Raw genomic sequence first — 42,964 nt, 5'->3', positions numbered from 1 at the left:
CGCTTCCGGGGAGGGCAGGCGGGCGGCGCAGGCCGTCAGCAGAAAAGCCGCGGCCAGGGCGAGGACGCGGACGAGATGACGCTTCATGTGAAAACCTCCTTTGCGGGGATATCCTTTTTTCCATCCTATCATGGATTGCGTCCGGGCTCAACCGCCCGGGCATGGAAAAATTGAAAAAACAGGCAGGAAAATCTCCCCTTCCCGCAGCGGATATGCTATACTGTGGAAAAAGACGGGAGGGCTGAATATGTACGACGTAGTGGCGGTCGGCGAACTGCTGATCGATTTTACCCCGGCTGGAACGAGCGATCGCGGAGCGGCGCTCTTTGCGCGCAACCCGGGCGGGGCGCCCGCGAACGTGCTCGCGGCGGTCACCCGCCTCGGCGGAAAGACCGCTTTTATCGGCAAGGTGGGGGAGGACGGCTTCGGGCGGTTCCTCCGGGATACCCTCGACGGCCTGGGGATCGACGTCTCGGGGCTCGTCATGACGGGGGAGGTTCCGACCACCCTCGCCTTCGTCCAGCTCGACGAGCACGGCGACCGCTCCTTCAGCTTCTACCGCAAGCCGGGCGCGGACATCATGCTCTCGCCCGGAGAGGTGATGCGGGAGCTCACCGGACAGGCGCGGATCATGCATTTCGGCTCGGTGTCGCTCACCGACGAGCCAAGCCGTTCGGCGACCCTCGCGGCGGTGCGCGCCGCGAAGGAGGCCGGCGCGGTCGTCAGCTACGACCCCAATTACCGCCCGCTCCTGTGGGAAAGCCCCGGCGAGGCGAAGCGGTGGATGCGCGAGGGGCTCTCCCTCGCGGACATCGTGAAGGTGTCCGACGAGGAGCTTACGCTGCTCACCGGCGAAACCGACCTCGAACGCGGCTCCCAAAAGCTCCTGGAGGCGGGCGCGTCCCTCGCGCTCGTCTCGCTGGGCGCGAAGGGGGCGTTCTTCCGGCTCGGGGAGCTGTGCGGGCGCCAGCCGACCTTCGACGTCAGGACGGTCGACACCAACGGCGCGGGGGATTCCTTCTTCGGGGCGGTGCTCTACCGCCTCTGCGGAAAGTCCCTCGCGGAGATCCGGAGCCTCACCCGTGAGGAGCTGGAGGACGTCCTCTCCTTCGGCAACGCGGCGGGTTCGATGACGACCACCCGCCCGGGCGCGATCCCCGCGCTGCCCACGATGGAGGAGGTGCTCGCCTGCCGCGCGCACACGCCGCTCCTGCTGAAATAGGGTATGGAAAGCCCCCCCGCCGTCCGCCGGACGGCGGGGGGCTTTTTGCGGCGTTACCGCGCGGAGGCAAGCTCGCTGGCGGTGGCGACCGTGTGCCGGACGGTGCGGTTTTTGACGCCGAGGATGACGCCGGACACGATCGGGACGAAGACGCAGTAGGAGGCGACGGTCACGAGCTGGGAGAGGGTGAGGGGGACGGCGCGGAACATTGGGGCCAGCAAGGGGTTGTAGATCGCGAAATACATGATCACGGCGGAGCTGAGCACCGCGCCCACAAGCTTGAGGTTGTTGAAGGGGTTGATCGCGAAGATGCTCTTCGTCTCGCTCTTGCACTCGAAGACGTGGATGAGCTGCATCATGACGAGCGCGAGCAGCGCGCCGGTACGGGCGGTGTGCAGGTCGCCGCAGGAGCGGATGAGGGAGGTGAACACCCCGAGGGTGCAGATGCCGATCAGCAGCCCGCGGATGACGATCGTAAAGCCGAGCCCGTTCGAGAAGACCGATTCGTCGGCGCGGCGGGGTTTTTCGCGCATGACGTCCTTGTCGGGGGGCTCGAGGCCGAGGGCGATGGCGGGCAGCCCGTCGGTGGCGAGGTTCACGAGCAGGATCTGGATGGGCAGCAGCGGGACCGGCATGCCCATGAGCATGGCGAAGAACATCGTGACGACCTCGCCGATGTTGCAGGAGAAGAGGTAGCGGATGAACTTGCGGATGTTGCGGTAGATGACGCGGCCCTCCTCGACGGCGGACACCAGCGTGGCGAAGTTGTCGTCCATCAGGATGACCGACGACGCCTCCTTGGTGACGTCGGTGCCGGTGACGCCCATCGAAACGCCGATGTCCGCCTCCTTGACGGCGGGCGCGTCGTTGACTCCGTCGCCCGTCATCGCCACGACGTTGCCCTGCTTTTTAAGGGCGCGCACGATCCGCAGCTTGTGCGCGGGGGTGACCCGCGCGAAGACGGAGATGCGCTTGATTTCCCGGGCAAGCGCCTCGTCGCTCATCCCGTCGAGCTCGCTTCCGGTGACGACCCGGTCGCCCGGCTGGTAGATCGAAAGCTCGGCGGCGACCGCCTTGGCGGTCACGGCGTGGTCGCCGGTGATCATGACCGGCCGGATGCCCGCCTCGCGGCATTTGGCGACCGCGCCGTAGGCCTCTTTGCGGGGCGGGTCGAGCATGCCGGCGAGCCCCGCGAAGATCAGCCCCTGCTCGCCGCGGTCGTCGGGGGAGGAGGCCTCCCGGTAGGCGAAGCCGAGCACGCGCAGCGCGCGTCCCGCCATCGCCTCGTTTTGGGCGGCGATCTGCCTGCGCAGCTCGGGGGTGAGCGGGACGATCCCGGATTTGGTGGCGCACCGGGTGCACCGCTTCTGGAGGATGTCGGGCGCGCCCTTGGTGAAGAGGAACCGCCTGCCGTCCTCCCGGCGGACGATGACGGACATCATCTTGCGGGTGGAGTCGAAGGGGATCTCCCCCTCGACCTCGTAGGGACGGGATTCCCGGTAGAGCCCCGCCTTGGCGGCCATGACGAGCAGGGCGGCCTCGGTCGGTTCTCCGAACACCTCGAGCTCGCCGCCCCTGGAGAGCCCCACCAGCCCGCGCAGCCCCTCCCGCTTTGGGGTGACGGAGGCGTTGTTGCAGAGCAGCGCCACGTCGAGCAGCATGGCGGCGGAGGGGAAGTCGCAGGGCTCGACGACGCGCCCGTTGAGGGTAAACTGCCCGGTGCTCTCGTTGCCCGCGCCGCTCACCTCCAGGCGGCAGTCGAGGGTCTGGACCGCCTTGACGGTCATGCGGTTCTCGGTGAGGGTCCCGGTCTTATCCGAGCAGATGACGTTGGCGCAGCCGAGCGTCTCGACGGCGTGCAGCCGCCGGATGAGGGCGCCCCGCTTGACCATTCGCCCGACCGAGAGGGCAAGCGCGATCGTGACGACGGCGGGCAGGCCCTCGGGGATGGCGGCGACGGCCAGCGAGATGCCGGTGAGCAGCATATTGAAGGGGTCCTCGCCGCGCAGGATGCCGGTGACGGCGACGACGCCGCAGATGACGAGGCAGGCCACGCCGATGACCTTGCCCATCTGGGCGAGGCGCTTCTGGAGGGGGGTGGGCTGCGCCTCGATGCCGCCGAGCATGTCCGCGATCTTACCCATTTCGGTGTCCGCGCCGGTGGCGGAGGCGCGGCAGATCGCCTTGCCCTGGGTGACGAGGGTGCCCATGTAGACGAGGTTCTTTTTGGCGGCGGCGGCGGGGTCGGCGGCGGGGGACTTTTCCACGCCGGCGGATTCGCCGCTGAGCATCGATTCGTCGCAGAGGATGCCGCCGCCCCCGAGGATGCAGCCGTCGGCGGGGACGCGGTCGCCCGCCTTGAGGCAGAAGATGTCCTGCGGGACCACCTCGCTGGCGGGGATGCTCCGGGCCTGCCCGTCGCGCACGACGACCGCCCAGGGTGCGGAGAGCTCGCCGAGCTTTTCGAGGGTGCGCTCGGTGCGGTACTCCTGGAAGAAGCCGAGCAGGGCGTTGATAAAGACGATCGCGACGATGGTGAGCGCCTCGGTGTATTCCCCCATCAGCGCCGAGACGACCGTCGCCGCGAGCAGGATCATGATCATGGCGTCGCGGAACTGCCCCGCGAAGATTTTGAGCATACCGGCTTTCTTGCCCGCGCGGATGCGGTTTTCCCCGTGCTCGGCGAGCAGTTTTTCGGCCTGTCGGCCGGTCAGTCCCTGATAGTCCTCCATAGGATGTTTCAGTCCTTTCCCGTCAATACTCTTGTCCCTAATATCTATTCCGGACACGTATGGGATATGCCTTCGCGGGGAAGGGCGGAGGGACGCGAAACGCCCGCCCCGCGCAGGCGGGGCGGGCGTTTTTATACGCAGAAATGCGGGTCAGAACTGCGAAAGCTCCTCTGGGGAGAGATCGCTCGCGGGCGGCTTCAGCGCCGCCTCGGGGTCGGTGTCGTTGTTCTTGCGGGGTTTGCCCCGGAAGAGCAGGTAGAAGGTCGGCAGAAGCAGCAGCGTCAGCACGGTGGAGGCGGTCAGGCCGCCGATGATGACGATTGCCATGCCCTGCATCGCCTCGGCGCTCTCGCCGATCGCAAGGGCCATCGGGAGCATCGAGAGGACGGTGGTCAGCGTGGTCATCAGGATGGGGCGCAGGCGGCTGCGGCCCGCGTAGATGAGCGCGGTCTCGGCGTCCATGCTGCCCCGGTAGCTGTTGGCGGTATCGATGAAGAGGATACCGTTGTTGACGACGGTGCCGACGAGCATCAGGAAGCCCATCAGCGAGGGCATGCTCATCGTCACGCCCGACAGCAGCATCAGCCCGAAGGAGCCGATGAGGGAGAAGGGGACGCAGATCATGACGATGATCGAGAAGCGCGCGGATTCAAACTGCATCGCCATGACCATGAAGACGAGCAGGATCGCGGTGAGGATGGCCCCGCCGAGGGCGGAGAACTCCTCGTTCATGCTCTCCATCATGTCGCTCGTGGCGATCGAAACGCCGGTGGGCAGGATGCCCTCGACCGACTTGGTGACCTCCTGCGTGATCTTCGCGGCGTTCCTCTCGGCGGCGGTGGTGAGCTGGCCGGAGACGGTCACGATGTACTGGTTGTTCTGACGGTCGATCTGGAGGGGCGCGTTGGAGTACTCGATCGTCGCGATGTCCAGGAGCGGGACCTGCCGCCCGCCGGGGGCGGTGAGCATCAGCCCGGACAGGTCCGCGACCGTCTGGTAGCGGTCCTTGGGGTACTCGATGCGGATGTCGTACTCCTGCCCGTTGACGCGCAGCGTGTCGGGGGAGTTGCCCTCCATGATGTTGTAGACGGTGCCGATGACCTGCTTCGGGGTGAGCCCGACGGCGGTCGCCTTGATCGGGTCGACCTTGATCTCCGCCTGCGGGTCGCCGGAGGAGACGGTCGAGGTGACGCGCACGACTTCGCCGCGCCCGCGCAGCTGCTCTTCGATCTGCCTGGAGACGCCGCGCAGGGTGTCGAGGTCGTTGCCCTGGATATTCACGTCGACGCTCGAGCCGCCGCCCATCATCGACATCATGCTCGAGGCGCTCACGTCGACGTCGTAGCCGACCGTGTTGGCGGTCTGGGCGCGCCAGATGTCGACCCATTCCTTGGTGCTCTTCTCACGGTCTCCCCGGAGATAGACGGAGATCGAACCGCCCCCGCCCGACGAGAGCATCGAGCTGCCGCCGCTCGACAGGGAATACCGTTCCACGTCGGGGCATTCGGCGACCATTGTTTCGAGGCCGGTGAGGATCCTGTCGACCTCCGCGAGCTTGAGCCCCGGCTTGGTGTCGACCGAGATCGAGATGGAGCCCTGGTCGATGTCGGGCATCAGCTGCATCGGGATGAAGAAGACCATCCCGACCGAAACGACGAGCAGCACGACGGAGACGATGACGACCAGCGCCTTGTGGCGGAAGGTCTTTTTGAGGAAGCCGCCGTAGGAGACCTCCACCTTTTTGAGCCAGAGGCCGAACCTGCCCTCCCGCTCGACCGGCTTGAGGCGGCAGAACATGAGCGGGACGATGGTCAGCGCGGAGATGAGCGACGCGGTCAGCGAGAAGATGATCGTGAAGCCCAGCTGGCGGAACATCTGCCCGGACAGGCCCTTCAGGATGCTGATGGGCAGGAAGACGACGATGGTGGTGATCGTCGAGGCGATGATCGAGCTGGTGACGAACTTCGCGCCCTCGAGCGCGGCCTCCCGGTGGGTGAGCTGGCGCTCCTGCCGCTGGAAGCAGCTTTCGAGCACGACGATCGAGTTGTCGACCATCATGCCGACGCCGATGATGAGCCCTCCGAGGGAGACGACGTTGAAGGAGAAGCCCATCATGTTCATAAGGATGAGGGTGGTGAGCACCGAGACGGGGATCGAGCTTCCGACGATGAGGGAGGCGCGCCAGTCCCGGAAGAAGAGGAAGAGCACGATCATGCAGAGGATGACCGCGCCGATCAGCGTCTGGATGACCGTCTTGATCGAAGCGAGGATCTGCTCGCTCGAGTCGTTGATGACCGACATCTCGACGCCGATGTTGCTGTCGTTGATCTTGTTCATCGTGTCGATGACCGCGCGGGAGACGTCGACGGTGCCGGCGCTCTGCCGCTTGGTGATCGAGATCATGACCGTCTCATGGCCGTTATAGCGGCTGATGGAGCCGGCCTCCTCGGTGCCCTGGTAGACGTTCGCCACGTCGGACAGGTGGATGACCTGGCCGGTGGGGAGGGTGATGGGGATGTTTTTGAGCGATTCGACGGTGTTGTAGCTGACGCCGCCGCGCAGGGAGAGCTCCTGGTCGCCGCGGTCGACGCTGCCGGCCGGGATGGAGAAGTCGGCGGCGCCCACGAACCCGATGATCGTGTTCATGTCGAGCTTATACTGCTTGAGGCGCTCCTCGTTGAGGGTGACGCTGATGTAGTCCTTCTGTCCGCCCATCACGTCGGCGGTGGCCACGCCCGAGAGCTTTTCAAACTCGGGCTTGACGTCGTCGTCGATGAGACGGAGCAGGTCGACGTCGCCCGTGGCGTTGGCGGAGAGGACGATGCTCGGCATCATGTCCATGCTGACCTCGATGATGGTCGGGGTCTGGGCGTCGTCCGGCAGGGTGCTCTTATACATGTCGAGCTTCTCCTGCAGATCCATGTGCGCCACGTCCATGTTGGCGCCGTAGTCCATCTCGAGCATGACGAGCGACATGTTCTCCTTGGACTGCGAGGTGACGTTCTTGACGCCGCTGAGGCTCGCGGCCGAGTCCTCGATGACCGAGGTGACGAGGTCGTTGACCTCCTCAGGCCCCGCGCCCGGATAGATGGTGAGGATGATCATGGCGGGCATCTCCATGTCGGGCATGAGCTCGAGCGGAGCCCCGAGCATGGCCGAAAAGCCGAAGACCACCAGCGCCAGCACGACGATGAACATCGACACAGGGCGCCTGATCGCAAGTTTTGTTAAATTCATAGGGCGTCAGTCCTCCTGTGCGCCGCCGGAAGCGGCGTCGGAAGCGTCGTCGTCCGGCTCGGCCTGCTGGCCTTCGGAAGCGGCTTTTGCGGAGGACGCCTCCTCCGCGGCGTCCTCTCCGGAGGAGGCCTCTTCGGAGGCGCTGCCGGAAGAGGCGGCCTCGGCCTCGGCCGCCGGGACGACGGCGGCGCCATCGGTGAGGTTGGGGTGCCAGGTGGAGATGATCCGGGAGGCGGCGGTCAGGCCGGACGTGACCTCAACCGACTCCTCGTTGGAGATGCCCGTCTCGATAAAGGTTTTGACCGCGCGGCCGTTCTCGAGCAGGTAGACATACGCCGCGCCGTCCTCATAGTAGACGACGCTCTGCGGGATGAGCAGGCTGCCGCGCGCCTTGGCGGTGTCGGCGGTGACCTTGACCGAAAGCCCGGTCAGAAGGGCGCCGTCGTCCTCGTCGGCGGAGGCTTTCACCTTGAAGAGCCCGGTGGCGGGGTCGACCATCGTGCCGACCTCGGCGATGGTGCCCTCATAGGTCCTGCGGCCGTTTTCGATCGTGACCTTGTCGCCGGCCGCCATCTGGTCGACCGCGTCGGCGGGGACGTAGAAGGTGACCATGAGGGTTGATTTGTTGGAGACGGTGTAGGCGGGGCTCGACTGGGAGACCAGCCCCTGCTCGGAGACGTTTTTCTGCTCGATCACGCCGTCGATCGGGGAGGTGACGCGGGTGTATTCGAGCTGCTTGGCCTGCGCCTCAAAGGCGGCGGTCGCCTGCCCGAGGGAGGCCTTGGCGACCTTGATCGCGTCGTTATGTACCGCGTCCTTGGTCAGCTCGTAGATCTGCTCGGCCGACTCGTAGGCGGTCTGCGCGTTGCGCACGGCGGTGCGGAGCTGCTTGTGCTGCGCGTCGTCGCCGTCGTCGAGGTCGTTGTAGTTGGCGCGCATCATCAGGTACTGGGCTTCCGCCTGGTCGTAGGAGGCCTCGAGCCCCTGCTTCTGCGCCAGCAGACGTGCGACTTCATCCGGGTCCCCGGCCTCCTGCGCCTGCTTGATCGCCGCGTCTTTTTCGGCGATCTGCTGCTTCAGGCTCTGCATCGACTGCTGGAAGGCGGCCATGCCGTTCGAGATGTCGTCCATCGAGTCCTCGGTGCCGTCGTTGTAGTCCCGCAGGCTCTGGCGGGCGTTCGAATAGGCGTTCTGCGCCTGCTTGAGCTGGCTTTCGAGCTGGATCATCTGCATGTCGAAGGAGCTGCCGAGCGCCTGGTCCATCTGGGCCTGCGCGCTCATGAGCTGCGCCTGCGCGATGTTCACCGACAGCTGGATGTCGGAGGGGTCGACTTCAAAGAGGAGCTCGCCCTTTTTGACCTCGTCCCCGACGTTTTTATGGACGGCCAGCACGGTGCCGGCGACCTTCGGGAAGACGCTGACGAGCTCATCCGGTTCCACGGTGCCGATGAACTCGGTGCTGAGGGAGAGGTCCCCCGTTTCGGCGGTCACGGTTTCCACATAGATGCTTTTTTCCTGGGCGGCCGTCTCCGCGGCCTTGGGGGCACAGCCGGCGGTTCCGGCCATCAGACAGACCGCCGTCAGGCAGGCTGCGAAGCGCGTGCGGTTTTGGTTCATGCGGATATCCCTCCAAATAATATAACAAAAATACAACAGGCTTAATCATAGTCCTTCTGTATGAACTTTTTTTGAACTCCCGAACCCGTAGAGCGGACTTTGGCGGAAATTTAACCTTTTGTTCATAAAAATCCGATATACTCAACATGGACTTGTGAAACTTTCTTAGGGGCGTGATGCGGATGTTCCATATCCTGGTGGCGGAGGACGATTACAGTCTGCGGGAATTGATGAGCGACTACCTGGCGGAAAACGGATACCAGGTCTATCAGGCGAAAAACGGCGCGGAGGCGCTCGCGGTCATGGAGGACGCGCACATCGACCTGCTGATCTGCGACATCATGATGGCGGAGCTGGACGGCTACCGGCTGACGCAGGAGCTGCGGCAGGCGGGGTACACGCTGCCGGTCATCATGGTGACCGCCCGGGAGACGCTGGAGGACAAGCACCAAGGCTTTCTGGCGGGCACCGACGACTATATGGTCAAGCCGGTCGATTTCGAGGAGCTGCTCTGGCGGGTGTCGGCGCTGCTGCGGCGGGCGCAGATGGCCAGCGGCCACAAGCTGCGCATCGGCGACATCGAGCTCGACTACGACGCGCTCTCGGTGACCGACGAGCACGGCACCGCGGTGCTGCCCAAAAAGGAGTTTCAGCTCCTGTTCAAGCTCCTGAACGCCCCCGGCAAGACCTTTACCCGCCAGCAGCTGATGGACGACATCTGGGGGCTTGACTCCGACGCGGACGAGCGCACGGTGGACGTGCACATCAAGCGCCTGCGGGAAAAATTCGGCGGCCTGCGGCAGTTCAAGCTCGTGACGGTGCGCGGGCTGGGCTACCGCGCGGAGAAGCTGGTATGAACGCGGGTAAAAGGGACGGCCGCGAGACGGCCGACATCCTGCGGATCCACTCGGTGCGCTTCAAATACCTGGTGACCCTCTTCGTGGTCATCTTCCTGGCGTGCGGAATCACCTATCTGGTCACCTTCATCAATATCTGGGGCAGGATGCAGCAGTCGGCCGAACTGCAGATCCAGTCGGTCGTGGACATCTTCGCGGGGTTCATGGACCGCTCCGGCCTGACGACGCGGGACATCGTCGACGAGCTGAGAAAGCGCCTCGACGTCGTGGAGGTCTACGAGCGCGCGGATGAGCTGCCCGGACCCTTTTCCGGCGCCGCGCTCGAGCCGGGAAAGCTCGAGATGCGCACGGTGGAGGGCCGTTTTGAAGGGGCGGTGCGGATGCCGGACGGCTACCTGTACCTTTCGGTCACGCCCCCGCCGGGCCAGTTCACGGGGATTCGGAAGCTGGTGCTACAGACCCTCTTCCTCTGCGCGGCGATCGCGAGCCTCGGCGCGGTGGTCGCCATCCACCGCGCCATCCGCCCGCTGCAAAAGCTCAACCAGGCCATCCGGCAGGTGGCGCGCGGCAACTTCGACGTGCACGTCGACTTTGAGAGCCGCGACGAAATGGGGGTCGTGGTGCGCAACTTCAACTGGATGGTCGGGGAGCTGCGCAACATCGAATATCTCCGCAAGGACTTTGTGAGCAGCGTCTCCCACGAGTTCAAGACCCCGATCGCCGCGATCCAGGGGAGCGTCAAGCTGCTGACCTCGGCCCCCTATGGGAAGCTCAGCGAGGAGAAATTCCAGAAATACACCCGCCTGATCTCCGACGAGACCGACCGCATGGCGAGCCTCTCCTCCAATCTGCTGCGCCTGTCCAGGCTGGAAAACCAGTCGACCGCGGAAAACCCCACCGTCTTTTCCCTCGACGAACAGATCAGGCGCTGCATCCTGCTGCTGGAAAACCAGTGGCACGCCAGGCACATCGACCTCGACATCCAGCTTGACCGGGCGGACTACCGGGGGGACGAGGAGCTCGTGCAGCAGCTCTGGCTGAACCTGCTCTCCAACGCGATCAAGTTTACCGGCGAGGGGGGCAATATCTCGGTCAAGCTGCGCCGGGTCGTCGGCGGGCTGCGGGTGGAGATCGCCGACGACGGGATCGGCATGTCTCCCGAGACGCAGCAGCGCATCTTTGAGAAGTTTTACCAGGGGGACGGCTCCCACTCCCGCGAGGGCAACGGCCTCGGGCTTTCGATCGTCAAACGGATCCTCGACCTGCACGGCGGCGCGATCAAATACGAGAGCGCGCCGGGCGCGGGGACGACCTGCACGGTGACGCTGCCCGACCGGTAAAATTTTCTTCCTGGGGATGCAATGCACGCCGGGACATGCTATGATATCCATGAGAATACCGGCCCCCGGGCCGCTGCAAGGAGGATTCCCATGAAACTGGTGATTCTGGAGCCGCTGGGCGTGGAAAAGGAAAAACTGCTGGCGATGGCGGAGAAGGCCGCCGCCGGGCGGATCGAAATCGTTTCTTACGACACCCGCGCCGAGGACGTGCCCACGCTCATCGAGCGCAGCCGGGACGCGGACGCGGTCGTGCTCTCCAACCTGCCCTATCCGCGTGAGGTGATCGAGCGGTGCCCCGCCCTCAAGCTGATCCTGGTGGCGTTTACCGGCGTCGACCATGTCGCGATGGACGCCTGCCGGGAACGCGGCGTCACTGTCTGCAACTGCGCGGGCTATTCCACCGTCGCGGTGGCCGACCTCGTGTTCGGGCTGCTGATCGCCCTCTGCCGCAGCATCCTTCCCTGCGATCGGGCGGTGCGGGAGGGCGGCACCAAGGCGGGGCTTATCGGGACCGAGCTGGAGGGCAAGAAGTTCGGGATCGTCGGCGCCGGGGCGATCGGCCTGCGCGTCGCGCGCATCGCCGAGGCGTTCGGATGCGAGGTGGTCGCCTACAGCCGTACCCAAAAGCCGGAGACAGGGCTGCGCTATGTCGGCCTCGACGAGCTGCTCTCCGGCTGCGATGTCGTGTCGCTGCATGTGCCGCTCAACGACGGGACGCGCGGGCTCATCGGCGCGCGGGAGCTGGGCCTCATGAAGAAAACCGCCTTCCTCATCAACACGGCGCGCGGCCCGGTGGTGGACAGCGCGGCGCTCGCGAAGGCGCTGTCCGATGGGGTGATCGCGGGCGCGGGGATCGACGTCTTCGAGACCGAGCCGCCCATCCCGCGGGACCATCCGCTCTTTTCCGCCCCCAACCTGGTCGCGACGCCGCACGTCGCGTTCGCCACGAAGGAGGCGCTTGAAAAGCGCGCGGTGATCGTCTTCGAGAACCTCGCGGCGTGGCTGGACGGCGCGCCGGAAAACGTCGTCCGGTAAGAACTGCAAAAGGCGGGACCCATTTATGGGTCCCGCCTTTGTTATCTTCCGTAAAAGATGACCATGCTCAACTCCACGGTTTCGGTTCCGGCGTTGCGGTAGCCGTGGGGACGGTCCGCGGCGAAGCGGATGGAGTCCCCGGGGCCGAGCGGGTAGTCCGTGCCGTCGACCGAAACGGCCGCATCCCCGGAAAAGACGGTGATGCTCTCCTCGGTGCCGGGCAGGTGGGGAGCCGCCTCAAGATGTCCGCCCGGTTCGATTTCGATGCGATAGAGCTCGAAGGGATGCGTTTCGTCGAAGGGGAAAACGGGGTAGTTGCGGTAGTTGCCCGCGTCCTCCAGAAGCGGGGAGGCCTCCGCCGCGCGCACGACGGAGGTGCCCCCCTCCGCGCGCTCGAGCAGGGCGGAGAAGGAAATTTTCAGGCCGTTCGCGATCTTCCACAGGACCGAGATGGTGGGGTTGACATCCCCGCGCTCGATCTGCCCGAGCATGCTTTTTGAGACGCCGGTGAGCTGCGCGGCGGCGTCCAGACTCAGCTTCCGGTCGTCCCGGAGCCGCCTGAGGTTGCAGGCGACGGTTTCTTTTACATCCATGGCGTCCTCCCAGTCCGAACTTGACAATATAATGCACATGATATACAATATAGTGCATATCATATCCTGCACAAAAAGATGACTATATTATACATCTGTTTGCCGAGGAGGTCAACCGCCATGCTCCATCCTGCGTCGTTTCTGGCCTATATCTTCGTCACCGCCTTTACGCCCGGCCCCAACACGATCCTGTCGATGTCCAACGCGGGACGGCTCGGCTTTCGCCGCAGCTTCCCCTTCAATCTCGGAATCTGGGCGGGGTTTTCGGTGCTGATGCTGCTCTGTGGGGTGTTCTGCGGCGCGCTCTACACCTTTCTCCCGCGGATCAGGCCGTTCATGCTGGCGCTCGGCGCGGCCTACATGCTCTGGCTCGCGTGGCGGACGCTGTGCAGCTCCTCCCGCCTCGAGGAAAGGAAGGGGGGCGCGGGCTTCCTGGACGGTATGCTGCTGCAGTTCGTGAACGTGAAGGTGATCATCTACGGCGTCACCTCCCTGTCCGCCTATGTCCTCCCTTATTTCCGCCAGCCGCTTGTTGTGGCCGGCTTTGCACTCCTGCTGGCCTTTGTCGGCTTCCTTGGGACGGTTTGCTGGGCGCTCTTTGGCAGCCTCTTCCACCGCCTCTTCTCCGAACATGCCCGCGTGGTCAACCTCGTGATGGCGCTCCTGCTCGTCTGCTGCGCGGTGTCCCTCTTTCTCTGAGCATCCGCGGGGGAAACGAAAAATAGCTGCGGCCGCCCCGCGTAAGCGGGGCGGCCGCAGCCGTGAGGAAGACACGAACCGTAATTTACGGAGAGATCAATCAGACATCGTCGAAGCCGGTGAAGGCAACGATACGGCTGATGCAGCTCTCGCCCTCGGTGAACTTCCAGGGGAAGCAGCCGATGACGCAGCGCTTGTTGCTCAGCTCGTCGATCTGGCCGCCCAGGCACTCGGCGTGGATCGCCTCGTAGGGCTGGCAGAAGAGCTGGATGTGCATGGCCTGGTAGTTCTTCGGCCACTCGTAGATCTCGTTGAGGTGTTTGCCATAGCGCTCCATGAAGATCTTGTCGCAGGCCTCGGCCTCCATAGGCTCCCAGTCACGGATCTTGGTGTTCATCGGATGGTCGGCGGAACCGCAGTCGACGCCGATCCACTTGATTTCCATGTCGCGGACCCACTGGATGAAGTCCATCGACGGGCCGGGGTGACGCAGCATGTAGCGCTTCTCATCCGCGGTCGGCTGATCGAAGCCGTATTTGTGGTAGCCGGTGTTGATGATCAGGATATCGCCCTTGTGGACGTCGGCGCGGTCGGTGATGTCCTTCGGGGTGTAGATGCCGAAATCCTGCGCCATATCGGACAGGTCGACCACGACGCCGGGGGCGCACAGCTTGGTCAGCTCGAGGGACGCGATGTCGCGGCCGGCGGTATCAAAATGCAGGGGGCCGTCGAGATGGGTGCCGACATGGTTGGAATGGGTCACCAGCTGGCCGTTCGCACCGTTCGGCGCCAGGCGTTTGAAGAATTTCATCTGCATGGGCTCATAGGTCGGCCACGGCGGGGTGAGGATACCAATCGGGATGCTCAGGTCATAGATTTTCACGTCGCTCCACTTGCTCATAAAATTGCCTCCTTAAGATTGAATTGTATGTAGGTATACAAACGACTGTTTTCAGGTCCCCATGGGGACAGGATACGGGAGAGGGGAAGGAATTATTCCATCCACTCGCCGCACGCCTCAAGCGCATCCTCGAAGCACTTCATCGGCGGGCTGACGATACCGGCGCCGACCTGGCCGACGCCCATGTCCTTGTGGGCGATACCGGTGTTGATGATCGGGCGGATGCCGGTCTCGATGACCTTGCGGATGTCGATGCCGGTGGCGCTGCCGCGGAAGTTGAGGGCCGGGATCTGGTAGGTGTTGCCCTCGCCCTCGGTGATCTCATACATCTGGGTGGAGTACTTGATGGAATCGGCCACGGTGCCGCCGACGAACTGGACGATCGCGGGGGCCGCCGCCATGCAGAAGCCGCCGATGCCAGTGGTCTCGGTGATGCAGCTGTCGCCGACGTCCGGGTTGGCGTCCGCCTGGGTGTAGCCGGGGAAGTAGAGGCCGTCGATGATCTCCGCGGGAGCGGTGAACCAGCGGTTGCCGAAGCCGGAGACGCGGATGCCGAATTCCGTTCCGTTGCGGGCCATCGTGTAGACGATGGTGCAGTAGGGGATGTTGCCCACGGGATCCATGGTGGATTTGCAGGCGGGCATCGTGAGGTTCAGGAAGGTGTGGTCGTTGGAGTTGAGGAACTCGAGGACCTTGACGATCTTCTCCAGCGGGAAGTGGGTCTGCGCGATCGCGGGAGCGAGCTCACGGATCAGCAGGGAGGTGCCGGCCTTGTTGCGGTTGTGGCCCTCGTCGCCCATCTGCAGGACCTGCGCGATCATCGTCTTGAGGTTGATCTCGCCGTGGATGGCGATGGCTTCCTTGACGATCGGGTAGAACTCGTTCTGGATCCATTTCAGGCGGTCGATGACCTCGTCGCCGAAGGCGCCGAAGCGGAGAACCTTGCCGAGGCCCTCGTTCACGGTGCAGTACGCGTAGTTGCCGGAGGTCTTGTTGACGACCTTCCAGACAGGCATCGAATAGGTCACGATACCGGCCATCGGGCCGACCGCGTTGTGGTGGTGGCAGGAGTCAAAGGTGATCTCGCCCGAGGCGGCCAGCTTTTCGGCCTCCTCCTTGTTGGCGGCGAGGCCCTCGTAGATGAGGCCGCCGATGACGGCGCCGCGGACCGGGCCGCACATTTTATCCCAGGTGACCGGCGGGCCGGCGTGAAGGATGGTCTTCTTGGTCATACCGGGGATGTCCTCTCCGGCAGTGCCCATCCCGACGAGCGTCGGCTGCGCGCCGAGGATGCGTTTTAACGCCTCCGCGTTGGCTTGGTTGATCTTTTCGCCCAACGTCATTGTAAATTCCTCCTGTTATCTGAATTTTGTGAATGGAACCGCGAAGATTTATTTGAGCATCCCGAGCAGGGACGCCATCTTCTTGTTTCCGCCGGCGACCGGTTTCCAGTCGACGTGGATCGCTTCCTGCTTCTGGGTCTTGAGGTCCTCGTAGAAGGACTCGATGCCAAGGTTGACGATGTGCAGCTTTTTATTGAAGAGTTCGTTGAGTTTGCTCATGTTCCTGACCCCCTTACTTGATGTTCGAGATGATCCGCTCAACAAGGCGGGTCGCCTGCGAGTTGGTGGGCATCACGACCGCGCCCGCGTCGCGCAGCTGCTGCTGCGTCTTGGAGAGGGACTGCGGGTCCTCCTCGGTGCCGCAGACGGAGGTGATGACGCTCAGGTAGCGGCCGTCCTTCTCGGCGTTCGCCTTGGCGGTGCGGATGGCGTCGGCAAGGTCCTCGGCCGGGTTGGGATGGGAGCCGTAGCCGATGACGCAGTCCGCGAGGATGACGGCGACCGTCGGGTCGAGCGACTCCTTGACCACGCGCTCGGCGCGCAGGGACGGGTCGATCATCGGATGCGGGCGGCCGCGGGTGAAGTCGTCGTCGCCGTAGTCGAGGCAGGTGTTCTCGACGCCCACGTTGACGTCCTCGAGCTTGAATTCGGGCTTCAGCGGGATGTTGGAATAGACGCCGCCGAACGCCTTGGTGAGCATCTTCATCGCCTCGTCGCAGAGGGTGCCGCCGGTGTAGAGGCCGCGGACGTACTTCTGCGTGGGAGCGAACTTGGCGGTCTCCGCCTTGACGATCGCGTCGATCTCGGCGTCGGGGGCCGAGAAGCCGGTGAAGTCGACGACCGGCTCGCCCTTGGAGAGGGCGACCGCCTTGCGGGCCGCGTCTTCGAGGGAGAGGGCGGGGATGAGGCCGTATTTTTTGACCTGCTCGGGATCGCCGCCGACGAAGCAGACGACGACCGGCTTGCCGGAAGCGGCGGCCTGCTTGAGAATCTTATCCGCGATCTCCTCGGCCGGAGGCTTGGAGGTCAGCGCGATGACCTTGGTCTTGGGGTCCTGGATGAGGGCGTCGAGCGCGAAGGTCATCATGAGACCGCCGATCTCGATCTTGAGGTCGCGGCCGCCGGTGCCGATGACCTGCGAGACGCCGCCGCCGAACTGGCCGATCAGCGAGGAGAGCTCCTGGGTGCCGGTGCCGGAGGCGCCGACGATGCCGATGTCGCCCGGGCGGATGACGTTCGCGAAGGCGAGCGGGACGTTGTTGATGATCGCGGTGCCGCAGTCGGGGCCCATCATGAGCAGCTCCTTGGAGACGGCTTTCTCCTTAAGGCGCTTCTCCTCCTCGATCGTGACGTTGTCGCTGAAGAGCATGACGTTGATGTCGTGGTCGAGGCACTCGTCCGCGACGCCGGCGGCATACTTGCCGGGGACGGAGATGATTGCCAGGTTGAGCTGGTCATCCATCTTGATGGCGGAGGAGAGGGTCGGCGGATAGTAGTTGGCGCTGCTGTTCTCCTTCTTCTTGGTCAGCAGTTCGTCGACCTTCGCAAGGGCGGCAGACATGACGTCGTCGTTTTCGCACCTGATGGCGACGAAGAAGTCGTTGGCGGTGATCGTCTCGAACTCGGGCGTCACAAGGCCGAGGTTGTGGGCGATGTCCCGGTTGAGGTCGGTGCCCATGCCGACGAGGGCCTCCTCGACGCCGTCGAGTTTCTTGAGGTCCTTGGAGATGAGCATGAGGGTTACCGAGTCGTAATAGGTATTCTGCTTGATATCCAGCTTAACCAATGCCGATTCCTCCAATATGTTAGATTTTTGCGCCGAAATAGATACCGCTGAGGATGTCCGTCCCGGACGTTTCCCCAAAGGTTATGACTCTGGAAGCAGCGCTTTCGAGCGACTGCGTGGGTCCGTTTGAAAAGAGCTGCCCGACCGTGTCGAGCACGTCCGCGGAGAGCAGGCCCTGCGATGAGCGGATGAGGAAGCTGCCGCTGATGACGTTGGTTTTGACGCGCGCGGCGCAGCCCATGCGCTGGGTGATGTCCATCGTGCGGAGCACGCGGCCCCGCGCGCCGCCCCGGGCGAGCATCGCCGCCATCATCCCGCACAGAAAGTCGTCGGAGGAGGGGGTGAGGCCCGGCCCGCAGCCGGCCATCGCGCCGGCCGCCGCGGAGATTTCCACGATCTGCCCCGTGTGCAGCGCGTCGAAGAGGCGCCGGACGCGGGGAAGCAGAAAAGCGGTGTAGTGGTTGTGGGGGAAGCGCTCCGCATAATCCGCGGAAGACCCCTCCTCCAGGTGGAAGACGAGCGGCGCCATGCCCTCCGGCTTGCCCTCCTCGCCGATGACCCCCGCGAGGCGTTCGAGCCTGTCGGACAGGTCGGGCGGGACGATCAGTTCCTTGCGTTCGAGCACCGAAAGGTCGGTGTCCAAGGCGTTCGTCAGATCCACGCGCAGCGTCCCGGCGGACGCCTCCCCCGGCAGGAGCATCGCGCTCATATCGGGCCGCAGCCCGAGGGCGGGGAAGGGGATGTCGGTGTCGATGCGCACCGAAAAGGGATAGAGCGGGCGGCATTTGGGAAGCAGCGTCACGAGCCCGAGGGGGGTGACAAGGTTGACCGCCCGGTCAAAAACGGAGTGAACGGTTGCGGGACAGCCCCCGGCGGGGATCGATCTGCGCAGGCTGTGGCAGACCTCCAGTGCCGGGACCGCGCCTTCATCTGTCTCTCTGCACATCATAAATCTTCAGCGCGATCTGCAGATTGAGAAGCTGGTCGGCGTTGTCGAAGCTCACGCCGGCAAGTTCCTTGATCCGCTGGATGCGGTAGGCGACGGTGTTGTAGTGGACGCCCAGCTCCTCCGCGAGTTTTTTGAGGTTGCCCCCGCACTTGAAGTAGGTCTGGAGCGTCCGCACGAGCTCGGAGTCGTGGTCGCGGTCGTAGTCGACGAGGACCTTGAGGGTCTCGGTGTAGAAGGACTGCAGCTCGTTCTGGAGGGTGTCGCAGGAGAGGAAGCGGTAGACACCCATATCCTCGAAATAGTGGACCCGCACCCCGCCCACCGAACCGCACCCGGCGGCACGCTTGGCTTCGGAGCAGCTTTTCCACAGGTCCGCGGTGTCGGGGTAGGCCCTGCCGATCCCGATGCTGATGAACTCGAGCAGCCCGTCGTCCGCGAGCGCCTTGCCGAAGACCTCCATGAACTGGGAGACCTCCTGCTTGCAGAGCGCGGGAGAACGGGAGCTCTGCTCAAAGACGAGCACGATGTTGTCGCACTTGTTGACGAAGAGCAGCTTGTAGGAGGCGCTGCGCGACAGGCGGCGCAGGACGCGCACGATGTTGTTGTTCATCTTGTAGAGCGCGCCGTTGGAAAGGGAGAGGGAGTTGTGCGAATTAATCACCTGGACCACCGCCACCTGGTGGATGGCCTCGATGTCGAAATCGAAGTATTCGGCGTTGGCCAGCGCCTTGCGCTGGCTGAGCTCGTCGTTGACGAGCAGGTTGTCGAGGAAGGAGACCTTGTGGTTGTTCTCCATCTCGAAGAGGGAGATCTTTTTGAGCATCTCCAGCGCGATCAGCGAGGTGGAGGCTTCGATGACGGCCAGGTCCACGCTGGTGACCTCGCGGTTGTCCTCCCACATGAAGATGTAGCCGTAGAGCTTCTTGTCGCTGTAGATGGGGACGGTGATCTTGCTGCACTCCCGCCCGTCCACCTTGCACAGCTCCCGCCAGCTCAGGGCGTTGTCGCTGCCGTGCCGCTCGCCGGAATTGTCCCGCACGCAGTTTTCCATCTGGCGGTAGATCGCGTCGCGGCGGCTGTAGGTGGCGGAGATGACGTAGGAGGAGAAGAACTCGTTGTAGATGGCGACGCTGTTGCCGTAGCGGTTGTGCAGCGTCTGGGTGATCGCCTGAAGGTTCCCGCCGCTGAGCATCGTCGCGGTGAGCGACTTCTGCAGGTCGTAGATGTCCATGAGCACCTGCGCCTGGTTGTTGACGATGGTGGTCAGCACGGGGGTGATGATTTTGGAGAAGGAAACCTCCGGCGGGATCTCAAAGATGGGGAAGGAGAGCGCGTTGGCGGCGTTGATGACCGCCTGCGGGGTTTCGCGGATATACCGCTTGGGCTTGATGCCCAGCCCCACGACGCCGCGGCTGTTGAGGGCGGGGACCAGCTCGACGAGCTTTTCCACATCGTCCTTGATCGAATAGGCGGTGGTGACGATCAGCTCCCCGCCGCTCACCCAGTCGATGATGTCGGGCACCTCCATGACGTTCATCGAGGTGACGACGCGGTCGAGGCCGCCCCTGCCCGCGATCAGCTTGGCGCCCTGGAGAACCTCCATCTCGAGCACCGACCTGACAGAAATGCCGTATGTTTTATCCATGGGGGAACCTCCTAACGGACCGGCTTACCCTGTCATTACTTTCATCATACTATTAAAAAAAGCGAAGTCAACATTTGTTGTGTAAAATATACAATGTAGAAAAATTCGCTTTGTTTTGATCGACTTTGACATAGGAGTTTTTCAATATAAATGGCCCAAAAAATTGTGAAAATAGCCAAAGAAGTCGGAAAAATAAACGAATTGTTAAAGAAATGCCAATTTTTAGAGCGCAAAACGCTGTGGAACTTTTACAACCTCACAAATCCTTCTCAGGAGGGGCCGCCGTCCCGCCCGCCTGACGGGCGGGACGGCGGCACAGGGGGAGGGACACGCAAATCAGAGCGGAATGTTGCCGTGCTTCTTCTCGGGGATCGACTGTTCCTTGCCGCGCAGCATCTCGAACGCCGCGACGATCTTCTGGCGGCTCTCGGCGGGGTGGATGACGTCGTCGACAAAGGCGTGCTCGGCCGCCTTGTAGGGGGTGGCGAACTCGGCCTTGTACTGCTCGATCGACTGGGCGCGCTGCTCGGGGCCCTCCTTGCGGAAGATGATGTTGGCCGCGCCCTCGGGGCCCATGACGGCGATCTCCGCGTCAGGCCACGCGAAGGAAACGTCCGCGCCGAGCTCCCGGCAGCACATCGCGAGGTAGGCGCCGCCGTAGGCCTTCCTCAGGATGAGGGTGACCTTGGGCACGGTGGCCTCGCTGTAGGCGTAGAGCATCTTGGCGCCGTGGCGGATGATGCCGCCGTACTCCTGGTGGGTGCCGGGCAGGAAGCCGGGTACGTCGACGATGGTGAGCAGCGGCAGGCCGAACGCGTCGCAGGTGCGGATGAACCGCGCGGCCTTGTCGGAGGCGTTGATGTCGAGGCAGCCCGCGCCGACCTTCGGCTGGTTGGCGATGATGCCGACCGCCTGCTTGTTGATGTGCGCGAAGCAGGTGATCATGTTGGTTGCGTAGAGCGGCTGGTAGTCCATGTAGTCGCCCCGGTCGACGATGCCGCGGATCACGTCGTACATGTTGTAGGCGCGGTTGGCGTTGTCGGGCAGGATGGTGGCCAGCTCGGGCACGAGGCGGTAGGGATCGTCGCCGAAGTCGATCTCAGGGGCCTTTGCCTTCCAGTTGGAGGGCAGGAAGGAGAGCAGGCGCTTGATCTGCGCGATGCAGTCCTGGTCGTTCTGGGTCATGAAGTGGGCGACGCCGCTCTTCTTGTTGTGGGTGGTCGCGCCGCCGAGGTCCTCGCCGGTGACGACCTCGCCGGTGACCGTCTTGATGACGTCGGGGCCGGTGATGAACATCTTGCTGGTCTTGTCGACCATGAAGATGAAGTCGGTGAGCGCGGGGGAGTAGACCGCGCCGCCGGCGCAGGGCCCCATGATCGCGGTGATCTGGGGGACGACGCCCGAGGCGGCGGTGTTGCGGAAGAAGATCTTGCCGTAGCCGGAGAGGCCGTCGATGCCCTCCTGGATGCGCGCGCCGCCCGAGTCGTTCATGCCGACGACGGGCGCGCCGACCTTGCGGGCGGCCTCGAGCACGTGGCAGATCTTGTTGGCCTGCATCTCGCCGAGCGAGCCGCCCATGATCGTGAAGTCCTGCGCGTAGGCGAAGACGACGCGGCCGTCGACCTTGCCGTAGCCGCAGACGACGCCGTCGGTCGGCTGGTGCTTCTGGGGCATGTCGAAGTAGGTGCAGCGGTGGGTGACAAAGGTGTCCATCTCGACGAAGGTGCCCGGGTCAAAGAGCAGCCCGAGCCGCTCGCGGGCGGTCAGCTTTCCGCCGGCGTGCTGCTTTTCGATCGCCTTGGCGTTGCCCTGGTAGATCGCTGTTTTGCGGGCAACAAGGTCTTCGATCTTATTCATTTTGGTTCCATCCCTTCATAGTCAGGTACCGGCGCGGCGGCCGGGAGTTTCGCCGGGAAGCCCGGCGGGGGCCGTCACGCGAGCGGCGGCGTGGAAAGGGGCGGGCGGCGCAGGTGGCTGTGCTGCTCGAACCCATAGGCGATCGAAATGAGCTGCGGCTCCGCGAAGGGGCGCCCGAGGATCTCCATGCCGACCGGCACGCCGATGGGGGCGTCGTCCGAGGGGGTGGAGAAGCCGGCGGGCACGACGACTGCGGGATAGCCGGTCACCGAGCCGATGACGCCGTTGCGCTCCTGCTGGCTGCCGCCCGTCTTGCAGACGAGCTGCTGCTGGTGCGGGTAGACGATCGCGTCGATCGCGTATTCGTCCATAATCGCGAGCACCTGCTTCTGGAGCTCGGCGCGCTTTTTGAGGCGCTCGTTGTAGGCGGGGGTTCCCACGTCGTAGCCCATCGCCTCGTCGAGGTTGCTCTTGAGGCCGGGGTGGTACTTGCCGCTGGCGAGCACGTCGGCCAGCGAGTGAATGGGGGCCGCGTCGCCGAAGCCCTCGAGGTACTGGCCGAGGTGGGTCTTGAGGTCGTGAATATGTACGCTGACGTTCTTGACGAGGTAGCCCGAGTCGATCTTTTCGGCGATGTCGACAAGCTCCGCGCCGGCGTCCCGCATAATCTGAAGGCTCTTTTCCATGCAGGCGTTGACCTCGCGGTGCAGGTCGTCGTCGGGGCCGAAGAAGCTGCGCAGCACGCCGATGCGCCTGCCGCGCAGGCCCTCGTCGTCGAGGTAATCGAGGTAGCTCGCCGGGATCTTGCCGAGGCAGGCCTCGGTGACGGGGTCCTTCGGGTCGCTGCCGGCGATCACGTCGAGCACGGCGGCGGCGTCCGCCACGGTGCGCGCGAGCGGGCCCGCGGTGTCCTGCGTCAGCGAATAGGGAACGATGCCGTCCCGGCTCACCAGCCCGATGGTGGGGCGGATGCCCACGAGGGAGCAGGCGGAGGAGGGGGAGCGGATCGAGTTGATCGTGTCGGTGCCGATGCCGACGATGCCGTAGTTGGCCGCCAGCCCCGCGCCCGTGCCGCCCGACGAGCCGCCGGGAGTGCGGGTGTGGTCGTAGGGGTTGTAGCTCTGGCCGAGGATCGAGCTGATCGTCTCGCCCCAGACGGCGAACTCATGCAGGTTCGTCTTGGCAATGATGACCGCCCCCGCCTCGCGGAGCTTTTTGGTGATATAGGCGTCCTTGTGGGTCTCGAACCCCTCGAGGGAGAGGGAGCCCGCGGTGGTCGGCATGTCGAAGGTTTCGCAGTTGTCCTTGAGCAGGACGGGGATGCCGTGGAGCGGGCCGGTCAGCCCGTCGGCCTGGAACCGCTCGTCGAGGCGGTCGGCCTCCTCGAGCGCGTGGGGGTTCACGAGGATGACCGCGTTGAGCTCGGGGCCCTTTTTGTCATAGGCCTCGATGCGGGCGAGGCAGCCCTCGATGAGCCGGCGGCAGGTGAGGCGCCCGTCGAGCATCGCCTCATGGACGGAGGCGACGGTCGCCTCCTCAAGCACGAAGGGTTTCCCGTTGTGGTTCTCGCATCTCTCGTCGGTCATGGCGCTCACTCCTTCTTCGGCAGCGTGTCGATGTAGGCCTTGATGTCGTTCTCCGAATAGCCGAGGATGTCGCGCAGGACCTCGACGTTGTGTTCGCCGACCTGCGGGGCGGGCTCGCTGGGGAGCTCATCCTCGGGCGGGACGGTGCTCAGCTTGACCGGGTTGCCCGCGACCTTGACCTTGCCCATGTGGGTCTGCTCGACTTCGACGAGCATGTTGCGGTAGTTGATCTGCGGGTCCTCGAACAGCCGGTCGATCGAGTTGATCGGGCCGCAGGGGATGCCGTTGTCGACGAAGATCTTGAGCCACTCGTCGGTGGTTTTGTCCTTGATCCGCTCCTGCATCAGGTCGCTGAGCTCCTGCATATGCTTGTTGCGCTCGGGGTTGGTGGAGAACTTGGGATCGTTGATGAGCTCCTGGCGGCCGGTGACCTCGCAGAACTTGGCGAAGAGCTTGTTGTTGCCGGCGGCGACGATGACCCAGCTGTCCTTGGTGCGGTAGGCCTCGAAGGGGGTGATGGACGGGTGCTTGAGTCCGAGCGGCCGCGCGACCTGGCCGGTCGCGGAGTACTTGGCGATGGCGTTCTCGAGAATGGCGACCTGGCAGTCGAGCATCGAGATGTCGACAAGCTGGCCCTCGCCGGTCTTTTCGCGCTCATAGAGGGCGGCCAGCGCGCCGTAGGCGCCCATCATGCCGGCGATGATGTCGCCGATCGAGGTGCCGACGCGCACGGGGTTTCCGTTCGGCTCGCCGGTGATGCTCATGACGCCGCCCATCGCCTGGACGATCATATCGTAGGCGGGCCTGCCGGAATAGGGGCCGGTCTGGCCGAAGCCGGAGATCGCAACATACACGCAGCGGGGATTGATCTTCTTGACGTCCTCATAGCCGAAGCCCATCTTGTCGAGCGCGCCGGGCTTGAAGTTCTGAACGAACACGTCCACGTTCTTGACCAGGTCGGTCAGCACCTTTTTGCCCTCGGGGGTCTTGGCGTTGACTTCGAGGCTCTTCTTGCCGCGGTTGATGCTCAAAAAGTAGATGCTCTGCCCTTCCACATAGGGGCCGTAGGCGCGGGCGTCGTCGCCCGAACCGGGCATCTCGCAGTGGATGACCTCGGCGCCGAGGTTGCGCAGCATCATGCCGCAATAGGGGCCCGCGAGGACCTTGGTCATATCCAGCACCTTGATGCCGCTCAGTGGTTTGGTTGTCATAGTGTGATTCCTCCCGTTTCATATAATGTATACAATCTTCCACGGCCGGCCGCCGTTTGCCGCGCCGGCCCTATGAGAAAGCCGGCCCCGCCGGCGGTTTTTGAGACGAAATCAATTACCTGTTGTAATAACTCCATATCATGTGCTATACTTACAGCAATAAATCCATGGGAATCTTGTGGATTCTTCCCAAAATGCCGCGCATCCGTCCCATCCACCCCGCAGGGTCACGAAAAGGGGGCGGAAAGGAGCCTTCCGCCGCCGGCCGGACGATTTTGCATGGTAAAGAAGGAAATTCTTTCTTTTCGATGTGACCGCGGCCGTTTTCAAGGGGAAATCCGGTTTGTAGGTTATCTACATTATAGTGGATAATTCCCAACTTGTAAACTGGAGAAAATGCCTTTTGATCACAGAAAATGTTAATAATATTTATGCAATACGCCTAATATTACAAAAAACGCAATTTTTTTCGGGCAAACTGCATTGTGATTTTTTCAGCATATCGGGGATTTTTTAACAAGGTGCGTAAACAAACGCGGCCTTCAAAAATCATAAGTATGACCAAGCCAAATGTGCGATTCCCAAAAAACCTGACGGTCCTCCATGAAATGTTGTGAAGTTTTTATAAATCGATATGATCGAAAATGCCTAAATTCTCTTGCGAAATCTATTCATTACAGAAAATTTGGAAAAAATCGATTGATATGGTTTGCCCATCTCAGTATAATAAGGTTAGTGGTAGTGACATTATGCCTAAAAAGGAGTGCTTATCGTGAAACAATTTAATTATTTAGCACCAAAATCCTTGCCCGAAGCACTTGCATTCCTGGCGGAGCACGGGGACTCCGCCGTGGTTTTTAACGGCGGCACCGACGTCGTCGTGCGGCTTCGCGACAACCTGATCGCCCCTGAGTACGTGATCGACATCAAGAAGATCCCCGGCCTGGACACGATCACCTTCGACGAAAAGACCGGCCTCACCATCGGCGCCTGCGTCACGATGAACGAGATCGGCGCCAACGAGTACGTCCAGAAGTACTATCCCTACCTCGGCAAGGCGGCGCTGTCGGTCGGCTCCAAGCAGGTGCGCAACCGCGCGACCTGCATCGGCAACATCGTCAACGCCTCCCCGCTGGCCGATACCGGCACCCCGCTGCTCGCCAACGACGCGGTGATCCTGGCCGAGGGCCCGGAGGGCAAGCGGGAGATTCCCATCCGTGAATTCTTCATCTTCGTGCGCAAGACCGCGCTGAAAAAGGATGAGATCGTCACCGCCATCCGGGTGCCCTACCATGCGGGCTCGGAGGGCGTGTACACCAAGATCTCCCGCCGCCGCGAGGTCGACCTCTCCACCGTCTGCGCCACCGTGGTGCGGGACGGGGACGACTGGCGCATCGCGTTCGGCTCCGTCGCGCCCACCCCTCTGCGGCTCGTCAAGACCGAGGAGCTGCTCCGCGGCAAAAAGCTGGACGGCGCGCTGATCGAGCAGGCGGCCGAGCTGGCCAAGACCGAGGTCGCGCCGATCGACGACGTGCGCGCCTCCAAGGAGTACCGCGTCACCATCGTGGGGCTGATCGTCAAGAGAAGCCTCGAAGCCCTGGCGAAATAAGGAGGGGATACATATGAAATACCAGGTCAATTTCTTCGTCAACGAGGAGCCGGTCGAGCTCTACGTCGACGCCAATAAAACGATGCTCACCGTGCTGCGCGAGGAGCTCGACCTCACGGGCGCCAAGGAAGGCTGCGGCGCCGGCGAGTGCGGCGCGTGCACCGTCATCATGGACGGCAAGCCGGTCAACGCCTGCCTCGTGCTGGCGCCCGAGCTGGACGGCAAGCACATCACCACCGTCGAGGGGCTGGCCGACCGCAAGGGCAACCTTTCCCCGCTGCAGGAAGCGTTCATCAAGCATGCCGCGCTCCAGTGCGGCTTCTGCACGCCGGGCTTCCTGATGACCGCCACGGCGCTCCTGAAGGAGAATCCGCACCCGACCCGCGACGAGATCAAGGCGGGCATCAGCGGCAACCTCTGCCGCTGCACCGGCTACAAACGGATCATTGAGGCCATCGAGGACGTTGCGGCACATACGGAAGGAGGCGAGCGCAAATGAGGACAGTCGGAACAACGATCGACAGGGTTGACGGCGTCAAGAAGGTCACCGGCCAGGCGAAATACGTGGACGACATCAGGATGTCCCGGATGCTCTACGCCCAGGTGAAGCGCAGCCCCTACGCGCACGCGAAAATCCTGAGCATCGACACGTCGGAGGCGGAGAAGCTGCCGGGCGTGAAGAGCGTCATCACGGGCGACTATTATAAGAAACGCGGCGGCCTCTACCTCGAGGACAAAAACTTCCTCGCGGTGGGCACCGCGAAATACCGCGGCGAAGCCGTCGCGGCGGTGGCGGCGGAGACGCTGGACATCGCGAAGGCGGCGGTCGAGCTGATCAAGGTGGAGTACGAGGAGCTGCCGGCGGTCACCAACCCGGTCGAGGGCATGAAGCCGGACGCGCCGCTCATCCATCCCGACCTGGGCACCTACAAGGTCGCCCCGATCTTCCACCCGGTGCCGGGCACCAACATCTCCCACCACTACAAGCTCCGCAAGGGCGACGTCGACAAGGGCTTTGCCGAGGCGGATTACGTCGCGGAGCACACCTTCTATATCCCGCACGTCCAGCACGTGCCCATCGAGCCGCATGTGGCCGTCGCGCAGTACGAGGCGGACGGAAAGCTCACCGTGTGGGCGAGTTGCCAGTCCCCCTTCGCGGTGCGCCAGGCGCTGGCGACCTCCTTCGACATCCCGCTCAACAAGGTGCGGGTCATCTCCCCGTATGTCGGCGGCGGCTTCGGCTCCAAGGCGGGCACCACCCTCGAAGGCATCGTCATCCCGCTCTCGATGCTCAACTGCGGGCGCCCGGTCAAGATGACCTACACCCGTGAGGAGGAGTTCGAGGACGCGTATGTCCGCCAGGGCGTCTATGCGACCCTCAAGACCGGCGTGCGCAAGTCGGACGGCAAGATCCTCGCCCAGAAGATCGAGTATGTCTGGGACGGCGGCGCTTACACCGAGTACGGCGTCAACATCGTCAAGGCGGCGGGCATCGCCTGCCCCGGCCCCTACGACATCGACAACATCTGGTGCGACAGCTACTGCGTCTACACCAACCATCCGGTCGGCGGCCCGTACAGGGGCTTCGGCATGTGTGAGATCCACTTCGCCATCGAGCAGAACCTCGATATGATCGCGCACGAGATCGGCATGTCGGAGGTCGACATCCGCCGGGTCAACGGACTGCGGGCGGGCGGCGCCACCGCGACCGGCCAGATCCTCGAGGACTGCGGCTATCAGGACTGCCTCGAGACGGTTGTCAAGGAACTCGAGTACGACAAGCCCTGCGAGCAGGTCGCGCCCAACCTCATCCGTGCCAAGGGCATCGCGGGCGGCTGGAAATCGCCGTCTCAGCCCACCGACGTGGCCTCGGCCGCGATCATCCGCATGAACGAGGACGGCACCTTTATGCTCATGACGAGCGGCCAGGACATCGGCCAGGGCTCCGACACGGTGCTCACCCAGATCGCCGCCGAGGTGCTCGACATCGACCCGAGCAAGATCACCATCCGCACCGGCGACACCGACCACACCCCTTACGAGTGGCAGACGGTCGCGAGCCGCACCACCTACTGCGCGGGCAACGCGGTCAAACTGGCCGCCGAGGACGCGAAGAACGAGATCCTCGAGCTGGCGCAGATCAAGTTCGGATGCAGCAAGCGCGACCTCGAGCTCAAGGACGGCTATGTGGTGCATAAGATCCACAAGGACAAAAAGGTCCCGCTGAGCACCTTCGCGCTCGGGCTCACCCTGCCCGACGCGTCGGGCATCCACGGCCCGCTGATCGGCAAGGGCTCCTTCGTGGTCCCGAACAACGTGGGCTACGACCAGGAGACCGGCCAGAGCCCCAAGCCGGTGGCCTTCTGGACGGTCGGCGTCAACGGCGCCGAGGTCGAGGTCAACACCGACACGGGCGAGATCCGCGTGCTCAAGATGATCTCCTGCTTCGACCCCGGAAAGGTCATCAACCCGGCGCTCTACGACGCGCAGGTGGAGGGCGCGATGGTGCAGGCCCTGGGCACGGCGCTCTTTGAGGAGCTGATGCTCAAGGACGGGCGGATCCTCAACCGCAACTTCGTCGACTACAAGATCCCGACTGCGGACGACATGCCCGAACTGACGGTGCGCGTCGCGGAGCACGAGGAGCCGACGGGCCCGTACGGAGCGCGCGGCATCGGCGAGCCGGTCATGGTACCGGGCGCGCCGGCGATCGCCAACGCGGTGGCCAACGCGATCGGGTGCCGGTTCTTCCGGATGCCGATCAGGGCCGACGACGTGCTCAAGGCGCTCAAGGAGAAGAAAGCCCAGTAGGCTTAAAGAAAATAAGGACCGGGCGGCCGCAGCCATGCGGCCCGGCCGCCCGGAGGTGTGTTTTTGGACAGCATGACGGTATAAAGGGCCCCGGCCCTGAAATACATAGAGAAATGGAGACAAGGCTAATACTATGTTGAGGAGGTAAGTCAATGGCCAATACCAATCGAGGAATCTATAATGCCCCGCAGGAACTCGGCTGGCCGAAAACGGTTGTTTTGGGTCTGCAGCACGTCTTTGCGATGTTTGGCGCAACGGTTATCGTCCCGATCATCACAGGATTGAATGTACAGGTAACGCTCTTCTGCGCCGGTATCGGCACGCTGCTTTTCCACTTTATCACCAAGCGGAAAGCGCCTGTGTTCCTGGGCTCTTCCTTCGCGTTCCTCGGCGGTTTCGCGGCTGTCAAGGCACTGCCGCTGACCAATTCCGCCGGCGTTGCGCTGACGGAGGCTGAAAAGCTCCCGTACGCCTGCGGCGGTATCGTCTGCGCCGGTCTGGTCTATGTTATTCTGGCGGCGCTGATCCGCGCGTGCGGCATCAAGCGGATCATGCACTTCTTCCCGCCGGTCGTTACCGGCCCGATCATCATCCTCATCGGCCTGATCCTCGCTCCGAACGCGATCAACGACGCGAGCGGCAACTGGCTGCTGGCAGTCGTCGCGATCATCGTGATCCTTGTGGCAAACGTCTTTGGCCGCGGCATGGTCAAAATCATCCCGATCCTGCTTGGTATCATCGCTTCCTATCTTGTGGCGCTGGTCACCGGGCATGTTGACTTCTCCGCCTTGGCGGCGGCGAACTTTGTCGGTATCGCGCCGTTCACCCTTGCGAAGTTTGACGTAAGCGCCATTCTGATCATGGTCCCGATCTCGCTGGCCTCCATGATGGAGCATGTCGGCGACATCGCGGCGGTCAGCGCGACCTGCGAGCGCAACTTCCTGGCGAACCCCGGCCTGCACCGCACCCTCATCGGCGACGGTCTTGCCACGAGCCTTGCCGGCCTCATCGGCGGCCCGGCGAACACCACCTACAGTGAGAACACCGGCGTTCTGGCGCTGACCAAGGTCTACGACCCGATCGTCATGGAAATCGCCGCCGTTGTGGCGATCCTGCTCTCCTTCATCCCGAAGTTCGGTGAGTTCGTCCATACCATCCCGACTGCGACGATCGGCGGCGTTTCCTTCATCCTCTACGGCATGATCTCCGCCATCGGCGTACGCAACCTGGTTGAGAACCAGGTCGACCTGACCGAGTCCCGCAACGTTCTGATTGCGGCGATCATCCTCGTCAGCGGCCTCGGCTTCAACAACATCGGCGGCATCTCCTTCCAGATCGGCGGGGCGGGCTTCACGCTCAGCGGCCTTGCGATCGCGGCAATCCTCGGTATCCTGCTGAATGCGATTCTTCCCGGAAACGACTATATCTTTAACGAGGAAGAATACGAGACCGTGGCTACCAAGGATCTGAATGCGGACCTCTAAAAACCATCAGAAGTCTGTGAGATTTTGCTCCATTTCTCTGCAAACCTACAGAAATCGGGGTTGGGCGGCTCTTTCCGGCGACGGAAAGGGCCGCCCTTCCTTTTGCTGGAAGGCGGCGCGGGCGCCCCACCGGGATTTCACACAGATTTTACATTGCGGCACGGTCCGCTCCCCGGCAAACTGCCAAAATGTAAAAATTGGCTTGCAATTTTTATGCACAAGGTGCAGAATGATTGCAGATTATGAGAAGGTGCGGTTTGCTGATGTTTACGAGAAGAGATTTGGTGCGGCTGATCATCCCGCTGATCATCGAGCAGGTGCTCGCGGCGACGGTCGGCATCGCGGATACCTTCATGGTGTCGAGCGTGGGGGAGGCGGCGGTCTCGGGCGTCTCGCTGGTCGATTCGATCAACCTGCTGCTGCTCAACGTCTTCGCGGCGCTCTCGACGGGCGGGTCGATCGTGGCGTCCCAGTATCTCGGGCGGGAGGACCAGCCCAGCGCGAACGCGGCGGCCAAGCAGCTTTTGACCGTGACGACGCTCGTCTCCTTCGGGCTGGTCGCCGTCTGCATGCCGGGCAGCAAATTCATCCTGCACGCCCTCTTCGGCAGCGCGGACGCCGCGGTCATGGGGAACGCCGAGGTGTATTTCCTGCTTTCGGCGCTCTCCTATCCCTTCATGGCGGTCTATAACGCCTGCGCCGCGCTCTTCCGCGCGCAGGGCAACTCAAAGATCTCGATGATGGCGGCGCTCGTCATGAACATCGTCAACATCTCCTTCAACGCGCTCTTCATTTACGGGCTGCGGCTGGGCGCGGCGGGCGCGGCGCTCGGCTCGCTGATCGCGCGCGGGGTGTCGGCGGCGTTCCTGCTGGCGGTGCTCTGCCACCACAATAACCGCATCTACCTCGACGAACTCAAAAAGCTCGAGTGGCACCCGGCGATGATCAAAAGCATCCTGCGCATCGGGGTGCCCAACGGGCTGGAGAACAGCATGTTCCACATCGGCAAGCTGATGGTGGCGGGGCTGATTACGACCTTCGGAACGGTGGCGATCGCGGCGAACGCGGTGGGCAACAGCGTCATGACGATGTCCCAGATGCCGGGTGCGGCGGTCAGCCTGGCGATGGTGACGGTCGTGGGGCAGTGCGTGGGCGCGGGGGAGTTCCCACAGGCCAAAAAATACATGCTGGGGCTGGTCGGCGCGGCGCACGGGATGAACCTGCTGCTCAACCTGATCCTGATTTTTGCGCTGCACCCGATCATCGGGCTGTTCGGGCTTTCGGCGGCGACGGCGGAGGCGGCCTGGCAGATCTGCCTCGTTTGTGCGCTCGGCAACATCCTCTTCTGGCCGATGTCCTTCGCCCTGCCGAACGGCCTGCGCGCCGCCAACGACGTGAAGTACACGATGATCACGTCGGTCGTATCGATGTGGGTGTTCCGGGTGATCTTCAGCTATATCCTCGGCCGCTATCTCGGGCTGGGGCTGCTCGGGGTGTGGGTCGCGATGATCATCGACTGGGTCTTCCGCGCGGCCATGTTTATGGCCCGCCTGCTGCGCGGCAGATGGATGAACCGCCAGCTGATCTGAACACGTAAAAAGCGTGCGGCGAAAGCCGCACGCTTTTTTTGCTGGTTTACCGGCTCATGCGGGGATAGCCCCTGCCGCCCATGCCGGGGCCGGGGAATCCGCCGCCCGGGGCGCCCGAACCGCCGGGGACGGGATTGGTCATGGTGCCGGGGACCGCCTGCGGGGGCAGGTAGCGCTGTCCGGCCGCGCCGGGCAGGTCCTGCCGGGGCCTGAGACGGGTGTCGACAAAGGTGACGAACTTGAGGGAGTAGAGGTCGCAGACGGTATACTGCTCCTCGCTCGGCTGGTAAAGGGTGATGTAGTTGATACCGCCCGAATAGAGGTAGCCCTCCTTGCGTTCCAGGCTGTTGGTGCCGATCAGGAATTCGCAGATCACATAGGCGCCGAGGTTCGCCTGCAGGATGGAGGAAAAGGAGCCGAGAAAAACCTCCTCGTTATTCTGCGGGTTCTCCTCCGCCTGCTGGCTTTCGAATGGCCCGAAGTTCAGGTTGTTGTCGCCGTTTGCCATATGATACCCCTCTTTCTATGTTTCGTAATAAGCGTCGGTGGGATTGTAAAAACAGTGGTCGCCGATCCGCGTGACCAGATAGCCGATGCTGCTGGGGAAATTCTGCCGGCAGCTGGCGGAGAAGGGGTTGAAAAACCAGAGCGCCTGCCCCAGGTCCATCAGGCGGTTGCCGGCGATCGCCCAATCGGCAATGTCGTAGTGGATCTGTTCGGGCCGCATGTTGTAGACGTTCTGGGCGTTGTAGGAGCCCCGTTCGGTCTCGGACATGCAGACGAACTGCCCCGTCTGGTAGAGGATTTTGCGGATGCTGCCCTGCCCGATGCGCTTGTATTCCCCGCCCGGCGCGTTCACGCGGTTCATCACGACGCTGGCCACCGCCTTCATCCCGGTGTCCCCCTCTCCGCCCGCCTCGCACTGGATCAGCCGGGCAAACAGTTCCCGGTCCGTCAGCGGCATGGAAAGCCCTCCTTCCGTTTTCACATTTCACTGCGGGCGAAAAGCCCGCCCGGTATCATGGATATGACGGGCTTGCCTGTCCCTATGCGCGATTTTACACGCGGCGCGGGTCGCAGCCCGCCAGGTGCAGGAGGAGGAGATAACACCCGGTGGAAACCAGGGCAAGCAGGAGTGCGAACCCGATGGGGGAGCCGGGCAGCGGCAGCCCCGCGCGGGAGAGGATGCGCGCGGCGAGCACCGAGATGGCGGCGCAGAGCAGGGGCTTCACGACCCGCTCGGTGATGTCGACCTCGAACTTTGCGACACGGATGAGTCTCCCGAGGCTGAGGGAGAAGTTGAAGACCTCGCTCAAAACGATGACGAGGATATAGCCCTTGATGCCGAGGACGGGCAGCAGCAGGTAGACGAGCACCATGCTGATGGCGGCGTCGGCGACGTTGTAGCGCATGACCGAGAGCTGTTCGTCCATCCCCTTGAGCATACAGTCGACGGCGGTGTCGAGGTACATGACGGGGATGACGGGCGCGAGCAGGCGGATGTAGACGCCCACGTCGGGGTTCTGCGACACCGCCGCGCCGATTTCATGGGAGAAGGCGAAGAGCACGCCGCACACCCCGATCGAGCAGCACAGGTTAAGGGCGAACATCCGCTGGATGAGGTGGGAGATGCTCTGCCCGCGGCTGTGGCGCTGGGCGATCTCGGGGACGATGAGGCTGGAAAAGGAGTTGAGGAAGGCGGCGGGGAAGAGGATGACCGGCAGGGCGATGCCGTGCACCGCGCCGAAGACGGCGAAGGAGGCGCCCGCCGCGAGCCCGCCCGCCTGAAGCCGGACGGGGACGAGCAGGTTTTTGACGGTGGCGAGCCCCGAGCGCAGGTAGGAGCTCATCGCCATGGGCAGCGCGATGCCGAACAGCCGTCCGGTCAGGCGGTTTTTGGGCGCGCCCTTCCGGCGGAAGCCCCGGCTGTCCCCGAGGTAGAGGACCAGAGAACTCACGAAGGAGAGCCCCTCGGCGATCACGCCCGAGCCGGTGATGGCGAGGCAGGCGTATTCGAGGCCGGGCGGCATCAGGAAGGTGAGGCCGACGATCGAGAGGCTGATCTTCAAAAACTGCTCGAAGATCTGCGAGGCGGCGGATTTGGCCACCCGCCCGACGGCGGTAAAGTAACCGTTCAGCGCGCAGGACATCGCGATGAAGGGCATCGAGAGCGCCATGGTCTTGAGGGGGCGGACGGTCTGGACGCTGCCGAGGCAGGTCTCCCCGATGAAGGGCGCGGCGAAAAAGAGGAAGAGGGACGCCGCGCCGCCGAAGAGCAGCGCGTAGCCGAAGCAGCGGCGCATCGCGCCCTTGACGTTGCCGTTGGGGCTGGCGGCCTCCTCCGCGACGAGCCGCGTCGACGCGAGGTTGATGCCCGACGCCGCGAAGGTGACGGTGAAGGAATAGACCGACATGATGAGCTGGAAGACGCCCATCCCCTCCGCGCCGATCTTACCGGAGATATAGAGGTTGAACCAGACGCCCACGGCGTTCATGAGCAGCGAGGTCGCGGTCATGATCATGGCGTTGAGGAAAAAACGCTGTATTTTTTTCATAGTTTCACCACGGACTTGTTTGATAATAAGGTATATGAAAAAACCGCGGCAAAAAGCCCAACCCAACCTTTCCCTTTTTAGAACGCCCTTTTTTTGCACAAACTAGCGGTATCAACTGCGAGAAAAGGAGCGTTCCCATGAAAACTACCATGCGATGGACCGCCCTGCTGCTTGCGGCCGCGCTGCTCGTCTCCTGCGCGGGCTGCAAAAAATCCGGCGGCCAGGGCACGACCCAGGACGGCGAATACGACCAGTCGGGGAACTACCGCCCGGCGCTTCCGAACGTCTCCGCAGAGCTGGCGGACGCGGTCAGGCAGAATTCCGACGTGGTCGGCTGGCTCACCCTGCCCAACACCACGATCAACGAGGCGGTCGTGCAGACGACCAACAATGACTATTACCTGCGGCGGGACGTCAAAAAGAACTATGCCTACGAGGGCTGCTACTATATGGACTACGAGAGCGTGATGTTCGACAACGGCGCGGACCTGGCGCAGAACACGATCATTTATGGTCACAACCTCGGCAGTCCGATGGGGGTGAAGGACGACCCCGAGGGCGCCAAATTCGCGCAGCTTTTGAAGCTCGAGGACATCGAGCTCGCTAAAAAGACCCCCTATGTCTACCTGACCACCGAGGGCGCGGCCCACGTCTTTGAAATCTTCGCGGTCTTTTACTGCGAGGCGGAGACCTCGCCCGTGCCCTACCACATGGCCGAGTATTCCGACGAGCGTTTCAATGCCCTCATCGGCGACGTGAAGGCGCGGTCGGAATATGCCTACGACGTCGAGGTGACGCCGGAGGACCGGATCCTCTCCCTTTCGACCTGCAGCTACAAATACGGCACCTATACCCAGAACCCCGACCAGCGCTTCGTCGTGATGGGACGGCTTGTACGGGAGGGGGAGGGCTACCACGAGACGGCGAATCTCGTCAAGAATGAAAATCCCAAGCTCCCCGCCTTTGTGAAGTAGCGGGCGCGTAAAAAAGCCGCCTCCCGGACCTTCCGGGAGGCGGCTTTTTGGTTTCGTTATCACGCGGATTCGGCCTGCGGCGTCAGGCGGCGCAGGATGGAATAGAGCAGCCGCGCGGTGCGCGGCATGAAAAACTGGACAATCGGCCCGGTGAGCAGGGCGGTGATCACGGTGCCCACCCCGATGACGCCGCCGAGCAGGAGCCCGCTGACGACGAAGGTGAGGTCGACCGCGACGCGCATCCAGCGGAACTGGAGGTGCAGCTTGTCGCTCAGGAGGATCGCCAGCGAGTCGTTCGCGCCGACGCCGACGCTCGCGTTGATGGAGGCGGAAAGCCCAAGCGCGATGAGCGCGCAGCTCGCCAGCACGATGACGACGCGCACCGGGAAGGGCAGGCCCTCGTGGATGACGCCGCGGAGCAGGCGGCTTGCGGCGTCGATCATCGGCCCGGTGATAAAGAGGGCGGCGAAGGTGCCCGCGCGGATATATTTGCGGTCGATGAAGAAATAGAGGACCAGCAGGGTGAAGTTGATGGCGATGTGGGCGGCGCCGTTGGAGATGTGGGCGGTGCGCGCCACCCCCTGCATGAGCATGCTGAACGGGTCGGTCCCGATGCCGGACAGGACGAACGCCGAGCAGCCGAGCGCGCAAACGGCGGTGCCGAGGCAGAAGTAGAGGACCCGCAGGATGAATTCGCGCGCCGGATAGGCTGGTTTCATGGTCGGACACTCCTTGTCGGGCGTAATGGGTCAGCTGTTGAGGAAGCCCTTGCCGATGATCTCCGACGTGTTGGAGATCAGGATGAAGGCGTTCGGCTCGGTGGCGCGGACGAATTGGCGCAGCGCCATGGCCTGTGGACGCTTGAGCGCGGTGAAGACGATCGCCTTTTTGCCGTGGGTGAAGGCGCCCTGCGCCTCGCAGACGGTCGCGCTGCGCTTGAGCACATGCACGATGAAATGGCAGATGGGCTCGGGGTTGTCGCAGATGATGTTGAAGTATTTGCAGAGGTTGATCGACTCGATGACGTTGTCGATGACGAGGGATTTGACCATGAGGCCGACGAAGGAGAAGAGGCCGGTCTTGATGTCGAAGACGAAGCAGGCGGAGAGCGCCACGATCAGGTCGGTAAAGAAGAGGGCGGCGCCGATGTCGGTGCTCGTGTGCTTTTTTAAGATCATGGCGACGATGTCGGTGCCGCCGCTCGACGCGCCGATGTTGAAGAGGATGGCCGACCCGAAGGCGGGCAGCGCGATCGCGTAGCAGAGCTCGAGCAGCGGCTGGTCGGTGAGCGGGGCGGACATGGGGCAGAACCGCTGGAGCAGCGACAGCCCGACCGACAGGAGCACGCTCGAGTAGGCGGTCATGAGGCCGAACCCCCTGCCGAGGAAGCAGAAGCCGACGGCAAGCAACGCCATGCTGATGACGAAGTTGATCGACGCGGCGGAAAAGGGCATGACGCGCGCGAGCACGACCGCGATGCCGGTCACGCCGCCGAAGGAGAAGTTATTGGGGAATTTAAAGAAATAGGTGCCCGCCACAATGATCAGGGTGCTGACGGTGATCAGCAGGAACTTCTTGATTTTTGGTGCCATAACCTTCCTCCCGCCGCGGCCGGACGCCGCGCCGGCTTCCTTTCCCGGCGCCGGTGGGGCGCCGTTTCGTCTTTATGGACTCCCCGCCGCCCACCCGCAAAAGGGCCGCGCGCCTTCGGCGCGCAAAAATACCCGCGGCGCGGGCATTTTTCTTTTGCGGGCGAAGCTCAGAGCAGGAACCGTTCGATCGCCCGGGCGACGCAGTCGTCGTCGTTGGAGGGGCCGACCCAGTCCGCGACCGCCTTGATGTCGTCGTCGGCGTTGGCGGGGGCGGCGGCCAGCCCGGCGAAGGTGAGCATCTCCAGGTCGTTGCGGCTGTCCCCGACGGCCATGACCTCGTCGGGCGCGACGCCCAGGTATTCGCAGAGGAAGCGCAGGCCGTCCCCCTTGTCTGTGCCGGCGGCGTTGATTTCGATGTTCTGCGCGACCGACGAGGTGAGGGCGACCCCCTCCACCCCGCGCATCGCTTCCCAAACCGCCCGCTGGTGTTCGGGCGGCAGGTAGGGGACGTTGAATTTCTCGACCGGCGCGGCGGGATGCAGCAGGTATTCCCGCTGGTCCTCGACGGTGCGGCGGCCGCGCAGGAGGTTTTTCATCCGGCTCTCGGAAAAGCCGGAGGCTTCGATATAGGGGATGCGGCCCCGTTCGACGTAGTCGAAGCCGCCGCTGTAGATTTCGATAAAGACGGGAAAGGGCGCGAGCGCGTCGAAGACGCGCAGCGCCGTGTCCACGGGGATGGGGTTGGCGTAGAGGGGGGCCTCCCTGCGCAGGTCGAAGACGGAGGCGCCGTTGCAGGTGACGGCGTAATGGAGCCCCGGCGTCTGCTCGATGGCCTCGGGCAGGCGGTGGCGCATCCGGCCGGTGGCGGTCACGACGAACACGCCGCGCGCGTTGGCGGCCTCGATGGCCGCGCGGTTTGCGGGGGAGACGGTCACATGGTCGCTTTTGAGCGTCGTGCCGTCCATATCCAGGGCGAGGAGTTTGATCTTCATGCGGTTCTTCCCTTCCAATTCGATTCCAGCTACCATTATACACGCATGGGAAGCCGGACACAACCGGAAATTGACGGGGCGGCGCAAGGCTGGTACAATGAATAAAACAGCTTGACCGGGAGGGACATGGATTTGTACAGTTGTCCGGTATGCGGCGGGAGCCTCGCGTGGGGGGAGCACGCCTGCCGGTGCCCGGAGGGGCACTCCTTCGACATCGCCGCGCAGGGCTATGTCAACCTTCTGCTCGCCAACCAAAAGAGCAGCCCCAACCCGGGGGACAACGCGGAGATGGTCGCTGGGCGCACCCGGTTCCTCGACAGCGGCAGCTACGCCCCGCTCTCCGACGCGCTGAACGGGACGGTCCTCGCTCTCTGCGGGGACGCGCCCCGCATCCTCGACGCGGGCTGCGGGGAGGGCTATTACGCCGCCCGCCTCTTTGACGCGCTGGAAGGGGCGGGAAAGGCTCCCGCGCTCTTCGGCGTCGATCTGTCGAAGCCCGCCGTCCGGCACGCGGCCCGCCGCTGCCGCGGGGGCCGCTTCGCGGTCGCGAGCCTCTTTGCGCTGCCGCTCGCGGACGGGAGCGCCGACCTCGTCTACAACGTCTTTTCCCCCCTCTGCCCGCGGGAATTTTCCCGCGTGCTCGCCCCGGGCGGGCATTTCGTCGCCGCCTATCCGGCGGCCCGGCACCTGTGGGGGCTCAAAAGCGTCCTCTACGACGCGCCCTATGAAAACGCGGACAAGTCCTTCGAGCTGGAGGGGTTCCATATCACGGACCGCCGCCGCGTGCGCTATTCCTTTACGCTGGAGGGGAGCGCCCTCATCGAGAGCCTCTTTTCGATGACTCCCTATTACTATAAGACCCCGGCGGAGGGGGCGGCCCGGCTCGCGGCGCTGGAAACCCTCACGACCGAGGCGGATTTCTGGGTGGTCACCTACGGGAAGGGGGAGGCGTGATGGAAAACGCCGTCTGGTTCGCGCGCACCGGCGCGCGGGACCTCTCGGCGGCGGCCCGCGCGCTGCTTGCGCGCGCGCTTGGCCTGCCCGAGCCCCCGCGCGTCGAAAAGGACGCGCGGGGAAAGCCCTTTCTGCCGGATTTCCCGGGAATTCAAATCAGCATCTCCCACACGCGCGGCGCGGTGGCGGTCGCACTCTCGGAACGCCCCGCCGGCGTGGACGTGGAACCGGCCTCCCGCACGCTGCACGACTGGTTCCCCGCGCGGTTCTTTACCGGCGCCGAGCGTTCCCTCGCGGACTGCCCGGAGGAGGTGATCGCGGTGTGGACCCGCAAGGAGGCGCTTCTCAAACGGGATGGGCGGGGGATCACCCTGCCGCTGCGGGAGGTCGAAACGGCCGGCCGGGACGACCTCGTGACCCGGCGTGTCGGGGACTATGTGGTCTCCTTCTGCGGCGAGCCCGCCGCCTTTTCCCTCATCGAAACCACGCTCTGACAGGAAACGGTCCGCCATTGGCGGACCGTTTTTGTAATCCTGCACGATTCCGGTTGAAGAAAGTGGAAAAATATTGTATAATCAAGAGTAACAACCCTCCGCTCATGTGCCCGCGGAAAAACCTCTCCGCACCGGGCACAATAGGAGGAAGCTCGGAATGAAAAGCGAGGAATGAACGATGCTGGAAAATCTGGATTTGGATGTTCGGATGGAAAAAGAGGAGTGGGACGCGGTGTCCGACGGCCTGAAACAGAAGCTCGGCGTGCTTCAGCAGCGCATCCGCGCGCTGAAGATCCCGATGGTGCTTGTCTTTGAAGGGTGGGGCGCCTCCGGCAAGGGGGACAAGATCTCCCGCCTGATCACTAACCTCGACCCGCGCGGTTTTTCGGTGCACAGCATCCTCGCGCCGACGGCGGACGAGCGGCGGTTCCCATGGATGCGGCCCTTCTGGCAGGCGCTGCCCACCTACGGGGACACGGCGATCTTCGACCGGAGCTGGTACCGCGCGGTTTCGGTGGCGCGGGATGAGGAACGCCTCACCCGCCGCGACCTCAACCACCGGTTCGACGAGATCGTGGACTTTGAGCAGCAGATTACCGACGACGGGTACGTGCTGGTGAAATTCTTCTTCCACATCTCCAAGAAGGAGCAGAAGAAGCGGCTCAAATTGCTGGACGATCAGAAATCGACCCGCTGGCGCGTGACAAAGGCCGATTGGGACCACAACCGCCGGTATGGCGAATATCTGGAAATTTTCGATGAGATGATCTCCCGCACCGACCGGCACAACGCCCCCTGGACGGTGGTGGCGTCGACCGACCGCCGCTATGCGACCTGGAAGGTCTTCACCACGGTGATCGGCGCGATGGAGCAGGCGATCGAGCGCAAGGAAAACGGCTATGAAAAGCCGTTCACCGGCATCCGCGTGTCGGACGACATCAAGACGCTGCCCGCGCCGCGCCTGCGGGAGATCGACCTGAGCGTCACGATCGAGGAAGCGGAATACCGCAAGCAGCTCAAGGACTGCCAGAAACGCCTCTCCGAGCTGCACAACGAGCTCTACCGCCGCCGCATCCCGATGATCCTTGCCTACGAGGGCTGGGACGCGGCGGGCAAGGGCGGCAACATCAAGCGGGTGGCCGCGGCGCTCGACGCGCGCGGCTACGAGGTCATCCCGATCGCCGCGCCGACCGCCCTGGAAAAGAACCATCCGCACCTCTGGCGGTTCTGGAACGCGCTGCCCAAGGACGGGCATGTGGCGATCTTCGACCGCACCTGGTACGGCCGCGTCATGGTCGAGCACATCGAGGGGTTCTGCACCGACGAGGAGTGGGGCCGCGCCTACGACGAGATTAACCGCTTTGAGCGGGGGCTTGCCGAATGGGGCGCGATCATCCTCAAATTCTGGCTGCACATCGACAAGGACGAACAGCTCGCCCGCTTTACCGACCGCCAGAACACCCCGGAAAAGCAGTACAAGATCACCGATGAGGACTGGCGCAACCGCGACAAATGGGACGACTACGAGAAGGCGGTCGACGAGATGCTCCTGCGCACCAACACCGCCTATGCGCCGTGGATTGTCGTCGAGTCGAACGACAAGCGCTACGCCCGCATTCGGACGCTCAAGGCGATCATTGCGGCGATTGAAGCCAGGCTTTGATTTGCCGCGCTGCGCCCGGAGGATATGCCGGTAGTCGACCGGCGGCGAGTGACTTTCTTTACGTCAAAGAAAGTCACCAAAGAAGGACGCCAAAGGACCCTCCGCCGGGTCCTTTGGAATCCCCGGGAGTACCTTGCCAGTACCCGCAGGTTACAGCCGCTCCCCACGGGTACACCAGCTGTGGGCACAATTCGGGTTGCGGACGCTCCCAACATCCGGGAACAGAAGGTACAAATAAAAAGGGCGCGCAGCGATCGCTGCGCGCCCTTTTTGCAAAGGCGGCCGTTATAGAAGGGAGTAACTGCCGATGAGTTACCAAGGGAAACGGTAACGAGGCAAATTCGGCCCACCAAAGCAAACGTACTTATGAAGCGTAATAATATTATACAGCATAATAAGCAGGAATGTCAATAAGTTTATGCTGTATAATAACCTTATTAAACAGATAAGGTTTTGATAGCAATGGCGACAATCAAAGTAAGCGGAGACCTCAAAAATAGAGATCGGTTATCGACGACCGTTGATAAGGGCCTGTATAAGGCGATCAAGGGTTATAGCGAAGAGTCGTTGGTGCCGATGTCGAAGATCATAGACGAGGCAGTGGAAGACTTCCTGATCAAAAAGAAAATTCCCTATGAGTGGGTTGCTCCTTACCGGGTGCCAAAGGAATAATAAAATGCGGACCGCGAAGCGGTCCGCATTTTTTGATGATTGATTTATCGGAACTGGCCTTCTTCGCTTCCTTTCTTGGGCGAACAAGGAAGGAGCTCGCCGCCGGTCGACTATCGGCAGGCCCTGCGCCCGCTGGGCGGAAGACCTAAGAGAAGAGGCCCGCCGGGGCGCAAAGCTAACGGGGGAAAGCATACTCCTCGTCGAGCAGGAACCGCACCCGGCCGGGCGGGGGATCGGCATAGGGGTTATACTCCATCCCGTTCAGCGAGCCGGCGTCCACAAGGTCGAGCCATCCGAACCGGGGCACGGAGACCTCCTCAAAATAGAGCCTGCGCACCCCGTAGCGGTCCTCGCCGGGGTCGTACCGGCCGGGAATCGGCCTGCGGTCGTACCGGACGAGGTAGGGCGCCGTCTCTCCGCCCCCGGGGACGCTGACCGTACAGACGACGGTGCGCGCGTCGGGATAGAAGGTCGCGTTATAGAGGATGGGGCCTGCGTCCTGCTCGGCGGGCAGGGGAGAGGCGACCAGCTCGTCGAGGTCAAGGCTGTGGTTGGGGCTTTGTGCGCGCAGGGAGGCCATCAGGGGCGTGTCGGGGCGCGTGTCGATGTACTGCTGTTTCTCAGCCTGTGTGCGGGCGGCCAGCAGGACCGCCGCGGCCAGCAGGAAGAGAAGAAGCGGGAGCGCGCGGCGCTTTTTCGGTTTACTCATGCTTGATCGCCTCGAGGGCGGAAATCTTCATCGCGCGGTTGGCGGGCAGGATGCCGGAGATCAGGCCGATGAGGGTGGCGAAGAGGATCGCCGCCACGACGAGCCACGGCGGGATGAGGGAGACCTGCGCGGCGGCCTGCTCGCCGCCGCCCCCGTAGTAGCCCATATAGCGCATCGACATGCCGCTGTTGTCCCCGCCGAAGGAGAAGTTGAAGTAGTTGATCGGGTTGACGGGAACGCCCCGGTGTATGACTTC

At 63.3% G+C, this 42,964-nt stretch carries 36 protein-coding genes; 15 read left to right on the top strand and 21 right to left on the bottom strand.

The genetic code is table 11. The annotated features are described in order from the left end of the window. The first annotated feature begins 247 nt into the window (after positions 1 to 247). Entirely contained in the window at positions 248 to 1,222 is a 975-nt protein-coding gene (locus tag ACZO3G_RS08190) for a carbohydrate kinase family protein (protein ID WP_276871903.1), read from the top strand. A gap of 53 nt (positions 1,223 to 1,275) precedes the next feature. Here the strand turns inward: ACZO3G_RS08190 and ACZO3G_RS08185 are convergent, their stop codons facing one another. From ACZO3G_RS08185 to ACZO3G_RS08175, 3 genes are all read right to left on the bottom strand, one after another. Beyond that, complete coding sequence (locus ACZO3G_RS08185; RefSeq protein ID WP_276871900.1) at positions 1,276 to 3,954, bottom strand: cation-translocating P-type ATPase; 2,679 nt, start codon at positions 3,952 to 3,954, stop codon at positions 1,276 to 1,278. A gap of 150 nt (positions 3,955 to 4,104) precedes the next feature. Continuing rightward, positions 4,105 to 7,191: an efflux RND transporter permease subunit gene (locus ACZO3G_RS08180; RefSeq protein ID WP_277138618.1), complete on the bottom strand. Its 3,087-nt coding sequence runs from the start codon at positions 7,189 to 7,191 to the stop codon at positions 4,105 to 4,107. 6 nt (positions 7,192 to 7,197) lie between these two features. Continuing rightward, complete coding sequence (locus tag ACZO3G_RS08175) at positions 7,198 to 8,808, bottom strand: efflux RND transporter periplasmic adaptor subunit (RefSeq protein ID WP_276871895.1); 1,611 nt, start codon at positions 8,806 to 8,808, stop codon at positions 7,198 to 7,200. A gap of 182 nt (positions 8,809 to 8,990) precedes the next feature. Here ACZO3G_RS08175 and ACZO3G_RS08170 point away from each other — a divergent pair, with 182 nt between their 5' ends. The 3 genes from ACZO3G_RS08170 to ACZO3G_RS08160 all read left to right on the top strand — a co-directional run bounded on the left by ACZO3G_RS08170 (position 8,991) and on the right by ACZO3G_RS08160 (position 12,040). Then, positions 8,991 to 9,665 (top strand): response regulator transcription factor, encoded by a 675-nt coding sequence (locus ACZO3G_RS08170; RefSeq protein ID WP_101549930.1) that lies wholly within the window; start codon positions 8,991 to 8,993, stop codon positions 9,663 to 9,665. After that, positions 9,662 to 11,005, top strand: a complete 1,344-nt coding sequence (locus ACZO3G_RS08165; protein WP_101549932.1) for a sensor histidine kinase — start codon at positions 9,662 to 9,664, stop codon at positions 11,003 to 11,005. Before ACZO3G_RS08170 ends, ACZO3G_RS08165 begins: the two co-directional genes overlap by 4 nt. 90 nt (positions 11,006 to 11,095) lie before the next feature. Beyond that, positions 11,096 to 12,040, top strand: coding sequence for a 2-hydroxyacid dehydrogenase (locus tag ACZO3G_RS08160; RefSeq protein WP_121587401.1), 945 nt, complete (start codon positions 11,096 to 11,098; stop codon positions 12,038 to 12,040). A gap of 41 nt (positions 12,041 to 12,081) precedes the next feature. Here the strand turns inward: ACZO3G_RS08160 and ACZO3G_RS08155 are convergent, their stop codons facing one another. Further along, positions 12,082 to 12,633 carry a helix-turn-helix domain-containing protein gene (locus tag ACZO3G_RS08155; RefSeq protein WP_101549936.1) on the bottom strand — a complete coding sequence of 184 codons (552 nt, stop codon included), beginning with the start codon at positions 12,631 to 12,633 and terminating at the stop codon, positions 12,082 to 12,084. A gap of 120 nt (positions 12,634 to 12,753) precedes the next feature. Between ACZO3G_RS08155 and ACZO3G_RS08150 the strand changes: the two genes are divergently transcribed. Then, on the top strand, positions 12,754 to 13,332 hold the full coding sequence (locus tag ACZO3G_RS08150) for a LysE family transporter (protein WP_276871892.1): 579 nt from the start codon (positions 12,754 to 12,756) through the stop codon (positions 13,330 to 13,332). A gap of 100 nt (positions 13,333 to 13,432) precedes the next feature. Here ACZO3G_RS08150 and ACZO3G_RS08145 read toward each other — a convergent pair whose 3' ends face one another. The 9 genes from ACZO3G_RS08145 to ACZO3G_RS08105 all read right to left on the bottom strand — a co-directional run bounded on the left by ACZO3G_RS08145 (position 13,433) and on the right by ACZO3G_RS08105 (position 24,610). After that, entirely contained in the window at positions 13,433 to 14,233 is an 801-nt protein-coding gene (locus ACZO3G_RS08145; RefSeq protein ID WP_101549940.1) for a cyclase family protein, read from the bottom strand. Positions 14,234 to 14,325: 92 nt separating this feature from the next. After that, positions 14,326 to 15,576 carry a YlbE family protein gene (locus tag ACZO3G_RS08140; RefSeq protein ID WP_101549942.1) on the bottom strand — a complete coding sequence of 417 codons (1,251 nt, stop codon included), beginning with the start codon at positions 15,574 to 15,576 and terminating at the stop codon, positions 14,326 to 14,328. 48 nt (positions 15,577 to 15,624) lie between these two features. Next, on the bottom strand, positions 15,625 to 15,795 hold the full coding sequence (locus tag ACZO3G_RS08135) for a fdrA domain protein (protein ID WP_101549944.1): 171 nt from the start codon (positions 15,793 to 15,795) through the stop codon (positions 15,625 to 15,627). A gap of 13 nt (positions 15,796 to 15,808) precedes the next feature. Continuing rightward, positions 15,809 to 17,362, bottom strand: a complete 1,554-nt coding sequence (fdrA, locus tag ACZO3G_RS08130) for an acyl-CoA synthetase FdrA (protein ID WP_276870182.1) — start codon at positions 17,360 to 17,362, stop codon at positions 15,809 to 15,811. Positions 17,363 to 17,381: 19 nt separating this feature from the next. After that, the gene (locus ACZO3G_RS08125; RefSeq protein WP_276870179.1) at positions 17,382 to 18,308 is read right to left on the bottom strand and encodes an oxamate carbamoyltransferase subunit AllH family protein; all 927 of its coding nucleotides are present in this window, start codon (positions 18,306 to 18,308) and stop codon (positions 17,382 to 17,384) included. Further along, the gene (locus ACZO3G_RS08120; protein ID WP_486847034.1) at positions 18,289 to 19,956 is read right to left on the bottom strand and encodes a PucR family transcriptional regulator; all 1,668 of its coding nucleotides are present in this window, start codon (positions 19,954 to 19,956) and stop codon (positions 18,289 to 18,291) included. Before ACZO3G_RS08120 ends, ACZO3G_RS08125 begins: the two co-directional genes overlap by 20 nt. A 336-nt stretch (positions 19,957 to 20,292) precedes the next feature. Then, entirely contained in the window at positions 20,293 to 21,813 is a 1,521-nt protein-coding gene (locus ACZO3G_RS08115) for an acyl-CoA carboxylase subunit beta (RefSeq protein ID WP_101549953.1), read from the bottom strand. 74 nt (positions 21,814 to 21,887) lie between these two features. After that, complete coding sequence (locus ACZO3G_RS08110) at positions 21,888 to 23,399, bottom strand: amidase family protein (protein WP_276870175.1); 1,512 nt, start codon at positions 23,397 to 23,399, stop codon at positions 21,888 to 21,890. Between the two features lie 5 nt (positions 23,400 to 23,404). Further along, complete coding sequence (locus ACZO3G_RS08105) at positions 23,405 to 24,610, bottom strand: CaiB/BaiF CoA transferase family protein (RefSeq protein ID WP_276870172.1); 1,206 nt, start codon at positions 24,608 to 24,610, stop codon at positions 23,405 to 23,407. A gap of 763 nt (positions 24,611 to 25,373) precedes the next feature. Between ACZO3G_RS08105 and ACZO3G_RS08100 the strand changes: the two genes are divergently transcribed. From ACZO3G_RS08100 to ACZO3G_RS08080, 5 genes are all read left to right on the top strand, one after another. After that, a complete protein-coding gene (locus ACZO3G_RS08100; RefSeq protein WP_306574794.1) occupies positions 25,374 to 26,219 on the top strand; it encodes an FAD binding domain-containing protein in 846 nt (281 codons plus the stop codon). A gap of 13 nt (positions 26,220 to 26,232) precedes the next feature. Further along, positions 26,233 to 26,718 carry a (2Fe-2S)-binding protein gene (locus ACZO3G_RS08095; RefSeq protein WP_101549961.1) on the top strand — a complete coding sequence of 162 codons (486 nt, stop codon included), beginning with the start codon at positions 26,233 to 26,235 and terminating at the stop codon, positions 26,716 to 26,718. Beyond that, positions 26,715 to 29,030 (top strand): xanthine dehydrogenase family protein molybdopterin-binding subunit, encoded by a 2,316-nt coding sequence (locus tag ACZO3G_RS08090; RefSeq protein ID WP_101549964.1) that lies wholly within the window; start codon positions 26,715 to 26,717, stop codon positions 29,028 to 29,030. Before ACZO3G_RS08095 ends, ACZO3G_RS08090 begins: the two co-directional genes overlap by 4 nt. 152 nt (positions 29,031 to 29,182) lie before the next feature. Beyond that, positions 29,183 to 30,514: a uracil-xanthine permease family protein gene (locus ACZO3G_RS08085; protein WP_101549966.1), complete on the top strand. Its 1,332-nt coding sequence runs from the start codon at positions 29,183 to 29,185 to the stop codon at positions 30,512 to 30,514. A 263-nt stretch (positions 30,515 to 30,777) separates the two neighbouring features. After that, positions 30,778 to 32,103, top strand: a complete 1,326-nt coding sequence (locus ACZO3G_RS08080; RefSeq protein WP_276870167.1) for an MATE family efflux transporter — start codon at positions 30,778 to 30,780, stop codon at positions 32,101 to 32,103. A 46-nt stretch (positions 32,104 to 32,149) separates the two neighbouring features. Here ACZO3G_RS08080 and ACZO3G_RS08075 read toward each other — a convergent pair whose 3' ends face one another. The 3 genes from ACZO3G_RS08075 to ACZO3G_RS08065 all read right to left on the bottom strand — a co-directional run bounded on the left by ACZO3G_RS08075 (position 32,150) and on the right by ACZO3G_RS08065 (position 34,658). Further along, a complete protein-coding gene (locus ACZO3G_RS08075) occupies positions 32,150 to 32,611 on the bottom strand; it encodes a hypothetical protein (protein ID WP_101549968.1) in 462 nt (153 codons plus the stop codon). A gap of 15 nt (positions 32,612 to 32,626) precedes the next feature. After that, entirely contained in the window at positions 32,627 to 33,067 is a 441-nt protein-coding gene (locus tag ACZO3G_RS08070) for a cell wall hydrolase (RefSeq protein ID WP_101549970.1), read from the bottom strand. Positions 33,068 to 33,161: 94 nt separating this feature from the next. Next, complete coding sequence (locus ACZO3G_RS08065) at positions 33,162 to 34,658, bottom strand: oligosaccharide flippase family protein (protein WP_276870164.1); 1,497 nt, start codon at positions 34,656 to 34,658, stop codon at positions 33,162 to 33,164. A gap of 137 nt (positions 34,659 to 34,795) precedes the next feature. On the opposite strand from ACZO3G_RS08065, the gene ACZO3G_RS08060 reads away from it, so the two are divergent. Beyond that, entirely contained in the window at positions 34,796 to 35,632 is an 837-nt protein-coding gene (locus ACZO3G_RS08060; protein WP_277138547.1) for a class B sortase, read from the top strand. 59 nt (positions 35,633 to 35,691) lie between these two features. On the opposite strand, the gene ACZO3G_RS08055 is transcribed toward ACZO3G_RS08060, so the two are convergent. The 3 genes from ACZO3G_RS08055 to ACZO3G_RS08045 all read right to left on the bottom strand — a co-directional run bounded on the left by ACZO3G_RS08055 (position 35,692) and on the right by ACZO3G_RS08045 (position 38,216). After that, a complete protein-coding gene (locus ACZO3G_RS08055) occupies positions 35,692 to 36,351 on the bottom strand; it encodes a YczE/YyaS/YitT family protein (RefSeq protein WP_101549976.1) in 660 nt (219 codons plus the stop codon). Between the two features lie 30 nt (positions 36,352 to 36,381). Beyond that, positions 36,382 to 37,224 carry a YitT family protein gene (locus ACZO3G_RS08050; protein WP_101549978.1) on the bottom strand — a complete coding sequence of 281 codons (843 nt, stop codon included), beginning with the start codon at positions 37,222 to 37,224 and terminating at the stop codon, positions 36,382 to 36,384. A gap of 167 nt (positions 37,225 to 37,391) precedes the next feature. Beyond that, positions 37,392 to 38,216, bottom strand: coding sequence for a Cof-type HAD-IIB family hydrolase (locus ACZO3G_RS08045; RefSeq protein WP_276870158.1), 825 nt, complete (start codon positions 38,214 to 38,216; stop codon positions 37,392 to 37,394). Between the two features lie 126 nt (positions 38,217 to 38,342). On the opposite strand from ACZO3G_RS08045, the gene ACZO3G_RS08040 reads away from it, so the two are divergent. From ACZO3G_RS08040 to ACZO3G_RS08025, 4 genes are all read left to right on the top strand, one after another. Further along, positions 38,343 to 39,170: a putative RNA methyltransferase gene (locus ACZO3G_RS08040; protein ID WP_276870155.1), complete on the top strand. Its 828-nt coding sequence runs from the start codon at positions 38,343 to 38,345 to the stop codon at positions 39,168 to 39,170. After that, the gene (locus ACZO3G_RS08035) at positions 39,170 to 39,664 is read left to right on the top strand and encodes a 4'-phosphopantetheinyl transferase family protein (protein WP_256151623.1); all 495 of its coding nucleotides are present in this window, start codon (positions 39,170 to 39,172) and stop codon (positions 39,662 to 39,664) included. The genes ACZO3G_RS08040 and ACZO3G_RS08035 overlap by 1 nt, the downstream gene beginning before the upstream one ends. Before the next feature lie 178 nt (positions 39,665 to 39,842). Beyond that, the gene (gene pap, locus ACZO3G_RS08030) at positions 39,843 to 41,327 is read left to right on the top strand and encodes a polyphosphate:AMP phosphotransferase (protein WP_256151624.1); all 1,485 of its coding nucleotides are present in this window, start codon (positions 39,843 to 39,845) and stop codon (positions 41,325 to 41,327) included. Between the two features lie 462 nt (positions 41,328 to 41,789). Beyond that, positions 41,790 to 41,999 (top strand): ribbon-helix-helix domain-containing protein, encoded by a 210-nt coding sequence (locus ACZO3G_RS08025; protein ID WP_101549987.1) that lies wholly within the window; start codon positions 41,790 to 41,792, stop codon positions 41,997 to 41,999. Positions 42,000 to 42,174: 175 nt separating this feature from the next. On the opposite strand, the gene ACZO3G_RS08020 is transcribed toward ACZO3G_RS08025, so the two are convergent. Then, the gene (locus ACZO3G_RS08020) at positions 42,175 to 42,708 is read right to left on the bottom strand and encodes a hypothetical protein (protein ID WP_276870149.1); all 534 of its coding nucleotides are present in this window, start codon (positions 42,706 to 42,708) and stop codon (positions 42,175 to 42,177) included. Next, positions 42,701 to 42,964, bottom strand: a 264-nt coding sequence (locus ACZO3G_RS08015) for an ABC transporter permease (protein ID WP_486847029.1), incomplete at its 5' end; no start/stop codon positions are given. The genes ACZO3G_RS08015 and ACZO3G_RS08020, both read right to left, overlap by 8 nt.

This window comes from Anaerotruncus sp. (genome assembly GCF_057433415.1).
Note: the sequence above shows the minus strand (reverse complement) of the source record. Positions and strands in the feature narration are given on the sequence as shown.

Coding starts and splice junctions, on each gene's coding strand:
- ACZO3G_RS08190 (WP_276871903.1), top strand. CDS start 248: ATGTACGACGTAGTGGCGGTCGGCGAACTGCTGATCGATTTTACCCCG.
- ACZO3G_RS08185 (WP_276871900.1), bottom strand. CDS start 3,954: ATGGAGGACTATCAGGGACTGACCGGCCGACAGGCCGAAAAACTGCTC.
- ACZO3G_RS08180 (WP_277138618.1), bottom strand. CDS start 7,191: ATGAATTTAACAAAACTTGCGATCAGGCGCCCTGTGTCGATGTTCATC.
- ACZO3G_RS08175 (WP_276871895.1), bottom strand. CDS start 8,808: ATGAACCAAAACCGCACGCGCTTCGCAGCCTGCCTGACGGCGGTCTGT.
- ACZO3G_RS08170 (WP_101549930.1), top strand. CDS start 8,991: ATGTTCCATATCCTGGTGGCGGAGGACGATTACAGTCTGCGGGAATTG.
- ACZO3G_RS08165 (WP_101549932.1), top strand. CDS start 9,662: ATGAACGCGGGTAAAAGGGACGGCCGCGAGACGGCCGACATCCTGCGG.
- ACZO3G_RS08160 (WP_121587401.1), top strand. CDS start 11,096: ATGAAACTGGTGATTCTGGAGCCGCTGGGCGTGGAAAAGGAAAAACTG.
- ACZO3G_RS08155 (WP_101549936.1), bottom strand. CDS start 12,633: ATGGATGTAAAAGAAACCGTCGCCTGCAACCTCAGGCGGCTCCGGGAC.
- ACZO3G_RS08150 (WP_276871892.1), top strand. CDS start 12,754: ATGCTCCATCCTGCGTCGTTTCTGGCCTATATCTTCGTCACCGCCTTT.
- ACZO3G_RS08145 (WP_101549940.1), bottom strand. CDS start 14,233: ATGAGCAAGTGGAGCGACGTGAAAATCTATGACCTGAGCATCCCGATT.
- ACZO3G_RS08140 (WP_101549942.1), bottom strand. CDS start 15,576: ATGACGTTGGGCGAAAAGATCAACCAAGCCAACGCGGAGGCGTTAAAA.
- ACZO3G_RS08135 (WP_101549944.1), bottom strand. CDS start 15,795: ATGAGCAAACTCAACGAACTCTTCAATAAAAAGCTGCACATCGTCAAC.
- ACZO3G_RS08125 (WP_276870179.1), bottom strand. CDS start 18,308: ATGTGCAGAGAGACAGATGAAGGCGCGGTCCCGGCACTGGAGGTCTGC.
- ACZO3G_RS08120 (WP_486847034.1), bottom strand. CDS start 19,956: ATGGATAAAACATACGGCATTTCTGTCAGGTCGGTGCTCGAGATGGAG.
- ACZO3G_RS08115 (WP_101549953.1), bottom strand. CDS start 21,813: ATGAATAAGATCGAAGACCTTGTTGCCCGCAAAACAGCGATCTACCAG.
- ACZO3G_RS08110 (WP_276870175.1), bottom strand. CDS start 23,399: ATGACCGACGAGAGATGCGAGAACCACAACGGGAAACCCTTCGTGCTT.
- ACZO3G_RS08105 (WP_276870172.1), bottom strand. CDS start 24,610: ATGACAACCAAACCACTGAGCGGCATCAAGGTGCTGGATATGACCAAG.
- ACZO3G_RS08095 (WP_101549961.1), top strand. CDS start 26,233: ATGAAATACCAGGTCAATTTCTTCGTCAACGAGGAGCCGGTCGAGCTC.
- ACZO3G_RS08090 (WP_101549964.1), top strand. CDS start 26,715: ATGAGGACAGTCGGAACAACGATCGACAGGGTTGACGGCGTCAAGAAG.
- ACZO3G_RS08085 (WP_101549966.1), top strand. CDS start 29,183: ATGGCCAATACCAATCGAGGAATCTATAATGCCCCGCAGGAACTCGGC.
- ACZO3G_RS08080 (WP_276870167.1), top strand. CDS start 30,778: ATGTTTACGAGAAGAGATTTGGTGCGGCTGATCATCCCGCTGATCATC.
- ACZO3G_RS08075 (WP_101549968.1), bottom strand. CDS start 32,611: ATGGCAAACGGCGACAACAACCTGAACTTCGGGCCATTCGAAAGCCAG.
- ACZO3G_RS08070 (WP_101549970.1), bottom strand. CDS start 33,067: ATGCCGCTGACGGACCGGGAACTGTTTGCCCGGCTGATCCAGTGCGAG.
- ACZO3G_RS08065 (WP_276870164.1), bottom strand. CDS start 34,658: ATGAAAAAAATACAGCGTTTTTTCCTCAACGCCATGATCATGACCGCG.
- ACZO3G_RS08060 (WP_277138547.1), top strand. CDS start 34,796: ATGAAAACTACCATGCGATGGACCGCCCTGCTGCTTGCGGCCGCGCTG.
- ACZO3G_RS08055 (WP_101549976.1), bottom strand. CDS start 36,351: ATGAAACCAGCCTATCCGGCGCGCGAATTCATCCTGCGGGTCCTCTAC.
- ACZO3G_RS08050 (WP_101549978.1), bottom strand. CDS start 37,224: ATGGCACCAAAAATCAAGAAGTTCCTGCTGATCACCGTCAGCACCCTG.
- ACZO3G_RS08045 (WP_276870158.1), bottom strand. CDS start 38,216: ATGAAGATCAAACTCCTCGCCCTGGATATGGACGGCACGACGCTCAAA.
- ACZO3G_RS08040 (WP_276870155.1), top strand. CDS start 38,343: ATGGATTTGTACAGTTGTCCGGTATGCGGCGGGAGCCTCGCGTGGGGG.
- ACZO3G_RS08035 (WP_256151623.1), top strand. CDS start 39,170: ATGGAAAACGCCGTCTGGTTCGCGCGCACCGGCGCGCGGGACCTCTCG.
- pap (WP_256151624.1), top strand. CDS start 39,843: ATGCTGGAAAATCTGGATTTGGATGTTCGGATGGAAAAAGAGGAGTGG.
- ACZO3G_RS08025 (WP_101549987.1), top strand. CDS start 41,790: ATGGCGACAATCAAAGTAAGCGGAGACCTCAAAAATAGAGATCGGTTA.
- ACZO3G_RS08020 (WP_276870149.1), bottom strand. CDS start 42,708: ATGAGTAAACCGAAAAAGCGCCGCGCGCTCCCGCTTCTTCTCTTCCTG.